The 55,917-nt window shown below is 61.7% G+C and carries 55 protein-coding genes (1 of these 55 only partly in view); 36 read left to right on the top strand and 19 right to left on the bottom strand.

Annotation, left to right across the window (positions count from 1 at the left end; all coding sequences use genetic code 11):
- From GPA27_RS14460 to GPA27_RS14400, 13 genes are all read right to left on the bottom strand, one after another.
- Nucleotides 1-667, bottom strand: the 5' portion of a protein-coding gene (locus GPA27_RS14460) for a sensor histidine kinase (RefSeq protein WP_169141319.1). Its footprint begins 476 nt before the window's first position; only the first 667 of its 1,143 coding nucleotides appear in the window; it begins with the start codon at nucleotides 665-667; its stop codon lies off the left edge, out of view.
- A 102-nt stretch (nucleotides 668-769) separates the two neighbouring features.
- Entirely contained in the window at nucleotides 770-1,195 is a 426-nt protein-coding gene (locus GPA27_RS14455; protein ID WP_169141318.1) for a DUF1841 family protein, read from the bottom strand.
- Nucleotides 1,196-1,216: 21 nt separating this feature from the next.
- Nucleotides 1,217-1,849: an endonuclease III gene (gene nth / locus GPA27_RS14450; RefSeq protein WP_169141317.1), complete on the bottom strand. Its 633-nt coding sequence runs from the start codon at nucleotides 1,847-1,849 to the stop codon at nucleotides 1,217-1,219.
- A 12-nt stretch (nucleotides 1,850-1,861) separates the two neighbouring features.
- Nucleotides 1,862-2,560, bottom strand: coding sequence for an electron transport complex subunit E (locus GPA27_RS14445; RefSeq protein ID WP_169141316.1), 699 nt, complete (start codon nucleotides 2,558-2,560; stop codon nucleotides 1,862-1,864).
- Nucleotides 2,561-2,573: 13 nt separating this feature from the next.
- Nucleotides 2,574-3,236: an RnfABCDGE type electron transport complex subunit G gene (locus tag GPA27_RS14440; protein WP_169141315.1), complete on the bottom strand. Its 663-nt coding sequence runs from the start codon at nucleotides 3,234-3,236 to the stop codon at nucleotides 2,574-2,576.
- Nucleotides 3,233-4,240, bottom strand: coding sequence for an RnfABCDGE type electron transport complex subunit D (locus tag GPA27_RS14435; RefSeq protein WP_169141314.1), 1,008 nt, complete (start codon nucleotides 4,238-4,240; stop codon nucleotides 3,233-3,235). Before GPA27_RS14435 ends, GPA27_RS14440 begins: the two co-directional genes overlap by 4 nt.
- Nucleotide 4,241: 1 nt before the next feature.
- The gene (gene rsxC, locus GPA27_RS14430) at nucleotides 4,242-5,891 is read right to left on the bottom strand and encodes an electron transport complex subunit RsxC (RefSeq protein WP_169141313.1); all 1,650 of its coding nucleotides are present in this window, start codon (nucleotides 5,889-5,891) and stop codon (nucleotides 4,242-4,244) included.
- Complete coding sequence (gene rsxB, locus GPA27_RS14425; protein ID WP_169141312.1) at nucleotides 5,888-6,439, bottom strand: electron transport complex subunit RsxB; 552 nt, start codon at nucleotides 6,437-6,439, stop codon at nucleotides 5,888-5,890. Before rsxB ends, rsxC begins: the two co-directional genes overlap by 4 nt.
- A gap of 97 nt (nucleotides 6,440-6,536) precedes the next feature.
- Nucleotides 6,537-7,121: an electron transport complex subunit RsxA gene (gene rsxA, locus GPA27_RS14420; protein ID WP_169141311.1), complete on the bottom strand. Its 585-nt coding sequence runs from the start codon at nucleotides 7,119-7,121 to the stop codon at nucleotides 6,537-6,539.
- A 106-nt stretch (nucleotides 7,122-7,227) separates the two neighbouring features.
- Nucleotides 7,228-8,250, bottom strand: a complete 1,023-nt coding sequence (locus GPA27_RS14415) for a quinone-dependent dihydroorotate dehydrogenase (RefSeq protein WP_169141310.1) — start codon at nucleotides 8,248-8,250, stop codon at nucleotides 7,228-7,230.
- Nucleotides 8,251-8,336: 86 nt separating this feature from the next.
- Entirely contained in the window at nucleotides 8,337-9,077 is a 741-nt protein-coding gene (locus tag GPA27_RS14410; protein ID WP_169141309.1) for an arginyltransferase, read from the bottom strand.
- A gap of 16 nt (nucleotides 9,078-9,093) precedes the next feature.
- Nucleotides 9,094-9,795 carry a leucyl/phenylalanyl-tRNA--protein transferase gene (aat, locus tag GPA27_RS14405; protein WP_169141308.1) on the bottom strand — a complete coding sequence of 234 codons (702 nt, stop codon included), beginning with the start codon at nucleotides 9,793-9,795 and terminating at the stop codon, nucleotides 9,094-9,096.
- Between the two features lie 8 nt (nucleotides 9,796-9,803).
- Nucleotides 9,804-10,919: an ABC transporter ATP-binding protein gene (locus tag GPA27_RS14400; RefSeq protein ID WP_169141307.1), complete on the bottom strand. Its 1,116-nt coding sequence runs from the start codon at nucleotides 10,917-10,919 to the stop codon at nucleotides 9,804-9,806.
- Nucleotides 10,920-11,051: 132 nt separating this feature from the next.
- Between GPA27_RS14400 and GPA27_RS14395 the strand changes: the two genes are divergently transcribed.
- From GPA27_RS14395 to GPA27_RS14385, 3 genes are all read left to right on the top strand, one after another.
- On the top strand, nucleotides 11,052-12,734 hold the full coding sequence (locus GPA27_RS14395; RefSeq protein WP_169141306.1) for an ABC transporter permease: 1,683 nt from the start codon (nucleotides 11,052-11,054) through the stop codon (nucleotides 12,732-12,734).
- Between the two features lie 38 nt (nucleotides 12,735-12,772).
- Nucleotides 12,773-13,090, top strand: coding sequence for a response regulator (locus GPA27_RS14390; protein WP_246261122.1), 318 nt, complete (start codon nucleotides 12,773-12,775; stop codon nucleotides 13,088-13,090).
- Between the two features lie 102 nt (nucleotides 13,091-13,192).
- Nucleotides 13,193-13,603 carry a hypothetical protein gene (locus GPA27_RS14385; RefSeq protein WP_169141268.1) on the top strand — a complete coding sequence of 137 codons (411 nt, stop codon included), beginning with the start codon at nucleotides 13,193-13,195 and terminating at the stop codon, nucleotides 13,601-13,603.
- Nucleotides 13,604-13,759: 156 nt separating this feature from the next.
- Here the strand turns inward: GPA27_RS14385 and GPA27_RS14380 are convergent, their stop codons facing one another.
- A complete protein-coding gene (locus tag GPA27_RS14380) occupies nucleotides 13,760-14,779 on the bottom strand; it encodes an extracellular solute-binding protein (protein WP_169141305.1) in 1,020 nt (339 codons plus the stop codon).
- A 124-nt stretch (nucleotides 14,780-14,903) separates the two neighbouring features.
- Here GPA27_RS14380 and GPA27_RS14375 point away from each other — a divergent pair, with 124 nt between their 5' ends.
- A complete protein-coding gene (locus GPA27_RS14375) occupies nucleotides 14,904-15,233 on the top strand; it encodes a DUF2325 domain-containing protein (protein WP_169141304.1) in 330 nt (109 codons plus the stop codon).
- Nucleotides 15,234-15,272: 39 nt separating this feature from the next.
- Here the strand turns inward: GPA27_RS14375 and GPA27_RS14370 are convergent, their stop codons facing one another.
- Entirely contained in the window at nucleotides 15,273-16,166 is an 894-nt protein-coding gene (locus GPA27_RS14370) for an adenylate/guanylate cyclase domain-containing protein (RefSeq protein WP_169141303.1), read from the bottom strand.
- Nucleotides 16,167-16,524: 358 nt separating this feature from the next.
- On the opposite strand from GPA27_RS14370, the gene infA reads away from it, so the two are divergent.
- Nucleotides 16,525-16,794, top strand: a complete 270-nt coding sequence (gene infA / locus GPA27_RS14365) for a translation initiation factor IF-1 (RefSeq protein ID WP_169141302.1) — start codon at nucleotides 16,525-16,527, stop codon at nucleotides 16,792-16,794.
- A gap of 174 nt (nucleotides 16,795-16,968) precedes the next feature.
- Here the strand turns inward: infA and GPA27_RS14360 are convergent, their stop codons facing one another.
- Together GPA27_RS14360 and GPA27_RS14355 are read right to left on the bottom strand one after the other, a co-directional pair.
- Nucleotides 16,969-17,952: an HpcH/HpaI aldolase/citrate lyase family protein gene (locus GPA27_RS14360; protein ID WP_246261121.1), complete on the bottom strand. Its 984-nt coding sequence runs from the start codon at nucleotides 17,950-17,952 to the stop codon at nucleotides 16,969-16,971.
- A 108-nt stretch (nucleotides 17,953-18,060) separates the two neighbouring features.
- Complete coding sequence (locus tag GPA27_RS14355) at nucleotides 18,061-19,050, bottom strand: malate dehydrogenase (RefSeq protein ID WP_169141300.1); 990 nt, start codon at nucleotides 19,048-19,050, stop codon at nucleotides 18,061-18,063.
- A gap of 223 nt (nucleotides 19,051-19,273) precedes the next feature.
- Between GPA27_RS14355 and GPA27_RS14350 the strand changes: the two genes are divergently transcribed.
- The 17 genes from GPA27_RS14350 (at nucleotide 19,274) to moaE (ending at nucleotide 37,693) form a co-directional block, all read left to right on the top strand.
- The gene (locus GPA27_RS14350) at nucleotides 19,274-20,002 is read left to right on the top strand and encodes a GntR family transcriptional regulator (RefSeq protein ID WP_169141299.1); all 729 of its coding nucleotides are present in this window, start codon (nucleotides 19,274-19,276) and stop codon (nucleotides 20,000-20,002) included.
- A 106-nt stretch (nucleotides 20,003-20,108) separates the two neighbouring features.
- On the top strand, nucleotides 20,109-20,498 hold the full coding sequence (gene sdhC / locus GPA27_RS14345) for a succinate dehydrogenase, cytochrome b556 subunit (RefSeq protein ID WP_169141298.1): 390 nt from the start codon (nucleotides 20,109-20,111) through the stop codon (nucleotides 20,496-20,498).
- Nucleotides 20,492-20,839, top strand: a complete 348-nt coding sequence (sdhD, locus tag GPA27_RS14340; RefSeq protein WP_169141297.1) for a succinate dehydrogenase, hydrophobic membrane anchor protein — start codon at nucleotides 20,492-20,494, stop codon at nucleotides 20,837-20,839. The genes sdhC and sdhD overlap by 7 nt, the downstream gene beginning before the upstream one ends.
- A 2-nt stretch (nucleotides 20,840-20,841) precedes the next feature.
- Nucleotides 20,842-22,635: a succinate dehydrogenase flavoprotein subunit gene (sdhA, locus tag GPA27_RS14335; RefSeq protein WP_169141296.1), complete on the top strand. Its 1,794-nt coding sequence runs from the start codon at nucleotides 20,842-20,844 to the stop codon at nucleotides 22,633-22,635.
- 19 nt (nucleotides 22,636-22,654) lie between these two features.
- On the top strand, nucleotides 22,655-23,365 hold the full coding sequence (locus GPA27_RS14330; protein WP_169141295.1) for a succinate dehydrogenase iron-sulfur subunit: 711 nt from the start codon (nucleotides 22,655-22,657) through the stop codon (nucleotides 23,363-23,365).
- Complete coding sequence (locus GPA27_RS14325) at nucleotides 23,362-23,598, top strand: FAD assembly factor SdhE (RefSeq protein WP_169141294.1); 237 nt, start codon at nucleotides 23,362-23,364, stop codon at nucleotides 23,596-23,598. Before GPA27_RS14330 ends, GPA27_RS14325 begins: the two co-directional genes overlap by 4 nt.
- A gap of 62 nt (nucleotides 23,599-23,660) precedes the next feature.
- Nucleotides 23,661-24,956 (top strand): citrate synthase, encoded by a 1,296-nt coding sequence (gltA, locus tag GPA27_RS14320; RefSeq protein WP_169141293.1) that lies wholly within the window; start codon nucleotides 23,661-23,663, stop codon nucleotides 24,954-24,956.
- A 145-nt stretch (nucleotides 24,957-25,101) separates the two neighbouring features.
- Entirely contained in the window at nucleotides 25,102-27,951 is a 2,850-nt protein-coding gene (locus GPA27_RS14315) for a 2-oxoglutarate dehydrogenase E1 component (RefSeq protein WP_169141292.1), read from the top strand.
- 33 nt (nucleotides 27,952-27,984) lie between these two features.
- On the top strand, nucleotides 27,985-29,175 hold the full coding sequence (gene odhB, locus GPA27_RS14310) for a 2-oxoglutarate dehydrogenase complex dihydrolipoyllysine-residue succinyltransferase (protein ID WP_169141291.1): 1,191 nt from the start codon (nucleotides 27,985-27,987) through the stop codon (nucleotides 29,173-29,175).
- A gap of 77 nt (nucleotides 29,176-29,252) precedes the next feature.
- Nucleotides 29,253-30,683 carry a dihydrolipoyl dehydrogenase gene (lpdA, locus tag GPA27_RS14305; RefSeq protein WP_169141290.1) on the top strand — a complete coding sequence of 477 codons (1,431 nt, stop codon included), beginning with the start codon at nucleotides 29,253-29,255 and terminating at the stop codon, nucleotides 30,681-30,683.
- A gap of 87 nt (nucleotides 30,684-30,770) precedes the next feature.
- A complete protein-coding gene (gene zapE, locus GPA27_RS14300) occupies nucleotides 30,771-31,883 on the top strand; it encodes a cell division protein ZapE (protein WP_169141289.1) in 1,113 nt (370 codons plus the stop codon).
- Nucleotides 31,884-31,920: 37 nt separating this feature from the next.
- The gene (gene yoaA, locus GPA27_RS14295) at nucleotides 31,921-33,876 is read left to right on the top strand and encodes a DNA repair helicase YoaA (protein WP_169141288.1); all 1,956 of its coding nucleotides are present in this window, start codon (nucleotides 31,921-31,923) and stop codon (nucleotides 33,874-33,876) included.
- A 24-nt stretch (nucleotides 33,877-33,900) separates the two neighbouring features.
- Nucleotides 33,901-35,235 (top strand): hypothetical protein, encoded by a 1,335-nt coding sequence (locus GPA27_RS14290; RefSeq protein ID WP_169141287.1) that lies wholly within the window; start codon nucleotides 33,901-33,903, stop codon nucleotides 35,233-35,235.
- Nucleotides 35,236-35,273: 38 nt separating this feature from the next.
- Complete coding sequence (gene mobB / locus GPA27_RS14285; RefSeq protein ID WP_169141286.1) at nucleotides 35,274-35,774, top strand: molybdopterin-guanine dinucleotide biosynthesis protein B; 501 nt, start codon at nucleotides 35,274-35,276, stop codon at nucleotides 35,772-35,774.
- Nucleotides 35,764-36,969, top strand: a complete 1,206-nt coding sequence (locus GPA27_RS14280; RefSeq protein ID WP_169141285.1) for a molybdopterin molybdotransferase MoeA — start codon at nucleotides 35,764-35,766, stop codon at nucleotides 36,967-36,969. Before mobB ends, GPA27_RS14280 begins: the two co-directional genes overlap by 11 nt.
- Nucleotides 36,970-36,973: 4 nt before the next feature.
- On the top strand, nucleotides 36,974-37,228 hold the full coding sequence (gene moaD, locus GPA27_RS14275; RefSeq protein WP_169141284.1) for a molybdopterin converting factor subunit 1: 255 nt from the start codon (nucleotides 36,974-36,976) through the stop codon (nucleotides 37,226-37,228).
- Nucleotides 37,229-37,231: 3 nt separating this feature from the next.
- Nucleotides 37,232-37,693 (top strand): molybdopterin synthase catalytic subunit MoaE, encoded by a 462-nt coding sequence (moaE, locus tag GPA27_RS14270; RefSeq protein WP_169141283.1) that lies wholly within the window; start codon nucleotides 37,232-37,234, stop codon nucleotides 37,691-37,693.
- A gap of 63 nt (nucleotides 37,694-37,756) precedes the next feature.
- Here moaE and GPA27_RS14265 read toward each other — a convergent pair whose 3' ends face one another.
- Nucleotides 37,757-38,260: a phasin family protein gene (locus GPA27_RS14265; protein WP_169141282.1), complete on the bottom strand. Its 504-nt coding sequence runs from the start codon at nucleotides 38,258-38,260 to the stop codon at nucleotides 37,757-37,759.
- Between the two features lie 278 nt (nucleotides 38,261-38,538).
- Here GPA27_RS14265 and clpB point away from each other — a divergent pair, with 278 nt between their 5' ends.
- Nucleotides 38,539-41,118 carry an ATP-dependent chaperone ClpB gene (gene clpB / locus GPA27_RS14260; protein ID WP_169141281.1) on the top strand — a complete coding sequence of 860 codons (2,580 nt, stop codon included), beginning with the start codon at nucleotides 38,539-38,541 and terminating at the stop codon, nucleotides 41,116-41,118.
- A 67-nt stretch (nucleotides 41,119-41,185) separates the two neighbouring features.
- On the opposite strand, the gene GPA27_RS14255 is transcribed toward clpB, so the two are convergent.
- Nucleotides 41,186-42,580, bottom strand: a complete 1,395-nt coding sequence (locus GPA27_RS14255) for an undecaprenyl-phosphate glucose phosphotransferase (RefSeq protein ID WP_169141280.1) — start codon at nucleotides 42,578-42,580, stop codon at nucleotides 41,186-41,188.
- Between the two features lie 71 nt (nucleotides 42,581-42,651).
- Here GPA27_RS14255 and epsL point away from each other — a divergent pair, with 71 nt between their 5' ends.
- From epsL to GPA27_RS14190, 13 genes are all read left to right on the top strand, one after another.
- The gene (gene epsL, locus GPA27_RS14250; protein WP_169141279.1) at nucleotides 42,652-43,920 is read left to right on the top strand and encodes an XrtB/PEP-CTERM-associated polysaccharide biosynthesis outer membrane protein EpsL; all 1,269 of its coding nucleotides are present in this window, start codon (nucleotides 42,652-42,654) and stop codon (nucleotides 43,918-43,920) included.
- 206 nt (nucleotides 43,921-44,126) lie between these two features.
- Nucleotides 44,127-44,801 (top strand): PEP-CTERM sorting domain-containing protein, encoded by a 675-nt coding sequence (locus tag GPA27_RS14245; protein ID WP_169141278.1) that lies wholly within the window; start codon nucleotides 44,127-44,129, stop codon nucleotides 44,799-44,801.
- Between the two features lie 236 nt (nucleotides 44,802-45,037).
- The gene (locus GPA27_RS14240; protein WP_211165006.1) at nucleotides 45,038-45,397 is read left to right on the top strand and encodes a PEP-CTERM sorting domain-containing protein; all 360 of its coding nucleotides are present in this window, start codon (nucleotides 45,038-45,040) and stop codon (nucleotides 45,395-45,397) included.
- 105 nt (nucleotides 45,398-45,502) lie between these two features.
- Nucleotides 45,503-46,558, top strand: coding sequence for an EpsD family peptidyl-prolyl cis-trans isomerase (locus tag GPA27_RS14235; RefSeq protein WP_169141276.1), 1,056 nt, complete (start codon nucleotides 45,503-45,505; stop codon nucleotides 46,556-46,558).
- Nucleotides 46,559-46,621: 63 nt separating this feature from the next.
- Nucleotides 46,622-47,458: a polysaccharide export protein EpsE gene (gene epsE / locus GPA27_RS14230; protein ID WP_211165005.1), complete on the top strand. Its 837-nt coding sequence runs from the start codon at nucleotides 46,622-46,624 to the stop codon at nucleotides 47,456-47,458.
- 56 nt (nucleotides 47,459-47,514) lie between these two features.
- A complete protein-coding gene (epsF, locus tag GPA27_RS14225) occupies nucleotides 47,515-48,858 on the top strand; it encodes a chain length determinant protein EpsF (RefSeq protein WP_169141275.1) in 1,344 nt (447 codons plus the stop codon).
- Nucleotides 48,859-48,865: 7 nt separating this feature from the next.
- Complete coding sequence (gene epsG / locus GPA27_RS14220; protein ID WP_169141274.1) at nucleotides 48,866-49,738, top strand: chain length determinant protein tyrosine kinase EpsG; 873 nt, start codon at nucleotides 48,866-48,868, stop codon at nucleotides 49,736-49,738.
- A gap of 10 nt (nucleotides 49,739-49,748) precedes the next feature.
- Entirely contained in the window at nucleotides 49,749-50,678 is a 930-nt protein-coding gene (xrtB, locus tag GPA27_RS14215; RefSeq protein ID WP_169141273.1) for an exosortase B, read from the top strand.
- Nucleotides 50,672-51,349, top strand: a complete 678-nt coding sequence (epsI, locus tag GPA27_RS14210) for an exosortase-associated protein EpsI, B-type (protein WP_169141272.1) — start codon at nucleotides 50,672-50,674, stop codon at nucleotides 51,347-51,349. Before xrtB ends, epsI begins: the two co-directional genes overlap by 7 nt.
- Before the next feature lie 36 nt (nucleotides 51,350-51,385).
- Nucleotides 51,386-52,870, top strand: coding sequence for a hypothetical protein (locus tag GPA27_RS14205; protein ID WP_169141271.1), 1,485 nt, complete (start codon nucleotides 51,386-51,388; stop codon nucleotides 52,868-52,870).
- Complete coding sequence (locus GPA27_RS14200; RefSeq protein ID WP_169141270.1) at nucleotides 52,867-54,408, top strand: lipopolysaccharide biosynthesis protein; 1,542 nt, start codon at nucleotides 52,867-52,869, stop codon at nucleotides 54,406-54,408. The genes GPA27_RS14205 and GPA27_RS14200 overlap by 4 nt, the downstream gene beginning before the upstream one ends.
- Nucleotides 54,408-55,655 (top strand): glycosyltransferase, encoded by a 1,248-nt coding sequence (locus tag GPA27_RS14195; RefSeq protein WP_308446335.1) that lies wholly within the window; start codon nucleotides 54,408-54,410, stop codon nucleotides 55,653-55,655. The genes GPA27_RS14200 and GPA27_RS14195 overlap by 1 nt, the downstream gene beginning before the upstream one ends.
- A gap of 61 nt (nucleotides 55,656-55,716) precedes the next feature.
- Nucleotides 55,717-55,917 (top strand): transposase (locus GPA27_RS14190; protein ID WP_505606750.1); only part of this gene is annotated, 201 nt, incomplete at its 3' end.

The raw sequence follows: 55,917 nt of genomic DNA, 5'->3' as shown, positions 1-55,917 counted from the left end.
TCGGCGCGCGTTCGACGCGCGAATACTCCAGCAGATCGTCGATCAGGAGGTCCATGCGCTCGGTTCCCTCCAGAATTTTCTCCAGACAGGATCGTCCGTCCTCGGTAAGCCGGGTAGTTTCGCTCGAAGCGAGCAGGCTGCCATAGCCGTTGATCGCGCGGAGGGGCGACTTGAGATCGTGCGCGACGGCGTAAGTGAAACATTCGAGCTCGCGGTTGGCCCCGCGCAGGGCTGCGTTGGTACGTGCCAGTTCGTCGCGCGATCTTTCCAGGTCGCGGTACAGTCCCAGGGTGCGCATTGCCGACCGCAGCTTCGCCTCGAGGATCTCGAATTCCACGGGCTTCACGAGGTAATCGTCGCCGCCGGCGTGAAGTCCCTCGACCAGATTGGCGCAACCACCGAGTGCGGTCATGTAGATCACCGGCACCCAGCGGCCGCCGCACATCGACTTGATCCGTCGCGTCGTCTCGAAACCGTCGATGCCCGGCAGCATGACGTCCATGAGCACGAGATCCGAGGGCGCGGCAGCGAACAGGTCGAGCGCCATTTCCCCGGATTCGGCGACCCGGACCCTCTGCCCGAGGCTCTGCAGCAGCATGACCATGCGTTCGCCCTGGAGCGCATCATCCTCCACGAGCAGGATCGATAGTTCGGGTAGCGCTTCCATGTCCGGCTGGACTCCTCGCGAGTGCGCCCGCGGAGCTGGAGGGTGGGGCAGGGCGCCAGCGCCGAGCGCCAGCGGGGCTGCGTCAGCGCAGTCTACACCGCATCAACCTGCGCGGCGAAGCACGCAGCTGACATAAGCCTCGCCGTCGGGCTGCCGGTTGTTCCGCTGCGCGTCGAACATCGTCTCGCCGAGGCACTCGAGGACGTCGTGCAGGGCGGCGTGGCGATCGCCGCGGCGCGCCTGGCAGGACTCGAACGCGGCGCGCAAGCCGGGGGGCTGGTCGATCGACAGCTGCTCTTCGATCGCAAGATGCAGCGAGAGATGCAGGAAGGGATTGAGCTGCCCACCCTCGGGCGGAAACTCCTTGCTGACTGCTTCGGGATCCTCGAGCAGCGCGTGGTATTCCGGGTGGAGCAGGACAAGGTCGTTGGCCATATGCTCGATCGGTGTCAGGAGCTCCTTCGCGCGGTATTTCCGCCAGCTGTCGATGAAGAAGGTACGGACCTGATCGCGGGATGGATTGAACATTTTGTCTCGGTCGGTGGAGGGTTAGACGGTCTTGTCGCGGTAGTCGCACAAGTCGCGCACGAGGCACTCGCCGCATTTGGGCTTGCGCGCCGTGCAAACGTAGCGGCCGTGCAGGATGAGCCAATGGTGAGCGTCCCGCAGGTAGTCCTTGGGCACGCGTCGCATCAGCGCGTGCTCGACGGCCAGAACATCCTTGCCGGGCGCTAGCCCGGTACGGTTGGCAAGGCGGAAGATGTGCGTATCGACCGCCATCACAGGCTCGCCGAACACCGTGTTCAACACCACGTTAGCGGTCTTCCGCCCGACCCCGGGCAGCGCCTCCAGCGCGGCGCGGTCGCGCGGCACCTCGCCGCCGTGGCGTTCGAGCAGCAGGTGCGACAGCGCGACGACGTTCCTTGCCTTGTTGCGATACAGGCCGATGGTGCGGATATGCGCCGCGACGCCTTCCTCGCCCAGCGTGATGATCTCCTCCGGCGTTGGCGCCGCCGCGAACAGACCTCGCGTCGCAAGATTCACGCTCTTGTCGGTTGCCTGGGCCGACAGGACCACGGCCACCAGCAGCTGGAATGGCGATCCATATTCGAGTTCGGTCGTCGGATGCGGATTCGCTTCGGCGAGACGGCGAAAGAACTCGCGAACGGACTCCCTTTTCATGCCAGCCATGAATCAGGCCGCGGATGCGGGCTGTTCGGTTGCCGGTGCCGCAGGCCCCTGCGTCGTCGTCTTGCGCTTCGCCGCCCGAGTCCGGATCACGTTCGACAGTGCGATCAGGCACGCGAGAGCGAAGAAGGCGCCGGGAGGAAGGATGCCGATCAGGAAGCCCGGATAGTCTGGACCGAACACCGAGATCGCCGAAAGTCCCGGGACGATCATCTCGATGCCGGCGAACAGGGTACCGTTGCCGGCAAGTTCGCGCAGTCCGCCCAGCACCGCAAGGAGGCAGACGAGGCCCAGGCCCATCATGATGCCGTCGACGGTCGACGAAACCGGATCGTTCTTCGCCGCATAGGCCTCGACGCGCGCAAGGACGATGCAGTTCGTCACGATCAGGGGAATGAAGATGCCCAGCACGAGATAGAGATCGTGGAAGTAGGCATTGAAGGCGAGGTCGACGACGGTGGTCAGCGCCGCGATGATCAGGATGAAGACCGGGATGCGGATCTCGTAGGGGATGAAGTTCCGCAGCGACGCGACGGCGAGGTTCGATACCGCCATCACCATCACGGTGGCCAATCCAAGGCTCGCGGCATTCACCACACTCGTGCTCACCGCGAGAATGGGGCACAGGCCGAGCAACTGCACGAGGCCGGTGTTCTGGCGCCACAGACCGTTCCAGGCCGATTCGCGAAAGCTTTGCAGATTCATTGAGCGTTCTCCGTCAGAGTCTTCCGCCCGCCTGTGCGGCGAACAGCGCATCGCGTTGGCGGATTGCGTAGTCGACGGCCCGCGCGGTCGCGTTCGTCACCGCGCGGGCGCTGATCGTCGCGCCGCTGCGGTAGGTGAAGGTTCCGCCGTCGCGTTTGACCTTCCATTTGTCGAGCCCGACGTCCGGGAACGACACGCCCGCAAACTGTCCGATCCACGGGTGCGATTTGTTGCGGTCCTTGTTCGGATCGATGTAGTCGCCCAGGCCCGGTGTTTCCCGGTGTCCCGTGACACGGACGCCGCTCACGCGTCCGTCGACGCCGACCGCGATCACCAGCTGGATCCGTCCCGCGTAGCCGTCGGGTGCCACAACCTCCATCACCAGTGCCGCGGGCTGTCCGGCCAGGCGCGCACGATAGATATGTCCGCCCTGATCGAGGCCGAGTTCCGGGGTCGGTCCGAGCGCGACGGAATCATCCAGCAGCATATTGTCGTAGGCGGAGGGCGGCAGCACCTCCCTGATCAGGCGCATCTTCCCTTCCAGCGCAGAGGCCTCGATCGCCGGACGGGTGAGTTCGAACGTCGCTGCCATGAGCGCCGTGAACACCACGGTGAACATCACCATGATGACGGCGGTGCGCAGGGACGTTCGTGCCGCAGTGTAACGGGCGCTCATCGTGCCTTGTCTCCCCTGTGCCCGAACACTCGCGGTTGCGTATTCATGTCGATCAGCGGTACGCAGATGTTCAGCAGAAGCACCGCGAAGGCGACGCCTTCGGGGAAGGCGCCGAAGCTGCGGATGATATAGGCCACCAACGCAATGCAGGCGGCGAAGACCAGCTTGCCGCGCGGCGTGGTCGCGCCCGAGACCGGATCGGTGACGATGAAGAACGCTCCCAGCATGGCGCCGCCGCTGGCGAGATGGAACAGCGGGGACGCGTAGTGCGCGGGATCGGCAAGCCAGAATGCCGCAGAGATCGCCGCGAGCGCGCCGAGGAAGGCTGCGGGCATGTGCCACGTGATGATTCCCCGCGCCAGCAGATACAGCCCGCCGAGCGCGTATGCCGGCGCCAGCCACTCCCATCCGCGGCCGCTCACGAGGCCGAAATTGCCTTCGCCCATGATCGATTGGACTGTCGCCCCCGCCGCACGGAGACCGGTCTTGATCGTGTCGAGCGCGGTGGCGCTCGCAATCGCGTCGATCTCGCGTGCGCCGCCAAACACCAGTCCCAGCTGCGTCGCGAAGTCCAGCTGGCCGGCGGCGGGCCATTGCGACATGAGGGAGGGGAAGGCAACGATCATCGCGCAGTACGCAACCATCGCGGGGTTGAACGGGTTTTGTCCGAGCCCGCCATAGAGATGCTTGACCGCCACGATCGCGATCAGTACGCCGAGCACGGTCGCCCACCACGGCAGGATGGGCGGAAAGCACAACGCCAGCAGCCACGCCGTAACCACGGCCGACAGATCGGACAACGCTGGTGCGAGGGGCCTGCCGCGCAGCTTGAGTACCAGTGCCTCGCCGGCCAGTGCCGCGATCGTTGCGATTGCGAGGTTCACAAGCACGACCGCGGCGATCTGCGACGCATAGACGATGATTGCGGGAATCAGCGCGGTGAGGACCGCCAGCATCACCCCCTGGACGCTGGCCGGTTTGCGGATATACGGAGAATTGATCATGTCACGGCGCCTTGTCGGCGTCTTGCGGGTTGAGCTTCTCGCGGCGCGCCTCGATATTGGCGATCTCCGCTTGAACGTCGGCGGTCAGGCCGTCGGTGTTCTTGGGCGTCACGGCTGCCTGCTGTTGCTTGGCGCGCGCGAGTGCGGCAGCGACCAGGGCCTTCTTGGGGTCTTCGGTTTCGGCGGCCGGTGCCGCAGCCTCCCCCGACTCGGCCAGTTTCGCGCGAGTTTCTGCGGCCTTTGCCGCTAGCTTGGCGGCCTTTTCCTCCTTCTCGCGTTCCTGGCGGAAATTGCGGAACTCGAAGCGCTCGCGAGCCTGGTCGGAAGCCTGCAGTTCGCGCTCGCGAGCCCAGATCTCGCCCTTGGCGAAGCGGTAGTAATCGACCAGCGGAATGCGCGAAGGACAAACGAATGCACAGCAGCCGCACTCGATACAGTCGAACAGGTGGTACTCCTGTGCCTTGCCGAAATTTTTCGCACGTGAGAACCAGTACAGCTCGAATGGCTGCAGGTCGGCCGGGCAGGCGCGCGCGCAGGCGCCGCAGCGGATGCACGGCAGTTCGGGCGGCGGTGGCGGAAAGAGTGCCGGCGAGGCCGCGATGATGCAGTTCATGCCCTTGGAGACCGGCACGGAGAGGCTTTGCAGCTCGGTTCCCATCATCGGGCCGCCGACGATGTAGCGGTCCGTATCCGCCTTCGGGCCGGCCAGGTCCAGCAGTTCTGAAACTTGGGTGCCGAGCAGCACTTCGTAGTTTCCGGGACGCGCGACATTGCCGGTCAGTGTGATGACGCGGGAAACGAGCGGCTCGCCGAAGCGGATCGCGCGGTGTACGGCGTTGGCGGTGCCGACGTTGAAGCACTGGACGCCGAAATCGGTGCCGAGCTTGCCCTGCGGGATCTCTACGCCGGTCAGGACCCGGATCAGCTGCTTTTCACCTCCCGCCGGGTAGAGCGTGGGAACGGGAACGACCGAGATGTCGTCGCCCAGGCCGCTCGCCGCCGCCTGCATCGCGGCGATCGCCTCCGGCTTGTTGTCCTCGATGCCCACCAGCACCTGCTTCGCGCCGATCAGCTCGCGCAGGATCATCGCTCCCGACAGCACCTCGGGCGCACGTTCGCGCATCAGGCGATCGTCGCACGTGATCCAGGGCTCGCATTCCGCACCGTTGATGACCAGCGTGTCGATCCCTCGTCCGCCCCCGAGCTTCACGTGCGTCGGAAAGCCCGCGCCGCCCATGCCGACGATGCCGCAGCCGCGCAGCCAGGCGAGCGCCTCCTCGCGCGATACCGAGTGCAAATCGAGCGGCGTATGGTCGATCCAGCGGTCCTCCCCGTCCGGCTCGATCACGATCGAAAGGGTTTCCAGACCCGATGCGTGCGCCATCGGGGATGGCGCGATCTCGACTACAGTACCGGATGTGGAGGCGTGAACGCTCGTGCCGAGGCCGCCTTCGCCTTCGCCGATATGCTCGCCCTTGAGCACTCTTTGCCCCGGTGCGACGAGGCAGCGGGCGGTCGAACGGATGCTCTGGCGCAGCGGAATGACGAGCCGCTTCGGCAGCGGCGCCTTCTGGATGGGCGTCCCGGACGATTCGTTCTTGTGCGATTCGGGCTTGACCCCGCCCTTGAAGCTGAAAAGGCGGGTGATCATGCCGCGGACCTCAGTTCGTGCACCGGATATTTCCATTTCCATGTTTCGACGGTCTCGGCGATGGGCACCATCGAGATGCAGTCGACCGGGCAGGGCGCCACGCACAGTTCGCACCCGGTGCACAGCGGCGCCACCACGGTATGCATCTGCTTCGCCGCGCCGACGATCGCATCCACTGGGCAGGCCTGAATGCACAGGGTGCACCCGATGCACACCTGTTCGTCGATGCGCGCGACCGATTTCGGCTTCTCGGTGCCATGCTCTTCCGAGAGCGGCTTGAACTCGCGGCCCAGCAGGTCGGCGAGTTTGCGTATGCCCTCTTCGCCACCCGGCGGGCACTGGTTGATGTCGGCTTCCCCGTTCGAGATGGCTTGCGCGTACGGCTTGCAGCCCGGGTAACCGCATTGGCCGCATTGCGTCTGGGGAAGAATGGCGTCGATCTTTTCGACCAGCGGATCGCCTTCGACCTTGAAGCGGATCGACGCATAGCCCAGTGCTGCGCCGAGCACGATGGCGATGCCTGTCATGATGAGGAGGGCGGTCAACATGGAGTGAGTGCCAGGTTCGAGGCGCCGGGAAACAGTCCGCTGCCGGAATGCTCCGCTTGCGCCGGATCAGATGGGGTTAAGGGTTCGACGACCGGTCCTAGTGAAAACGGTCCAGTCCGGCGAAGCCCATGAAGGCCAGGCTCATGAATCCCGCCGTGACCATTGCGATGGCCGTACCGCGGAACGGCACGGGAACGTCAGCGCCGTCGAGACGTTCGCGAATTCCCGCAAACAGTATCAGGGCCATGGTAAAGCCGACCGACGAACCGAAGCCGAACAGAAGGGACTCCAGCAGATTATGCCGAAGGCCAACGTTCAGCAGCGGGATGCCCAGCACTGCGCAGTTAGTCGTGATCAGCGGAAGATAGATGCCGAGAACCTGGTGAAGGACCGGACTGGTCTTCTGGATGACCAGCTCGGTGAGTTGCACGATCGCTGCGATGACGACGATGAACGCAAGCGTGCGCATGAATGCGAGATCGAACGGATCGAGCAGGTAGTGATCGATCAGGTAGCTGGTTCCGCACGCCAGGGTAAGCACGAACGTCGTCGCCGCGCCCATGCCTATCGCGGTCTCCAGCTTCTTGGACACGCCCATGAACGGGCACAGTCCGAGAATCCGGACGAAGACGACGTTGTTCACCAGAACAGCGCCGATGATGATGAAGATGTAGCTGGTCATGTTCGAGAACCGGTTGGTATCCGCGGAATTATGTCCCGCCGTTATGTCCCGCTCAACCCTGAACGGGTTATAGGAATATGCCTTCGGGGGCCATCAAGCGGTGTCGTCAGCGGTCCGCGCCAAAATCGGCGGTAGCCCGCACACACTCCTGCACGAGTGCCGGTCCGCGATAAATCAGGCCGCTGTATAGCTGCACCAGTTGCGCCCCGGCTTCGAGCTTGGCCCGCGCGCCACGCCCGTCGAGCACGCCGCCAGCGGCAATGATCGGGAGCTCACCGGCTAGCGCCTGTGCAAGCTGAGCGACGACCGCCGTCGAGGCTTCGAACACCGGAACGCCCGACAGGCCGCCCTGCTGCTCGCCGTAGCGCACCCCCTGGACCTTCTCGCGCGAGATCGTCGTGTTCGTCGCGATCACGCCGTCGATGCGGTGGCGCCGCAGGGCGTCGGCGATGTTGATCACCTGGGCCGGCTCAAGATCCGGGGCGATCTTCAGGGTCAGCGGCACGTAACGGCCGTGCTTGTCCGCCAGTCGTGCCTGCCGCTCCTTGAGTCGACCGAGCAGGTCGTCCAGTTCCGATTCGCCCTGCAACTGACGCAGGTTCTTGGTATTCGGGGAGGAAATGTTGACCGTCACATAGCTTGCCAGCGCATACACCTTGTCGAGGCAGGCCAGGTAGTCGTCGGCGGCATTCTCGATCGGCGTGTCGAGATTCTTGCCGATGTTGATTCCCAGAATACCCTTGAACTTCGCTGCTCCGACGTTCGCGACCAGCGCGTCGACGCCGTGGTTGTTGAACCCCATGCGATTGATGATCCCGCGTACCTCAGGCAGGCGGAACAACCGCGGACGGGGATTTCCCGGCTGGGGGCGGGGGGTGACCGTGCCGATTTCGATGAAACCGAAGCCGAACCTTGCGAGACCGTCTATCGCCTCTCCGTTCTTGTCCAGTCCGGCGGCCAGGCCGATGCGGTTGGGGAAGCTGAGGCCCATGACCTCGACCGGATCCGAAGTCGCCGGTTTGCCTGCGGGAAGAAAGCGGCCGGCGAGATTGAGGGTGGCAAGGGAAAATTCGTGAGCGGTTTCCGCGTCGAGCGAGAACAGGATGGGGCGGGCGATATCGTATAGCATCCGCGAATTCTACCGTTTCGCGCGGGACCTCGCCCCCCGGATTTCCGAAGAAGGCGGCTGCCAGCCGCCGGCACGCAGCCCGCTCGCTATTCCGAATCCGAATCCGTCAGTGGATCGAGGGGTCGCCATTCACCCCGGATGCGCCCTTCGAGGGGGCGGAAGCGGATCTTGTAGGTCATCTTCCGGCTGTCCTTGATCCAGTATCCCAAGTAGAGATAGGGCAAGCGCAGCCGGCGGCACACTTCGATCTGCCACAGCACGCCGTAGGTTCCATAACTTGCCTTGGGGTCGTCCGGGTCGAAGAACGTATATACGCTGGACAAGCCGTCGCTCAGGCGGTCGATCACGCTGACCATGCGCAGGATGCCCTGCTCGCGGAATTCGACGACGCGCGTGTCCACCTGGCTTTGGAGCAGGAAGTGCGCGTACTGCTCACGGTTGTCCTGATCCATCCCCCCGCCGGCGTGTCGCGAACCCTGATAACGCTGGTAGAGCGCGTAGTGCTCTTCCGAAAACGCGAGATCCTGCTCGCGCGCCTCGAGCGTAAAGTGCCGCGCCCAGCTTCGCCGCTGGCTGCGGTCGGCAACAAAGGCATCTACCGGAATCCGCACCGGCACGCAGGCGCGGCATTGATCGCAGTAGGGGCGGTAGGTGAACATGCCGCTGCGCCGGAAGCCGTTGCGGACGAGCTCGCTATACACCGCCGTGTCGATGAGGTGCCCGGGCGTCGCAACCTGGGAACGTGCCACCCGTTCCGGAAGGTAAGAGCAAGCATAAGGCGCCGTCGCGTAGAACTGGATGAGTGCGTACGGGTAGTCTTTCTGCATGTCTGCAAGTGTACGTTCAGAACAATCCCCGGCCGGCGTCTTCGCGCCAGCGTCCCGGGCCGTCCCCTTGCTGCGTCCAGACATCCAGGCCGGCGCGGAACTCGGCGCGAGGGATTTCAAAGGCGCCGAGCGAGATCAGGTGTGCAGTCTTCATCTGGCAATCGATCACCGCGAAATTACGTGACTCGAGGTAGCGCGCCAGATGCGCCAAGGCAACTTTCGATGCGTCGGTGCGGCGGCTGAACATCGATTCCCCGAAGAATGCCCTTCCCAGTCCGATGCCGTAAAGCCCCCCCACAAGCGAGCCCTCGTGCCACGCTTCGACACTGTGTGCATAGCCGAGTTCGTGCATGCGACGGTAGGCAGCCTGAATCTCCTCGGTGATCCACGTGCCCGCACCGGGTTCCCGGGGAGCCGCGCAGGCGACGACGACGTCGGAAAACGCGGTATCGAAACGGACCTCGAAGCGGTGCTGGCGCAAGGTTCGGCCCAGCGAGCGGGAAATTTTCATCCTCGATGGGACGAGCACCAGGCGGGGATCGGGACTCCACCAAAGTATCGGCTCGCCCGCGCAGTACCATGGAAATATTCCTTGGCGGTATGCGGCGAGCAGCCATTCCGGTTCAAGCTCGCCGCCCGCGGCGAGCAGGCCGGGTGGGTCGTCGAGTGCCGACTCGACCGGGGGAAACCGCGGAGTACCAGTGAGCCAAGGAATCATCACTTCGATTACTGCGTCCGGAACGGGCCGATCAATGGCCTCTCCTGCACCGCGGCGTCCGACCCCTCCTGAAAGGTCACCACATGATCGACATCGAGCCGGATTCCGATCCGCTCACCGAGTGCGTGGTTGTGATGACTCGGCACCAGCGACAACACCTTGGCCCCGCTTTCCAGCCTCAGCGTGTACAGAATGTCGGCACCCCGGAAGGCCTTGTGCACCACCTCGGCCTGCAAGGTGCTCATGTCGTCATGCACGATGTCGTCCGGTCGCAGGAGCACGGACACCGCGCAGTCGCGGTCGCAGTTGCCGCAACCGATACCGCATTCGACCGGAATGGCACTGTTCAGAATGCCGAGCTCAACCTTCACCTGATGGTCGTTGAGCACCAATCCCCGCAGAAAAACCCCCTGTCCGATGAAATCGGCGACGAAGCGATTGGCGGGGCGGTGATACAGGTTGTACGGTGTATCCCACTGCTGGATCCGCCCTTCGTTCATGATCCCGATCTCGTCGGCCACCGCGAAGGCCTCGTGCTGGTCGTGGGTGACCAGAATCGCGGTTGTGTTCGTCGCCTTGATGATGTCGCGCACCTCGAAGGACAGACGCTCGCGCAGTTCCACATCCAGATTCGAGAACGGTTCGTCGAGCAGGAGCAGGCTAGGCCGTGGCGCAAGTGCGCGGGCGAGGGCGACCCGCTGCTGCTGGCCTCCCGACATCTCGTGCGGATATTTGTGTCCCTGGTTCGCCAACCCGACTACGCCCAGCAACTCGGCGACGCGGTCGCGGCGCTGCTGAGCGTCGAGATGGCGCAGGCCGAATCCGACATTCTCCGAAACCGAAAGGTGGGGGAACAGCGCGTAGTCCTGAAACACCATTCCGATGCGTCGACTCTCGGGTGGAACATGCAGGCCGCTCCGGCTTACCACCTTGCCGTCGAGCCGGATCTCCCCGACGGTGACGGACTCGAATCCCGCAATGCAGCGCAGGACGGTGGTCTTGCCGCAACCGGACGGACCCAGAAGGCAGCCGATGCTACCCTGTTCGAGACGGAATGAAAGCTTGCGAACGACTTGATGGCCGCCGTAAGCCAGATCGATGCCGGCGAGCTCGAGATGGGACATTGAAAATCCGATACAGCGTTGAAAAGTGCGATGGCCATTATTGCATCGCGGTAACCGAAATGGGATGAATTATAATTCTCGACAGCCTGCCGCGTGGAATGGACCTTGCGGCGTGACCCCGTCGGGAGCGAAATGAGTTTTCAGGAAAGGCTGGGAAGGTGGCGCGAGCGCTGGTCGTCGTTGACGGCCGGGTCACTGCTGATCTCCGTGTTGATCGCGATGCCGGTGATCTCGGTATTCTCGAACGTCTTCGTAGGGGGAACATCGGGGACCTGGAGTCACCTGTCGTCCACCGTTCTGCCGGAGTTCATCCGCAACACGCTGATCCTGTGTGCAGGGGTCGGTCTGGGCGTGTCGACCATAGGGGTGGCGACGGCCTGGCTGACCACCATGACCGAGTTCCCGGGGCGCCGCTTCTTCCAGTGGGCGCTGGTGTTGCCTCTCGCCGTCCCGGCCTACGTGATGGCTTATGTCTACACGGATTTCCTCCAGTTCGTAGGGCCCCTGCAAAGCGGGCTGCGCGAGCTTTTTGGATGGAAGGCGGGTGACTACTGGTTCCCGGACGTCCGTACAGTGGGCGGCGCGGTTGCGATGTTCATGTTCGTCCTGTACCCATACGTCTACCTTCTCGCACGCACCGCGTTTCTCGAACGCGCATCGGGAATGCTCGAAGCAGGGCGCTCGCTGGGCCTGGGTCCATGGCGCAGCTTTTTCCGTGTCTCGCTGCCCTTGGCTCGACCTGCCGTGGTTGCCGGTTCCGCCCTGGCGCTGATGGAAACACTCGCGGATTTCGGAACGGTCTCCTACTTCGGCGTGCAGACCTTCACGACCGGCATCTACCGTGCCTGGTTCTCGCTCGGCGATCGCGTCGCCGCCGCACAGCTTTCCGCGATGCTGCTGGCCTTCGTCGTGCTGGTGCTGGTTCTCGAGCACGCCAGTCGCGGCCGCGCCCGTTTCAACAACACCTCGCGCCAACAGGCGGTGCCGACGCCGGTCCGGCTGTCGCGACTGATGGGTCTTATCGCGACAGTAGCCTGCCTGCTGCCGCTCCTTCTCGGATTCCTGCTGCCCGCCTTCCTGCTGGTACGCATGGCGCTTGTCGAGGGCGATGCGCAGTTCGGCGCGCGCTTCATCCAACTGGCACGCAACAGTTTCGTGCTTGCGCTGGTCACGGCGCTGCTCGCCGTCCTGCTGGCGATCCTGCTCGGCTACGCAGCGCGTCTCGCTCGCACGCGCTTGCCCCGTCTGCTGAATCGCATCGTCGGCCTCGGGTATGCCGTACCGGGCTCGGTCATCGCAGTCGGGGTGCTGATTCCGGTCACGAGGCTCGACCATGTGATCGCGGCCTGGTGGCAGGGCCTGACGGGCGTGAATCCGGGGCTTGTACTCACCGGGGGAATGGCTGCGCTCGTGTATGCTTACCTCGGCCGTTTTCTTTCCGTCGCGCTGCATACGGTCGAAACCAGTCTGGGCAAGATCACGTCGAGCATGGACGATGCATCCCGCAGCCTGGGTGTCGGGAAGTGGGATACGCTGCGGCGTGTCCATGTCCCGATCCTGCGAGGCAGCCTGCTCACCGCCGGTCTGCTCGTCTTTGTCGACGTAATGAAGGAATTGCCGGCAACTCTCGTGATGAGGCCGTTCAATTTCGATACCTTGGCGACGCAGGCTCACACACTCGCATCGGACGAACGGCTGACCGAGGCATCAACGGCCGCCGTGACGATCGTCGCGGTCGGCCTGTTGCCGATGTTCATCATCTCGCGCCAGATCGCGCGCGGGAACCGGCGTACGGTCGAGGAAACCGAAGTCTAGATTGCGCTTCGAATGGGAAATACTGCTGAGGATGCGGGATGACAATCAAAATACTATTGTGGTGCGATGATCTGATGAACCGCATGCGGCTGGAGTCGGAATGGAAGGCTTCCGGTGCAACCATGCTCAAGAAGCGCGGCACGGATACGCCCGACTGCATCGTCGTGGATCTCGCGGTGCGTAATGCCTGTGATCACATAACACAGTTGCGCGCGACTTTTCCCCAGGTCGATATCATCGTTTTCGGTCCGCAATACGATCCAGAGGCGTTCGAGGCGGCAAAGCGGGCTGGAGCGACCGAGGTGGCAGCGCGCGGATCGATCGTGGAGAGAGTGTCACGTCGTTTTCCGAAGTGAAATGTTCCCTACAAGGAACTTGTATCCCTGGCACACGCCACACGCACGACTTTTTGAGCAAGAACAGGAGCGGGCACGCCCGAACGATGGGATAATTCGACCATGAATGCACCGCAATCGACTTCTCCGCGTCGTCGCCTGCAGGAACTGCTGGCGATTCCTGACAATCAGCGCTCCGACGCCGAATGGGACGAACTCAACGAACTCGAGATCAGTCTCGCGCCCGGAAATCGTGAAGGCGCGCCCGACCCGAACTTGAGGCGTCCGACGCCCTCGACGGGATTGGGCTCCAAGCCTTCCCGTGGCCCGCGGCCGGGGGGGCGCCAGCAAAAGCCGGGAGGACAAGGCAAGCCGCCCCCGCAGCAAAAGCCGGCAGTCCAGCTGAAGAACACTGCGGCCGCGGCGGCGGCACCGCCGCCGGCAAGCGAAGATGCGCCGGCGAAGAAACCCGCGCGTAAGTTCCGCAAGCGCTCACCGAAGCCGAATACGACACCTACCCCTCAGTCCGAGTAGAGCTCGCTCCGCAGCGAGTTCTTCCTGAGGCCGTCTGCCGGGCTCCCCTGAGAAAACGACGCCTTCCGGGCAAACCGGAAGGCGTCGTCCATTTTCAGCGTGCCCCCTGACGTGAATTTGGTCTGCGAGGGGACAGCCCCGTCGCAGACCGACCGATCACCGGAAACCTGCGCGATCGTAGATCTTCTGCGCTTCGGCAGCGGTATTTGCGAGTTCGCCGACGGGCAGGTTGTCTGCCTTGAATTTGCCGAGCGTATCGAGCGCGGCATTGCTCACCTTGACGCTCGCCACGACAGGCCACTCATTGTTCCCGTTGGCAAAATAGGCCTGCGCCTCATCCGATGCGAGGTACTCGAGGAATTTCACCGCAGCCCCCTTGTTCGGGGCATTCTTCAGCATGCCTGCCCCCGAAACATTGATATGCGTACCCCACGTCTTCTGGTTCGGCCAGACGGTCCCGATCTTCGCGACGACGGCCTTGTCCTCGGCCTTGTCCGAGTTCATCAGGCGCGCCAGATAATAGGTGTTGGCGATCGTCACGCCGCACTCGCCTGCGGCCACGGCCTTGATCTGGTCGGTGTCACCGCCTTTGGGTGCGCGAGCGAAATTCGCGACCACATTCCTGGCCCAGGTCTCCGTCGCTTCGGCTCCGTTGTGCTTGACGAGGGCCGCTCCGAGCGAAATGTTGTACGGATGGCTGCCTGAACGCGAGCAGACCTTCCCCTTGAGGGCAGGGGCCGCGAGGCTCTCGTAAGTCTGCACGTCGTCCGCCTTGACCGAATCCTTGTTGTACACGATCACGCGGGCGCGGGTCGAATACGAGTACCAGTTCTCGGTGCGCAGATGCGCGGGGATACGCTCTTCGAGGACTTTCGACTTCACCTGAGCGAAGATTCCGAGTTCGTCCGCCTTTGCCAGGCGCGATGCATCGACGGTGATGAAGACGTCGGCGGGGCTATTCGCACCCTCGTTGCGGATGCGCTCGAGCAGTTCGTCTTCCTTGGCCTCGATCCTGTTGATCTTGATGCCGGTCTGCTTCGTGAAGCTCGAATACAAAGCCTCGTCGGTTTGATAGTGGCGCGCCGAGTACAGGTTGAGTTCGGTATCCGCCGCATTGGCTTGGGTGGCGAGGAGGCCAAGACCGGCGAGGATGGAAGCGATCAGAGTCTGGTTCATGTGGTTCCCTTGCGTTGTCATGGGGTGATGGCGCAATACTATCGAGAACAATTCTTACTTGCAAATGGTTCCCATTGCAGGCAGTATTATTGCGAACGATTCGCAATACCGATTGAGGGATGACATGGATGCACTGATTGTGGGAGCAGATCGCCTCGGCAACATTCCGAACGTCTTGTCAGAGTTCGGTATTCGCATTGCGGGGCACGTCAGCGGTCGGGAGACTGCGCACCAGCGCCGTACGGCGACCCTGCCGGCAGGTATCGGCATGGTCATCCTCTTCACCGATTTCCTCGGGCATAACGTCATGCAGCGCTTCCGCGAAGCAGCCAGCAAGGAAGGGGCTGCGCTCGTGTGCTGCAGGCGCTCCGTCTGCGCACTCCAGCAGGCGCTGGGCAAACGGGTGGACAGGAGCAACTGCGCGGCTTGCCGCGCCGACTGCGCCAAGCACTAACTGGTGCAGGGAGGGACCAGTCGGCCTGCGTCCCGACTCTTACAGACCGGCGAATTCGATGACGTCGTGGCTTTCCGAAGACGACCGGCCCAGCGCAATGCGACCGCGTTTTCTCAGGACTACTTCCTCGTGCGAGAGCACGAACTCGCGTTCTCCGTCAATGGCGACGAAGGTGCCGTTGCTACTGCGGTCGACGAGGACGAATTTGTCGCCACGCAGCTCTATGTAGGCATGTTCGCGGGATGCGCGCGTGTCCGTGACGCGGATCTCCGAGGAGGCCCCACGGCCCAGCCGGGCACTCGGCATTTGCGCGTTCAGGGTCAGCGAGCGGCCCCCGATGCTAAGTCGCAATTCGGGGGAGTCTTCTGCGTCGAGCGTCACGCACTGCACGACCGTGAGGTCGCCCACTGATTCGCATACGAGCTCGAACGGGGCCGTCAGGCGCGACACACCCCGCAGGCTTCTGCTCTGGAGCGGATGCAGGAGGCTGCGCCATTCAGTCTTCAGCTCTTGAACACTTTGTTCCGAGGTTATCGCGCGCCCCGGCGATGCGAGTTCGAGCAGGCGGGCCGCGACGTTTACGGTGTCACCAAAGACGTCGTCTTCGCTGACGATCACCGTGCCGGTGTGGAAAGCGACGCGCGCGGCCATTTTCTGCCCGGACACACGCGGAAGGTCCTGAACGACGTTATGGATTCTTATCGCCGCCTCCGGCGCTCCGTTCGGGTCGGAAAAAACCGCTAGCAATCCGTCACCGGTGTTCTTCACCACCCTGCCGCCACAGGCCTGAATCTCCCGTCGCATTCCCAGCAGGCATTGCTCGACGAGACGGTAGGCAGCGGCGTCCCCTGCACGCTCGTAAAGCCGGGTGCTGCCGGCGAGATCGGCAAAGAACACCGTGCAGCTTTCGGGGAAGGTTTCGGGAACCGTCATCTTTTCATTATAAAGAAAGCCCGGCCCGCACAACGCACATTCGGCCCGGAAGGGCTCGATTTGGGGCGCGGTGACGCGTTCCGCTATAATGTATTATCGAGTCCCGGGCCGTAACAACGTTGCGGCTCACTCTCGGCCGGTTGTGCCGGTCTTCCCCGACGTCGCAGCGAAACGTCATCCCCGTCCAGGCCCTGCATTATTCCGTTCGTCTGGATCGTTCCGGTGTTTCCTGATTGCAGTCGAGTGCATCGGGGGCGCGGGTCGCTGCGCCGTGAACGGTCGTGGCGCGGCGTTGCGACCTGAATTCGCACGATGGACCGTCGTGCCCCCGGATATTGCCTGTTTTCGAGGAGTTGAAATGGCGAAGGAAGAACTGCTGGAAATGGAAGGCGTTGTGAACGAAGTGCTTCCCGATACGCGCTTCCGCGTGACTCTCGAGAATGGCGTGGAAGTGCAGGCCTACGCATCGGGCAAGATGCGCAAGCATCGCATCCGGATTCTCGCCGGCGACAAGGTGAGCGTCGAGTTGTCACCGTATGACCTGACGAAGGCTCGCATCAGCTTTCGCCACAAGGAAGAGCGGAGCGATGCCCCTCCCGCGCCTCGTCGCCAGTTTCGCGGTCGCTGAGGTTTCCCGTTCGGTCGGGCCCGCCGACTGGCGGTAGAACGGCCCGTCCAGGGGCGGCCTCCAGCGGGCGACGATGATCGTGGCGCCCGCATGTGCCGCGCACCGTGCGGCCTTGGCTGTTGTCGCTGCGCGCAGTCAGCATCTCGTGCCGGCCAGGAATGGCGGCGCGTGCCCTCAGCGAAAGAAGCGCTGCTCGGCTTCTTCGCCGATTGCCATCCCCATGGCCTTGGCTCGGGACAGCAACTCCCAGAAATAGCGATACGACGCCCGGTCGTGGAGCTTTCCCCGGTGCTGGGTCGGACCCCAACCAAGCGCTTGGGCTCCGACGAGAATCTCGACGGCTGCCTCGACTTCGGAAAAATCCGGGCGCATTGCTTCGACGATGGGCCGGATCTGGTTCGGATGGATGCTCCACATGCGCAGGTAGCCGAACTCGCGTCGCGCGCGCTCGGCATCCCGGCGTATGTACTCGAGGTCCTTGAGTTCCGTGGTGACATTGTGGGACGGGACGACGCCATTGCCGAGCGCCGCTGCAGCGATCTCCGCTTTTGCCCGGACGACCAGCGGGTGCGTAAATTGGCCCGGACTGGTCATCGCACTTCCCGGGATCGCGCCATGATGTCCGGACACGAAGTCCATGAGTCCGAAATCGAGTGACTCGACGGAGTCCAGGGTGGCGATTTCCCATGCCTCGCGCAGCGCCCCATGTGTTTCGATCAGCACGTGGACGGGTATCGCCTTGTCGATCCCGTGCGTCGCCTCGATCGCGCGCAACGCGCCGATCTGTTCTGCAGCGTCCGTCGCGGAGCGCACTTTGGGGAGGGTGATGAACGCGAGGTGCCGACCTGCCTGACCGACAAGAATCTCGAGATCCTGCTTCCAGTGGCCGTGGGTAATGTCGTGAATGCGCGCCCCGACTCGTCCGAAACGATTGTCCGCCGACTCAATCAATTCGGCCGCCATCGCCGCATGTTCTGCTTCGGCTCCGGCATGCGCTCCGTCTTCGCAGTCGCACGTCACGTCGAAGATCGGCCCGAGCTCCTGTTGAAGCTGCAAGGCCTTTCTCATCAGCTTCTCCGAGCCGGCATAGTGGTCAACGGCGGGAAGGGCGGGAAAGGGTTTCTCTCCGGCGAAAAGAACGTCGGCTGGGTGTTGCATGACTTTGTCCATAAACGTGTCGAGAGTGCGATTCTGCTGAAACCCGCGGGCAAAAAAAAGCCGCGGCGCACTGCCGCGGCTTCCTGCTGAATTCTGGCGCAGGGCCGATTACTTCAGCATGTCGGCAACTGCAGCACGCTCGTCTTCGAGTTCGGCAAGGGTCTTGTTGATCTTCTCGCGCGAGTACTCGTCGATCTCGAGTCCCTGGATGATTTTGAATTCGCCGTTCTTGCACTCGCAGGGGAAGCCGAACACGACGCCTACCGGAATACCGTAGGAGCCGTCGGACGGAACACCCATCGTCACCCAGTCGTCGGAGCCGAGGGCCCAGTCGTGCATGTGATCGATCGCAGCATTCGCGGCCGAAGCGGCGGACGAAAGGCCGCGCGCATCGATGATCGCCGCGCCGCGCTTGCCGACCGTCGGCAGGAAGACGTCATTATTCCAGGCGTGGTCGTTGACGAGCGCCTTGACGGAGTCGCCGTTCGACGTGCAGAAGCGATAGTCGGCGTACATGGTGGGCGAGTGGTTGCCCCACACGACCATCTTCTTCAGGCTCGAAACCGGACGGCCGGTCTTCGCAGCGAGTTGCGACAGTGCCCGGTTATGGTCCAGGCGCAGCATGCCGTGGTAGTTGTTCGGATTCGTGCGACCGACCTTCTTGGCAGCAGCAGCGGCGATGTAGGCATTGGTGTTGCAGGGGTTGCCGACGACGAGAACCTTGACGGTCTCCTTGGCGTTCTCGGCAATCGCCTTGCCCTGAACGGTGAAGATTGCACCGTTTGCGGTCAGGAGGTCAGCACGTTCCATGCCGGGGCCGCGCGGACGGGCACCGACGAGCAGGCAGAAGTCGGCATCCTTGAATGCGACGTTCGGGTCATCGGTCGCAACCATGCCGGCGAGCAGCGGGAAGGCGCAGTCTTCCAGCTCCATCATCACACCCTTGACCGCCTTCTGGGCTTGCGGCAGATCGAGCAGTTGCAGGATCACGGGCTGATCTTTGCCCAGCATTTCGCCGCTGGCGATGCGGAACAGCAGGCTGTATCCGATCTGGCCGGCAGCGCCGGTGACGGCGACACGGACGGGGGCTTTGCTCATCTGAGTACTCCCTCTAAAGCGAATTGAAGAGAAGACGGTTTTGATTGTAGATCTTGCGCCCGCGATTGCAGCTCGGCGTTCGACTTTGGAGAACCGGAAATCGGTTTCCGGGGCGGGAGGATGGTAGAAGCAAGTCCGGTGTGTGTCAATGAATGTCACTTGTCTTATATAAGACATTAGACTGATAATGGACGCTCGAATAATTTTGTGATGAAATGCGCTCATGGCACAGGAATCCCCAACCTTCAGTCCGCTTTACCGGCAGATCAAGGGCCTGATACTTCAGGCACTTGAGTCGGGCGAATGGCGCCCCGGGCAGGTGATTCCGAGCGAGCAGGAGCTCGCCTCGCGATTCAGCGTTTCCCAAGGGACGGTTCGCAAGGCCATCGACGAAATGGCGGCCGAGAACCTTCTCGTGCGCAAGCAGGGCAAAGGCACCTTCGTCGCGTCGCATAACGATCCGCGTGCGCTGTTCCGTTTCCTGCGTCTCGTGCCGATGGATGGCGATCTCGCGCACCCCCAGAGCGTGCCGATGGATTGCTGGCGCGCCAAGGCGGGGCAGGAGGCTTCGCGCATGCTCGGCATCGAGCAGGGCGAACCCATCATCATCGTGCGGCGCCTGCTCAGGTTTGCGCAGAAGCCCGTGGTGATCGACGAGATCTATCTGCCGGGAGAGATTTTCCACGGCTTGACCCTGGAGGTGCTGCAGAGCTGGAACGGATCGCTCTACAGCCTGTTCGAAACTCGCTTCGGCTTGCGCATGATTCGTGCGCAGGAGCGGATCCGCGCTGTGGCGGCCGACCGCTCGACGAGCGAGACGCTGCGGGTGCAGGAGGGGACCCCGCTTCTGTCGGTCGAGCGGGTGACGTACACCTATGGCGATAAGCCGGTTGAATGGCGGCGCGGCCTGTATTCCACCGCCGAGCATTTTTATCTGAATGAACTGAATTGAGCGCGCGACGCGGCGGAATGACTGCGTTCCGCGTATATAATTCTCGCGCTTTACAAGTTGGGAGAACCGCGTCGGGCAACCGTCGCCAAACTAGGGGTAAAACAATATGTCAGAAGCCATAGCGCGAAAGCAGCGGCCCAAATTCCTGGCCCTGCACGAAATCCGGCTCCCGTTGCCGGGTATCGTTTCCATTCTTCATCGGGTCAGCGGTGCGGGGCTGTTCCTGATGCTGCCGTTCCTCCTGTACCTGCTCGATCGCAGCCTCGCTTCGCCCGAGTCCTTCGCAGCGTACAAGAGTATTGTCGGCAATCCTCTCGTCAAGATTCTCCTGCTGGGCTTGCTCTGGGCCTACGTGCATCACTTCTGCGCGGGCATTCGCTTCCTCCTGCTCGATCTTCACAAGGGCATCGACCTCCCGTCTGCCCGCAACAGCTCGCGCATCGTGCTGGTCGTCAGCATTGCGCTGACCGTGATCATTGGGGTGAAGCTATGGTAAAGCGTATCGTCGTCGGTGCTCACTACGGCCTGCGCGACTGGATTGCGCAGCGCGCGACTGCGCTGTTCATGGTGATCTTCACCATTCTGTTCGCGGCGGCTGCGCTCGGTCTGCCCGAGATGACCTATCAGACGTGGTCCGGCCTGTTCCGCAACGGCATCGTGCGGTTCTTCGCGTTCCTGTTCTTCCTGGCGCTTTTCTATCACGCCTGGATCGGGGTGCGTGACATCTTCATGGACTACATCAAGCCGGTCGGCGTGCGTCTGGCTCTGCATCTTGTAACGGTTTTCCTGCTCGTCGGCTACGCCGGCTGGGCTGCGCAGATTCTTTGGAGGCTGTGAGCGTGACTGTCGCTAAGCGTACTTTTGACGCAGTTATCGTTGGCGCCGGCGGTGCCGGTCTGCGTGCGGCCCTGCAACTTTCCGAGGCTGGTCTGAAGACCGCCGTGCTGACCAAGGTCTTTCCGACCAGATCGCATACCGTCGCCGCCCAAGGGGGCGTTGCCGCATCGCTGGGCAACTCGACCGAAGACAACTGGCACTGGCACATGTACGACACCGTCAAGGGGTCGGACTGGCTGGGCGACCAGGATGCTATCGAATTCATGTGCCGCAAGGCCAACGAAGTGGTTGTCGAACTCGAACACTACGGCATGCCCTTCGATCGCACCGATAATGGCAAGATCTACCAACGCCCGTTCGGTGGTCATTCGCAGAACTACGGCCAGTCGCCCGTGTCGCGTTCCTGTGCAGCGGCGGACCGTACCGGTCACGCGATGCTGCACGCGCTCTACCAGCGCAACGTTCGCGCAAACACCCAGTTCTTCGTCGAGTGGATCGCGCTCGACCTGATTCGCGATCAGGACGGCGATGTCGTCGGTGTGACCGCGCTCGAGCTTGAAACCGGCGAAGTGTCCATCTTCCACGCGAAGGCGACGATTTTCGCGACGGGCGGCGCCGGGCGTATTTTCCACAGTTCGACCAACGCCTTCATCAATACCGGTGACGGCGTCGGCATGGCTGCGCGTGCGGGTATTCCGCTCGAGGACATGGAATTCTGGCAATTCCACCCGACCGGTGTTGCGGGCGCGGGGGTGCTGATCACCGAAGGCGTGCGTGGCGAAGGCGGTATCCTGCGTAATGCCGCGGGCGAGCGCTTCATGGAGCGCTATGCACCCAACCTGAAGGATCTGGCGTCGCGCGACGTCGTGTCCCGTTCGATGGTCACCGAAATCAATGAAGGCCGTGGTTGCGGTCCGGACAAGGATCACGTGCTGCTTGACATCACGCACCTGTCGCCCGAGACGATCATGAAGCGTCTGCCCGGCATCCGCGAGATCTCGATCCAGTTTGCCGGCGTCGATCCGATCAAGGCCCCGATCCCCGTCGTTCCGACCTGTCACTACCAGATGGGTGGCATCCCGACGAACTACAAGGGTCAGGTGGTCGTGCCGAAGGACGGCGAGCCGAATGCCCCGGTCGTCGGCTTCTACGCCGCGGGCGAATGCGCATGTGCCTCGGTGCATGGCGCGAACCGCCTCGGCACCAACTCGCTGCTCGACCTGCTTGTGTTCGGCAAGTCCGCCGGCGAATCCGTGGTCGAAGACATCCAGAGCGGCAACCTGTCGCTGAAGCCCCTGCCGGCCGATGCCGCGGACGCTTCGCTGGCGCGGATTTCCCGTCTCGAGAACCAGACTGGTGGAGAGAGCGTCGCCGAAGTCGGAAACGCGATGCGTCGCACCATGCAGAAGCATGCGGGTGTGTTCCGTTTCAACACTCTGCTGAAGGAAGGCGTAACCGCCATTCTCGACGTCGCGGAGCGTTCGAAGCGTACCGAGATCAAGGACAAGTCCAAGGTCTGGAACACGGCGCGCATGGAAGCGCTCGAGCTCGACAACCTGATCGAAGTTGCCAAGGCCACGATGGTTTCGGCCGAAGCGCGGAAGGAGTCGCGCGGCGCACATGTTCGCGACGATGCCCCGGATACGGCTGAGTTTCCGAACGGCCGAAATGACAATGAATGGCTCAAGCACACGCTGTGGTACCGCGAAGGCAACCGCCTCGATTACAAGCCGGTCACCATGAAGCCGCTGTCGCACGACGTCGAGCCGATCGCGCTCGCCAAGCGCACCTACTAAGTGCGGGAGAGATAGTTAAATGAGCAAGCGTACTGTTCACTTCAAGATGTACCGTTACGATCCCGATCGTGACGAGAAGCCCTACATGCAGGACATCAGCGTCGAACTCGAAGAGTCCGACAAGAAGCTCCTCGATGCGCTCGTGCGTCTCAAGGCCAAGGACGATTCGCTGTCGTTCCGCCGGTCGTGCCGCGAAGGCGTGTGCGGGTCGGACGCGATGAACATCAACGGCAAGAACGGCCTGGCGTGCCTGACTGACATCGACACGCTGGCTCAGCCGGTCGTGCTGCGTCCGCTGCCGGGTCTGCCGGTCATCCGCGACCTGATCGTGGACATGACCCAGTTCTTCAAGCAATACCACTCGATCAAGCCCTACTTGGTCAACAACACGCCGCCTCCCGACCGCGAGCGCCTGCAGTCGCCGGAAGAGCGGGAAGAGCTCAACGGCCTGTACGAGTGCATCCTGTGCGCGTGCTGCTCGACGTCCTGCCCGTCGTTCTGGTGGAACCCGGACAAGTTCGTCGGACCTGCGGGCCTGCTGGCGGCGTACCGCTTCCTCGCCGACACGCGCGACGAGGCGACGACCGAGCGTCTCGATAACCTCGAGGATCCGTACCGCCTGTTCCGCTGCCACAGCATCATGAACTGCGTCGACGTGTGTCCGAAGAGTCTGAATCCGACGCGCGCCATCGGCAAGATCAAGGACATGATGGTCAGCCGGGCGGTATGAGCATCAACCGGGGACGCGTGCGCTGGCAATGTCGTAGGGCTCTTCTGGAGCTCGACCTCGTCTTCGCACGCTTTCTGGAAAGGGACTTCGACCGTCTTACGGACGGTCAGTTGGCGGACCTCGATGACTTGCTCCGTTGCGAGGACCATGATCTGTGGGCCATGGTCAACGGGAGCAGTCCCTGCGAGGTCGACCGCTGGAAGGAGATGATCGGACTGCTGAGTCAGCGCTGACTCGGCAGGACGGTCGTCACAGGGAGCTAGTAGTTAATACGGGCACGCATAAGGGATGACCTATGAGCACTGAACGCACCGCAACGCTTACCGTCGATGGCAACACCGTCGAATTCCCGGTGATGACCGGTACCCACGGGAACGATGTCATCGACATCCGCACCCTGGGTGCCAAGACCGGTCTTTTCACCTACGACTCCGGGTTCCTTTCAACCGCGAGTTGCAAGTCCACAATTACCTTCATCGACGGTGACAAGGGCGAGCTGCTGTATCGGGGTTATCCCATCGAGCAACTGGCCGAGAAATGCAATTTCCTCGAAGTTGCCTATCTCCTGAAGAACGGCGAGCTGCCGAACTCCGTGCAGAAGGGTGAGTTCGAGACGACGATCAAGAACCACACGATGCTGCACGACCAGATGACGAAGTTCTATTCGGGCTTCCGTCGTGACGCGCACCCGATGGCAGTCATGGTCGGTGTGGTCGGTGCCCTGTCGGCGTTCTACCACGAGGCGATGGATTTCTCGGATGCTGCGCACCGCAACATCTCGATCAACCGCCTGATCGCGAAGCTGCCGACGATCGTTGCAATGGCCTACAAGTACAACATGGGCCAGCCGTTCATGTATCCGCGCAACGATCTCGACTATACGGCGAACTTCATGCACATGATGTTCGGTACGCCGTGCGAGAAGTACGAGCCGAACCCGGTGCTGGTGCGTGCGCTCGACGTCATCTTCACGCTGCACGCCGATCACGAGCAGAACGCGTCGACCTCGACGGTCCGTCTGGCGGGCTCGTCTGGCGCAAACCCGTTTGCCTGCATCTCGGCGGGTATTGCCTGCCTGTGGGGCCCGGCGCACGGTGGCGCCAACGAAGCCTGCCTGAACATGCTGGAAGAGATCGGCGACGTGTCGCGCGTCGGCGAGTACATCAAGCGCGCGAAGGACAAGAACGACAGTTTCAAGCTGATGGGCTTCGGTCACCGCGTGTACAAGAATTTCGATCCGCGTGCGAAGCTGATGGGCAAGGTCTGCGCCGACGTCCTCGGCGAACTGGGGCTCGAGAACGACCGTCTGTTCAAGCTGGCGAAGGAACTCGAGAGGATCGCGCTGGAAGACGAGTACTTCGTCGAGAAGAAGCTGTACCCCAACGTCGACTTCTACTCCGGCATCGTTCAGAAGGCGCTGGGCATCCCGACGTCGATGTTCACGTGCATCTTCGCGCTGGCTCGTACGGTCGGCTGGATTACCCAGTGGGAAGAAATGATCACTGATCCCGAGTACAAGATCGGTCGCCCGCGCCAGTTGTACATTGGTGCTGCGCGCCGCAACGTTCCGGACCTGACCCAGCGTCCGTAACTGATGTTCAAGGGCGGGAGAGAATCCCGGCAATGATCTCCGCGGGATGGTCGTTCGACGCGGCCATCCCGTTTTTGTTCGGAGAAGCCGGGCATGCAGCGTCGAGTAGCCCAAGCAATGCAATAAGACTACAGGTGGCATAACAATGACCATTCAGCAAAGATCGACTTCTCACCTGTTCGGCAGCAATGCGCCGTTCATCGAGGAGCTTTACGAGAATTACCTCGCGGATCCGGCGTCGGTGCCGGAATCGTGGCGTGCCTATTTCGACAACCTTCAGTCGCAGAGCGGCGCCGCGTTGCGCGACGTGGCGCATGGCCCCGTTATCGCCGCATTCGCCGAGATGGCCAAGCGCGGACAGGCGCGCACCGTTGTCGCCGAAGGCGACGACAAGCGTCAGGTCAGCACGCTACAGCTCATCAATGCCTACCGATTCCTGGGTAATCGGTGGGCGAATCTTGACCCGCTGCGTCGGACAGAGCGGCCGCATATCGCCGAACTCGAGCCTTCGTACTACGGTTTCACCGAGGCGGACCTGTCCCGCAGCTTCAATACGGGTTCGTTCCACGGTTTCTCGACCGATCACGCCACGCTGCGCGAGATCCTCGAAGCGGTGCGCCAGACCTACTGCGGTTCGGTCGGCTCGGAATACATGTACATCTCCGACATTTCGCAGAAGCGCTGGATTCAGGCGCGCCTCGAGAGCGTGCGTGCGACGCCGCGTTTCGATTCCGCGAAGAAGAAGCGCATTCTCGAGCGCACCACCGCTGCGGAAACGCTCGAGCGTTATCTCCACACGAAGTACGTCGGTCAGAAGCGCTTCTCGCTGGAAGGTGGCGAGTCGGCGATCGTCGCGATGGACGAGCTGATCAGCGTTGCCGGTTCCCTTGGCGCGCAGGAAGTTGTCATCGGTATGGCACACCGCGGCCGTCTGAACGTCCTCGTGAACACTCTCGGCAAGTCGCCGTCGATGCTGTTCTCGGAATTCGAGGGCAAGGCTGCTGCCGACTTGACCGCGGGCGACGTGAAGTACCACATGGGTTTCTCCAGCGACGTCATGACGTCGGGAGGTCCGATGCACCTCACGCTGGCGTTCAACCCGTCGCACCTCGAGATCATCAATCCGGTGGTCGAAGGTTCCGTTTTCGCCCGCCAGGTTCGTCGCAACGACGAGGCCAAGGGCCAGGTCATTCCCGTCCTGATCCACGGTGACGCTGCCGTGGCAGGGCAGGGCGTGAACCAGGAAATGCTGAACTTCTCGCAGACCCGCGGCTACGGCACGGGCGGCACCGTTCACATCGTCATCAACAACCAGATCGGCTTCACGACCTCAGACCCGCGCGACTACCGCAGCTCGCTGTATTGCACGGACATCTTCAAGATGGTCGAAGCGCCGATCTTCCACGTGAATGGTGACGATCCCGAGGCTGTTGCGTTTGCCACTCAGCTGGCCGTCGAATTCCGCCAGGAATTCAAGAAGGATGTGGTCGTCGACATCATCTGCTTCCGCAAGCTCGGCCACAACGAGCAGGACGAGCCGATGGTGACGCAGCCGCTGATGTATCGCACCATCCAGAAGCATGTGGGCACCCGCAAGCTGTATGCCGACCGTCTCGTCGCCGAGGGTACGTGCCAGACGGATGAACCCGAGCGCATGATCGCCGAGTATCGCGAACATCTCGATCGCGGCGAACTCCTGTCCAATCCCGTCCTGCCCGGCCACAATCGCCAGTTCTCGGTGGACTGGACGCCGTTCCTCAAGAAGGCGTATAGCGACGAATGCGACACCGCGATCCCGGTCAGCGAGATCAAGCGCCTTGGCGAGCGGCTGGCGACGATTCCGCAGACTTTCGCGCTCCACTCGCGTGTGAAGAAGATCATCGACGACCGTGCGGCAATGGCCCGCGGTGAGCAGGCACTGGACTGGGGCATGGGCGAGAACCTTGCTTACGCCAGTCTGTTGGCCCAAGGCTTCCCCGTGCGACTTTCCGGTGAAGACGTCGGTCGTGGCACCTTCTTCCATCGTCACGCCGTGCTGCACGACCAGAAGCGCGAGCGCTGGGACGAGGGCATCTACAAGCCGCTGGATCACATCCAGGACGGCCAGGCCGGCTTCCAGTGTCATGACTCGGTGCTCTCGGAAGAGGCCGTGCTGGCCTTCGAATACGGTTATTCGACGACCGAGCCGAACGAGCTGGTCGTCTGGGAAGCCCAGTTTGGCGACTTCGTGAACGGTGCGCAGGTCGTGATCGACCAGTTCATCAGCTCCGGCGAAGCGAAATGGGGCCGCTTGAGCGGCCTCGTGATGATGCTCCCGCACGGCTATGAAGGGCAGGGGCCCGAGCATTCGTCTTGCCGTCCCGAGCGCTTCATGAGCCTCGCTGCCGAGAACAACTGGCAGATCTGCGTTCCGACGACGCCCGCCCAGGTCTTCCACCTGCTGCGCCGCCAGATGCTGCGCAAGCTGCGCAAGCCGCTCATCATCGTCACGCCGAAGTCGCTGCTGCGTCACAAGGAAGCGATCTCGACAATCGACGAACTGGCCACCGGCAGCTTCCAGACCGTGATCCCCGAGGTCGAGAAACTCGATCCGAAGAAGGTCAAGCGCGTGGTGCTGTGCCAGGGCAAGATCTACTACGAACTGCTCGCTCATCGTCGCGAGAACAAGATCACCGACACGGCGCTTGTCCGTATCGAGCAGATCTATCCGTTCCCGACGGACGCCTTCGCCGCGGCGATCAACCAGTTCCCCAATGCCAAGGAAGTCGTGTGGGTCCAGGAAGAACCGCGCAACCAGGGGGCGTGGTACTGGCTGGCGTCGCGCCAGCACTTGGTCAACGTGCTGGGCACCAAGCGCAAACTGCTGCTCGTCAGCCGTCCGGCGTCGGCTTCGCCGGCGGTGGGCTACTACGCCAAGCACAACGCGCAGCAGAAGGCCGTCATCGAGAACGCATTCGGTCCCATCCAGGACACGACGCAACAATCACCCAACTAATAAGCAAAAGCTCGAACTTCGGGAGAAGGATACATGCTGATTGAAGTGAAAGTTCCGCAACTGTCGGAATCGGTTTCTGAAGCCACGCTCGTTTCGTGGCACAAGAAGGAAGGCGACGCGGTGTCGCGTGATGAGAACCTGATCGACATCGAGACCGACAAGGTGGTCCTCGAGACCCCGGCTCCGGCCGATGGCGTGATCGTCAAGATCGTCAAGGCGAACGGCGAAAATGTGACGTCCGGCGAACTGATCGCCCAGATCGACACCGAAGCCAAGGCGGCCGCCGGCGCGGCGGCTCCTGCGGCTGCCCCGGCTGCTGCTGCGCCCGCTGCGGCACCGTCGGCCGCTGCGGCCGGAGCGGCCAGCCCGGCTGCGCGCAAGATTCTCGAAGAGAAGGGAATTGCAAGTGCCGATGTCGCTGGTTCGGGCCGCGGCGGGCGCGTGACGAAGGAAGATGCGGTTGCGGCTCAGCCGCGCGCTGCTGCTCCGGCCGCGGCACCGGCCTCGCTCACGCTGACCGGAGAGCGTCCGGAAGAGCGCGTTCCGATGACCCGCCTGCGTGCGCGCATCGCCGAACGCCTGATCCAGTCGAAGAACGAAAACGCGATCCTGACGACGTTCAACGAAGTGAACATGGCCCCGGTCATGGCACTGCGCAAGCAATACGGGGACAAGTTCGAGAAGGCGCACGGCGTGCGTCTCGGCTTCATGGGCTTCTTCGTCAAGGCTGCGGTGGCGGCATTGAAGAAGTTCCCCATCCTGAATGCGTCGGTTGACGGTACGGACATCATCTACCACGGCTACATCGACATCGGCATCGCCGTCGGTTCGCCGCGCGGTCTGGTGGTGCCCATCCTGCGTGATGCGGACCAGATGTCGATCGCCGACATCGAGAAGAAGATCGCCGAGTACGGCCAGAAGGCCAAGGACGGCAAGCTGTCGCTCGAGGAGCTCACTGGCGGCACGTTCTCGATTTCCAACGGTGGTGTGTTCGGCTCGATGCTGTCGACGCCGATCATCAACCCGCCGCAGTCAGCCATCCTTGGCATCCACGCGACCAAGGACCGCCCGGTGGTCGAAAACGGCCAGATCGTGATCCGTCCGATCAACTACCTGGCGATGTCGTATGACCATCGCATCATCGACGGCCGTGAGGCTGTGCTCGGCCTGGTGACGATGAAGGAAGCGCTGGAAGATCCGGCCCGTCTGATCCTCGACGTGTAATCGACATATTGCGTGGTGCCCCGTCGGACCGATGCGTCCGGCGTGGCACCACGCTTTTCCTTTTTCTGGAGTGAATGATGGCTGACAAGCAATTCGACGTACTCGTCATCGGCGGCGGGCCTGGCGGGTATGTCGCGGCGATTCGTGCCGCACAACTGGGTTTCAAGACGGCGTGTGCCGAGTCGAATCCGTACGCTGACCCGAAGGGCGAGCCGCGTCTTGGCGGCACCTGCCTGAACGTCGGGTGCATCCCTTCCAAGGCGTTGCTGCACACCTCGCACCTGTTCGAAGAGGCGGAACACGCTTTCGAGGGCCAGGGCATCAAGGTGAGCGGTGGCGTGAGCATCGACGTGCCGACGATGATCGGCCGCAAGAACAAGGTCGTGGACCAACTCACCCAGGGCATCAAGGGTCTGTTCAAGAAGAACAAGGTGACCTTCCTGGCGGGGCACGGCAGCTTTGAAAGCGCCGGTGCCGGCGGTTATGTCGTCAAGGTTGGCAACGAAACGGTCGAGGCCAAGCACGTCATCATCGCGACGGGCTCCAAGCCCCGTCATCTGCCCGGCGTTCCGGTCGACAACAAGATCGTTTGCGACAACGTCGGTGCGCTGGACTTCGATGCAGTACCGAAGAAGCTGGGCGTCATCGGCGCCGGCGTGATCGGCCTGGAGATGGGTTCGGTGTGGCGTCGCCTGGGCGCGGATGTGACCGTGCTCGAAGCGCTGCCGGATTTCATGGGCTTCGCTGACGTCGATGTGGCCAAGGAAGCGCTGAAAGTCTTTGCGAAGCAGGGACTCAAGATCCAGACCGGCGTGACCATCGGCGACACCAAAGTCACGAAGAAGGGTGTGTCGATCACCTACACCGACAAGGACGGCAAGGAAGCGAAGCTCGACTGCGATCGCCTGATCGTGTCCGTTGGCCGCATCCCGAATACCGATGGGCTGAACGCCGCCGCCGTCGGCCTGAACGTGAATGAACGCGGCCAGATCGTCGTCGACGGACACTGCAAGAGCAACCTGCCGAACGTCTACGCGGTTGGCGACGTCGTCCGCGGGCCGATGCTCGCGCACAAGGCGATGGAAGAGGCTGTCATGGTGGCTGAAATCATCGCGGGACAGGCCGGGCACTGCAACCTCGACATGGTTCCGGGCGTGATCTACACATCTCCCGAGATCGCCTGGGTCGGCAAGACCGAGCAACAGCTCAAGGCCGAAGGCGTCGCCTACCGGGCCGGCAAGATTCCGTTCATGGCCAACGGCCGTGCGCTCGGGTCGGGCGACCCCACGGGCTTCGTAAAGATGCTGGCCTGTGCCTCGACTGACCGCATCCTCGGCGTGCACATCATTGGCGCGAATGCCTCCGAGCTGATCTCGGAAGCCGTCGTCGCGATGGAGTTCGGCGCGGCGTCGGAAGACCTGGCGCGCATCTGCCACGCCCACCCGACCCTGTCGGAAGTGGTGCACGAGGCGGCACTCGCGGTGGACAAGCGTCCGCTGCATTTCTGATCGGCCTTCTGGCTGGTCGCTCGCGGGGTGGTGCGGGATAATCCCGGACCACCCTCGTTTTTTTCATTACCGTTTCAGGCTGGTTCCATGCCCCATCGCGTCCTGAATGTCCCGGAGTACGGGATGCTCGAGGCCTACGAGGCCCAACTCGCTGCTCGTGGTTACCAGTCGGATCCCGAACAGCGCGCCGCTGCACAGCGATTGCAGACGCTTTACACGGATCTTGTGGGATTCAAGGCGGCGCGGCGCGGCACCCTGCGAAAGCTTTTCGCGCGGCCTGAGATGCCGCGCAGCGTGTATTTTTGGGGTGGGGTGGGGCGCGGAAAAAGCTTCCTGATGGATTGCTTTTACGATTCGGTGCCGTATCAGCGCAAGCGGCGGGTGCATTTCCATGCCTTCATGCAGGAAGTGCAGAACGACCTGAAGAACTTCAACAACGAGCCGGATCCGCTGCAGCGTGTTGCAGACCGTGTTGCCAAGGAAACGCGGCTGCTGTGCTTCGATGAATTTCACGTGTCGGACATCGCCGATGCGATGATTCTCGGGCGCCTTCTCGATGCACTGTTCGCTCGCGGGGTCATCTTCGTGATGACTTCAAATTATCCGCCGGATGGCCTATATCCGAACGGATTGCAGCGCATCAACTTCATGCCGACGATCCAGATGATCAAGCGGCGCTTTGACGTTTTCGAGGTCGATCACGGCACGGATTACCGGCTGCGAACCTTGGAGCAGATGGAAATCTACCTCGTGCCGGCCGACGGGGCGGCGGAACGCAAGATGCGCGACGATTTCTATCATCTGGCCGCGAGTGAGCCGGCGGAAGGCGAGATCGACCTGTTCGAACGCCGGCTGCCGATACTCGGTCACGCGACCGGCGTGATCTGGTTCGACTTCGCAACCCTCTGCGGAGGGCCGCGCTCACAGAATGATTACCTCGAGATCGCACGGGAACACCACACGCTGATCCTGTCGGGAATCCCGCGAATGAGCGCGGGCAACGCCTCGGAGGCGCGGCGATTCACCTGGCTTGTCGACGTCTTGTACGACCACCGGGTGAAACTGATCGCCAGCGCCGAGGTCGATGCTGCAGAGCTCTACACGCAGGGGCACAACGCGCATGAATTCGTGCGCACGGTAAGCCGTCTCATCGAAATGCGTAGCCGTGAGTACCTTGCACAGGGCCACCGCGTAGATTGAGCGCGCGACCGGCTAATCGGGGAGCCATGGATCAACGATGACCGATCTGGAAAGCGCCTTTTCGCCGGGCGGCCCCCTCGAGGCGGCAATTCCGTCGTTTCGCCCGCGACCGCAGCAGTTCGAGATGGCGCGCCACATTGCGGAGGCTCTGCGGGAAAACCGCGTCTTGGTGGCTGAGGCGGGCACCGGCACGGGCAAGACCTTTGCCTACCTTGTCCCTGCGCTGCTTTCTGGTGGAAAAGTCATCCTGTCCACCGGGACGAAGACGCTGCAGGATCAGTTGTTCAATCGCGACCTTCCGACCATCCGCGCCGCCCTGAAGGTGCCTGTCACGATCGCGCTGCTGAAAGGGCGCGCGAATTACGTGTGTCCCTATCATCTTGAGCGCAATGCGCGCGATGGACGTTTCCTCACTGCACAGGATGCCGCTGATTTGCGCGCGATCGCGAGATTCGCCCAGATCACCCAAAGCGGCGACAAGGCCGAATGCAGCGAGGTGCGGGAGGATTCGCCCGCGTGGTTTGCCGCGACTTCCACACGCGATAACTGCCTGGGGCAGGAATGCCCCAATGTGAAGGAATGTTTTGTGCTGGCTGCCCGGCGCGCGGCGATGGATGCGGACGTGGTGGTCGTGAATCACCACCTCTTTTTCGCCGACGTGATGTTGCGCGACGAAGGGATGGGGGAACTGCTACCGTCCTGCAACGCGGTGATTTTCGACGAAGCCCACCAACTTCCCGAGACTGCCAGCCTGTTCTTCGGCGAGAGCGTGTCGACGGCACAAATCCTCGAACTCGCACGCGACACGCGCTCGGAGACGCTCGCCGGTGCGCGTGACTGCCGGGATCTTATCGACGCCACACGCACGCTCGAGAAGGCCGCGCGTGATTTCCGGCTGGCCTTCGGAAGCGAGCCCGCACGTCTCTCGGCGGCACAGGTTGCGGCGCTGCCGGAATTCGCCAAGAGCCTCGATGCGCTGAACGGCGAAATCGATGCATTCGCCGCAGTGCTCGAAACGCAGGCCGAACGCAGCGAGGGACTCGCGAACTGCCTGCGGCGCACGGCGGAGATTGGCGAGCGCCTGGTCCGGTGGCGCTCGCCGGACGCGGGTGAGTTCATCCGCTGGGTCGAGGTGTTTCCGCAGTCCGCTGCGCTCAACGCGACCCCGCTGCATGTTTCGGGGGTCTTTCGGCGTCAGCTCGAGAGTCATCCCCGGGCGTGGATCTTCACCTCGGCGACGCTGGCCGTCGGACAGAATTTCACCCATTACTGCAATGAGATGGGGCTGAGCTGGATCGAACCGCCGCCGGTCACGGCCGTATGGGGAAGCCCCTTCGACTATGCGAAGCAGGCACTGCTGTACGCACCGGCCGGGATGCCCGATCCGAACCACCCCGAGTACGCCGAGGCCGTCGCGCGTATCGCCTTGCCCCTGATTCGCGCCGCGCGCGGTCGAACCTTCGTGCTATGCACGTCGCTGCGCGCGATGAAGCGCATCCACGGGCTGATCTCCGACGGCCTCGAACGCGCGGGAGAAAAACTGCCGCTGTTGCTGCAGGGCGAAGGTTCGCGTTCCGAACTGCTCGACCGGTTCCGACGGCAGGGGAACGCGGTGCTCGTTGCCAGCCAGAGCTTCTGGGAGGGCGTGGATGTGCCCGGCGACGCCCTGTCAGTGGTCGTGATCGACAAGCTGCCCTTCGCGCCGCCGGACGACCCCGTGCTCGCCGCACGGGTGGAGCATCTGCAGAAGAGCGGGCACAATCCGTTCATGCACTATCAGTTGCCGCGTGCGGTGATCAACATGAAACAGGGGGCAGGTCGCCTGATTCGCAGCGAGCGCGATCTCGGTGTGCTGTGCATCTGCGATCCGCGGATGATCGATAAGCAGTACGGCAAGATCGTCTGGCGAAGCCTGCCGCCAATGCGGCGCACCCGCGTGGAAGCGGAGGCCGTTGCCTTCCTCGAGCAGCTCCCGCCTCCCGGCGGAGCCTGATTCGTCACCGACCCGGGAACACTCATGACTGCGACATCGGCACTGGCACGAGATCCGCTCATCCAGGCGATCGCAGACGGCGACTGCGACGACATCGTCGAACGCATGAATCGCGGCTGTCAGTGCGTTTCTCTGGATCATGCCCGTCTGAAGGCCGAGCTCGAGCGCGATCCGCGCGATGGTGCACTGCTCGCGACGATCAATGCAACCCGGCCCCACCTTTTCGCCGATTCCGTGGCGTTCGTCGCCGAGCGTCATCTCGACGCGGCAGCTGCACTCGTCGAGGCCGTTGAGCGCGTCGTCAGCTTGCCGGGCTGGCAGTCCGCGGTGCTGGAACATGCGCCGGCGAGCGCGCGCATCGATTGCGCGGCGAGCGGCGTGTTTCTCGGCTTCGATTTCCATCTCGGGGCCGACGGCCCGCGACTCATCGAAATCAACACCAATGCCGGCGGCGGCTTGCTGAATGTCGCGCTCGCGCGTGCGCAGCGTGCGTGCTGCGCCGAAGTGGCACCATTGGCGTCACGGAGCGAAGAAGACCCGGAGCGCCTGTTCCTGGAGATGTTCCTTGCCGAGTGGCGCTCCGTCCGCGCCGACGCACCGCTGCGCACTATTGCGATCGTCGATCGCGATCCGCAGGCCCAGTATCTCCTGCCCGAATTCCTGCTGTTCCAGCGACTGTTCGAACGTCACGGGCTGAAGGCGTGGATCTGCGATCCGGCCGCACTGCGCTTTGTCGGGGGGAGACTCCTGCTCGACGGTGAAGAAGTGGACCTCGTGTATAACCGGCTCACCGACTTCAGCTTCGATGAGCCCGCCTCGGCTGCCCTTGCGGAGGCGTGGCATGCTCAGGCTGCGGTGATCACGCCGCACCCGCGCGCGCATGCGCTGTATGCCGACAAGGGCAATCTGGCGCTGTTGTGCGACGACGATTTCCTGCAGTCGCTGGGTATCGACGCCACCACGCGAAGCGTCCTCGTGACCGGTATCCCGCATACGGTGCGCGTGCGGATGGACGACGCCGATGCATTGTGGAAGCACCGACGCGAGCTGTTCTTCAAGCCCGCGACGGGTTTCGGCAGCCGGGCCGCGTACCGTGGCGACAAGCTGACCCGCAGCGTATTCGCGAGCATCCTTGCAGGCGACTACATCGCTCAGGAGCTCGTTCCCCCGAGCGCCCGGCGCCTGTCCGTGGAAGGCGTGGCCACGGATCTGAAGATGGACCTGCGAGTCTATGCCTATCGAGGTGCGGTGCAGCTGGCGGCCGCACGCCTGTACCGCGGGCAGACCACTAACTTCCGTACGCCGGGCGGTGGTTTTGCAACGGTCGTTGCCTTGCCGTGTGCGCAGCGCGGCGCTTGAGTTATTCTTCCATTCCGCCAATGGAAGGCACCAACACGATGATCGTATTCGGTATCGCCGGCTGGTCCGGCTCGGGCAAGACGACCCTGATCGAAAAGCTGATTCCCTGCTTCAACGCCCGGGGACTCGCCGTGTCGGTGATCAAGCACGCCCATCACGGTTTCGATCTCGACAAACCGGGCAAGGACTCTTACCGCCACCGGGAAGCAGGCGCGAGTCAGGTGCTCATGCTGTCCAACGACCGGTGGGTGTTGATGCATGAACTGAGGGGCGCGCCGGAGCCGACGCTGGAAGAGCAGCTGCGCGTCTTGTCGCCTTGCGACGTCGTCCTGATCGAGGGTTTCAAGGCCGCGCCGGTGCCGAAGATCGAAGTCCATCGCCCTGCTCACGGCAAGCCGCCGCTGTGGCTCGAGAATCCCCACGTCGTCGGGGTCGCTGCAGACGTCCCGCTGGACTGTCCCTTGCCCCTCCTGCCGCTCAACGAACCGGACGAGATCGTCCGCTTCATCATCGAATACGCGTCCCGTCATGAATCCTGACATGCTGCCGTTTGACGAAGCGCTTTCGACCCTGCTTGCGAAAGCCCGGCCGATCCGCGAGATGGAGATGGTCGACACGCTCGTAGCGCACGGGCGCGTGCTCGCGGCCGACGTCCGGTCCCCGATCGCGGTGCCCGCGCTCGACACATCGATGATGGACGGCTACGCGGTGCGCACATGCGACGTGCCCGCTGCCGGAACGCGCCTGCCGATATCGCAGCGTATACCCGCGGGCAGCGTGGGGACCACGCTACAGCCCGGTACGGTGGCGCGCATCTTTACCGGCGCCCCGTTGCCGCCCGGAGCGGACGCGGTGGTGATGCAGGAGCTGTGCGAGCATGCCGGCGACGAGGTGGTCATCAACCATGCTCCCCGCGCCGGAGAAGCGATGCGTGCCGCCGGCAGCGAGATCGCCGGCGGTGACGTGGTCCTGCCCGCAGCGACCCGCATGCGCGCCCAGGAGATCGGGCTTGCCGCATCGGTCGGCATCGCCCAGCTTGCCGTCATACGCAGGATGCGGGTTGCGCTGTTTTCCACCGGCGACGAGCTTGTAATGCCGGGCGAATCGCTGCCGCCCGGCGGCGTCTATAACTCGAACCGCTTTCAACTGCGCGTGCTTCTCGAACAGCTGGGCTGCGCCGTGACCGACTTCGGCATCGTTCCGGACCAGTTGGAAGCAACGCGCGCGGTGCTGCGCGCGGCGGCGGAAGGTCACGACCTGATCCTGACCAGCGGCGGCGTATCGGTCGGAGAGGAAGACCACGTCAAGCCTGCCGTCCAGGCCGAGGGTTCGCTGGATCTGTGGAAGATTGCGATGAAGCCTGGCAAACCGCTCGCATACGGTCATGTGGGTGCCGCGGCCTTCATCGGCCTTCCCGGCAATCCGGTGTCCAGTTTTGTCACATTCCTGCTGATGGTTCGCCCCTTCATCCTCGCAACGCAGGGGGCCGCGTCGGTGATTCCCAAGGCACTGACGCTGCGGGCGGATTTCGACTGGCCGAGACCCGACCGGCGGCGCGAATTCCTTCGCGCGCGCATCAACGAGTCGGGCGCAGTGGAGATCCATGGCAACCAGGGCGCCGCAGCGCTGTCTTCCATCGTGTGGGCCGAGGGACTGGCCGACATCCCAGCGGAGACCCCCATCCGAAAAGGTGAGATGATCCGTTTCCTGCCCTACGGCCAACTGCTTTGCTGACACCATGACCGTCAAGATCCTGTACTTTGCCTCACTCAAGGACGCACTCGGGTGCACCGAGGAGAGCTTTGTCCTTCCGTCGGGCGTATCGACCGTCGGCGAATTGCGTTCCTTCCTTGCCGATCGCGGCGAGAAGTGGAAGGCGCTCGGCGAAGGGCGCAACGTTCGCGCAGCGCGCAACCAGCGCATGGCGGCACCAGCCGACCCCGTGTTGCCCGGCGACGAGATCGCCTTTTTTCCCCCGGTGACCGGAGGCTGAATCATGACGGTGAGCGTGCAGGCTGAAGACTTCGACGTCGGAGCGGAAATCTCGGCCTTGTCGGCCGGACGCCACGAGGTTGGTGCGGTTGCGACCTTCGTTGGCCTGGTGCGCGATGTGAGCGGCGGGTCAAGCGTCGGCGCAATGACGCTCGAGCACTATCCGGGAATGACGGAGAAGTCCCTCGAGGAGATCGTCGAGCAGGCGTGCGCGCGCTGGTCGCTGTATGGGGTCAGGGTGATACACCGATTCGGGCGGCTGGAGCCCGGCGACCGGATCGTGTTCGTCGGCGTTGCCGGCGCCCACCGGGGAGAGACCTTCGCGGCATGCGAATTCATCATGGACTACCTGAAAACGCGTGCGCCGTTCTGGAAGCTCGAAGAAACTCCCGCAGGCGCGCGCTGGGTCGATGCCCGCGACAGCGACGACTCCGCCGCGGCGCGCTGGGAGCAGAGCAGCCGCTAGGCATTCCCGAGCCCGAAATGAAAACGGCGCCCGCGGGCGCCGTTGTGCTTGATGAGGGCCGGATTACTTCTTGCCCTTGCCCTGCTGGGTGAAGAGCTGGAAGGCCTCGGTCGAGGCGCGGGTCATCTGTTCGAAGGCGGCGCGCGTCGTGTCCATCGCGTTCTGGATCGCGGACATGGCGTTCTGGTCGGTGATCGGCATGCCCGAGAACATCTTCTGCATGGATTCGAACACGTCCTTGCTGCCGGTCGACAGCTGCTCGCCGACGAGCTTGCCGACTTCAGCCTGGGTACGGCTCGCCAGCTCGGCCATTTCGCGGGCACAGGCGAGCATCTTCTCGGTTGCGCTCTGGGTGTAGTGCGAACGCAGCTCCAGAACTTCCTTCGGATCCTTCGCGGAGGAGAGCGCCTTGGCATTCTGCACGCCCTCTTCGAAGAGGCTCTTGGCGGTCGCGACCTGAAGCTCCATGATCCGCTGCGAGTTCTCGATCGACATCTGCGCGAGGCGCATCGCCGCTTCGAAGTTCTTCTTCTGGATTTCGTTGAACTGTTCCTGCTTGATCGCCATGTTCTTCCTCCACGAGCGCTGAAAAATTATCGAGGCTTCTGGTGCCTCTGCCGAATTCTTTCAACATAGCACGTTAGCGAATATACGCGGTGCCAGCGAAAGCTTATCTCGGGTATTTGATCACGAATGCTGCATTGCAGCAAGTGCATTGATGCCGAAACCGGGTGCAAGCGCCAGATCACCGACCATAATGGACCATATCCCGGCGGTCTGAAGGTTGAATTGCCCCGCGAAGGCCCCATATCTCGATCAACCCCATTCGGATAAAGGATGATCACATGCGCTTCGAAAAGCTCACCACAAAATTCCAGCAGGCCCTCTCCGATGCACAGAGCATCGCCGTCGGTGGCGACCAGCAGTTCATAGAACCGGTCCACCTGCTCCTCGCGATGCTGGGCCAGGAAGATGGAGGAACGGTTTCGCTGCTCCAACGCGCGGGCGTGAACGTTCCGCCGCTCAAGACCGCGCTGGACAGGCTGCTCACACGCTTGCCCAAGGTCGAAGGCTACGGGGGGGAGGTGCAGATCGGCCGCGACCTCTCCAATCTCCTCAACGTCGCCGACCGTGAGGCGCAGAAACGTGGCGACCAGTTCATCGCGAGCGAGATGTTCCTGCTCGCATTGTCTGAAGACAAGGGGGACACCGGCCGCCTGCTCAAGGAGCACGGACTCTCGCGCAAGCCGCTCGAAGCGGCAATCGAGGCCGTGCGAGGCGGAGCGTCCGTGGGCAATCAGGATGCCGAGGGGCAGCGCGAGTCGCTGAAGAAATACTGCCTCGACCTAACCGATCGCGCACGCGCCGGCAAGCTGGATCCCGTCATCGGCCGCGACGATGAAATCCGCCGGGCGATCCAGATCCTGCAGCGGCGCACGAAGAACAACCCGGTCCTGATCGGCGAGCCGGGCGTGGGCAAGACTGCGATCGTCGAAGGCCTCGCACAGCGCATTGTTAACGGCGAAGTACCCGAAACGCTTAAGGGCAAGCGCGTGCTTTCGCTCGACATGGCCGCACTGCTCGCTGGAGCGAAGTACCGCGGCGAGTTTGAGGAGCGCCTCAAGGCAGTACTCAAGGAGATCGCCCAGGAAGAGGGGCGCATCATCGTCTTCATCGATGAACTCCACACCATGGTCGGTGCCGGCAAGGCCGAGGGCGCCATCGATGCGGGCAACATGCTGAAGCCGGCACTCGCGCGCGGCGAGTTGCACTGCATCGGCGCCACCACACTCGACGAGTACCGCAAGTACATCGAGAAGGATGCGGCCCTGGAGCGTCGCTTCCAGAAAGTGCTCGTTGACGAGCCCTCGGTCGAATCCACCATCGCGATCCTGCGCGGACTGCAGGAAAAGTACGAACTCCATCACGGCGTAGATATCACCGACCCGGCGATCGTCGCGGCAGCGGAGTTGTCGCATCGCTACATCACCGACCGCTTCCTGCCCGACAAGGCGATCGACCTCATCGACGAGGCGGCCGCACGGATCAAGATGGAGATCGACTCGAAGCCGGAATCGATGGACAAGCTCGAACGCCGACTCATCCAGCTCAAGATCGAGCAGGAGGCGGTCAAGAAGGAAACCGACGAGGCCTCACAGAAACGTCTCCTTCTGATCCGCGAAGAAATCGAAAAGCTCGAGCGTGAGTACGCCAGCTTCGACGAGATCTGGCGTGCGGAGAAGGCAAGTGTCCAGGGTAGTCAGCACATCAAGGAAGAAATCGAGAAGCTGCGGGCACAGATGGCCGAGATGCAGCGCAAAGGTCAGTACGACAAGCTCGCCGAACTGCAGTACGGCAAGCTTCCCCAGTTGGAGGCGCAACTCAAGGCGGCCGAAACGGCAGGCAATGGCGAGCGCAAATTCAAGCTGCTGAGGACGCAGGTTGGAGCCGAGGAGATCGCCGAGGTCGTGTCGCGGGCAACCGGCATCCCAGTGAGCAAGATGATGCAGGGTGAGCGCGAGAAGCTGCTGCGAATGGAAGATCGACTGCATTCGCGTGTGGTAGGGCAGGACGAAGCCGTGCGGCTCGTGTCGGATGCGATCCGCCGTTCGCGAGCAGGCCTGTCCGACGAGAACCGCCCCTACGGCTCCTTCCTCTTCCTCGGCCCCACTGGTGTTGGCAAGACCGAACTCTGCAAGACGCTTGCCGAGTTCCTGTTCGACTCGGAAGAGCACCTGATCCGTATCGACATGAGCGAGTTCATGGAAAAACACTCGGTCGCCCGCCTGATCGGCGCGCCTCCGGGCTACGTCGGCTACGAGGAAGGCGGCTACCTGACGGAGCAGGTGCGTCGCAAGCCCTACAGCGTCATCCTATTCGACGAGGTTGAGAAAGCTCACCCCGACGTCTTCAACGTGCTACTGCAGGTGCTCGATGACGGGCGGATGACCGACGGGCAGGGGCGCACCGTCGATTTCAAGAATACCGTGATCGTGATGACCTCCAACCTCGGCAGCCAGATGATCCAGCAGATGGCAGGCGACGACTATCAGGTCATCAAGCTCGCCGTCATGGCCGAGGTCAAGACATTCTTCAGGCCCGAGTTCGTTAATCGCATCGACGAGGTAGTCGTGTTCCATGCCCTCGATGCGCGCCATATCGCAAGGATCGCGCGCATCCAGCTCCAGTATCTCGAGAAGCGCCTGGCGCGGCTGGATATGGCACTCGAGGTCACCGACGGGGCTCTCGAAGAGCTGGCGACGGTCGGATTCGATCCGGTCTTCGGTGCCCGACCGCTAAAACGCGCCATCCAGGAGCAGATCGAGAACCCGCTGGCCAGAGCGATCCTGGAAGGGCAGTTTGCTGCGAAGGACAAAATCCTGGTCGGCACCGAGAGAGGGCACATCACTTTCGCAAAGGCCTGACCGCGGCTCCGAGCATCCCTGCGGGAGGGGCAGCCACCCCTTCCGCAGCCCCCTAAGACGCCGTTTCTCAGTACGCGTTGCGGTCTCGGACGACCAGCAGCACCGTCTTGACGATGATCCACAGATCGAGCGACAGCGACCACGTCCGAAGGTACTGAAGGTCGAACTCGATCCGCTTCACCATCTTCTCGATCGTATCTGTCTCTCCGCGGTAGCCGCACACCTGCGCCCAGCCGGTTATGCCAGGCTTGACCTTGTGGCGCACCATGTAACCCTTGATCAGGCGTCTGTACGTCTCATTGTGAGCGACCGCATGCGGTCGTGGCCCGACGATGCTCATGCGGCCCTGCAGCACGTTGATGAACTGAGGGAGTTCGTCCAGCGAAGTCCGGCGCAACACCGCCCCCACGGGTGTAACCCGCCGGTCACCGCGTGTAGCCTGAGGGACATCGCCTCCGTCGTCGCACGTGGTCATGGAGCGGAACTTGTAGACGGTGATTTCCTTGCCGTCCAGCCCGTAACGCCGCTGCCTGAAGATCACGGGGCCTGGTGACGACACCTTCACCGCGAGCGCTACTGCGAGCATCACCGGCGCGATCAGGATCAGGATCAGCAGCGACAGGGCGATGTCTGACAGCCGCTTCACCATCCCGTCGAAGCCGGTAAATGGGGTTTCGCAAACCGCCACGACCGGCATTCCGCCCACATGATCGAGCCGCCCCTGAATGAGATCGGTGACGAAGATGTCCGGGGCAAAGTAGATCGATGCGGTGGTGTCTTTCAGATCGTCCAGCAGCTTGAGAATTCTTGGCTGGCTGGCCATCGGCAAGGCGACGTAGATGTGGTCGATCGAATGCTCCTTGGTGAACTCGGCCAGATGGCTCATGTTGCCCAGAATGGGGCTATCCCCGATCCCATCGAGGCGCTCGCGTCCTCGGTCATCGAAGAACCCTGCGAACGCAATGCCATTGAAAGGGTCGTGGGCAAGTTCGCGTGCGAGACGCAATCCGGTCTCGTTGCATCCGACAACAACGGCCCGGCGCTGATGTTTCTCAGACGCCATCACCTGCGAAAGCACCATGCGTGCCGCGCACCGTGTGATCAGCCAGACAAACGGCAGGCCGGCGAGCCAGGCGATCACGACCTCCCGCGGAAAGTAATGAACATAACCGCTGGCGATGCCAAAGGCGAGCAAGACAGCCGTGATGAGGAGCCACGACGTGAACGTCTTGCGGAGCATGCGGCGGGCAGTGTCGCGAAGGTGGAAGTCACCCGGAAAAGTAAGCGAAAAGGAGACCAGCCCCACGATTACGTACGCTGGCCCGAAGCGCTCACCGAACAAGGCAGCTACGACGAAGAGCAGTGCAGTGGCCGCCGCCGGATCGAGTAGCGACTCGATCGCACGCGCTGCGGAAAATGATCCCCGCCACAGCGTGCCGTGTTTGTTGCTTGATGCAAACATGGTAAAAGGTGCGCCTTACAATTTCTAACAGCATACTGTAAAGCGATGCAAAGGTCATTCAGGCGAGAAGCATGTGCAGAGTAGAAAATGTCATAGAGATCACCATAATATGCGCAAAGCATTTCGCAGCGTTGCCTGGTGCGGCGCGACGCCTGGGTCCGACGTCATCCGCGATGGCTCTCCTTGCCCTGTCCGTTCCGCCCGCTCTGGGCGCCGAGGGCGATGCGCACGGACTCACCATATCGCACGAACTTGTACGCGACGACAACCTCTTCCGCATGCCAGACGATACCCGCCCGGTGATAGACGGTCGCGTCAGGCAGCGTTCAGATACCGTTAATGTGACGGCGTTGTCGGCAACTTTCGACCGCACTTACGGCCGGCAGCGACTCGTCGGCGAACTCGGCATCACTCGCAACGACTACCTCGAGTTCAACCACCTGGATTTCACGGCGAAGAATTGCCGGGGAACTTGGCTGTGGGGATTCGGTAAGCAGTGGAGCGGAACCGTCACGACCGAGCAGTCGGAGAGCCTGCGCAGCTTTGCTGACCGCGGCACGACCACGCGCAGCGTCAATACCTACCGCCGACATGCGGCGGACGCGCGTTATCGACTTGATCCGCGGTGGGCGGTGGGCGTCGGCTGGGTGCACGCGGACAGTCGTTATGACGAGCCGCGATCCTCCGGATCCGAGTACGTCGAGGACGCATTCGAGGCGCTTGCGCATTACCGCTCGCCGACGGACAGTACGCTCACATTCGTTGCGCGAGGCGCCACTGGCCGCTATCCCGGACGTGAACGTAGCGAAACGTCCATGACCGGCTACGAACAGCGCGATCTCCTGCTTCGCGCAAACTGGATGGCCAGCGGCCACAGTCGTATCAGTGGCAACATCGGCTACACGTGGCGCGAGTACCCGCACGTAAGCGAAAAGAACTTCAGCGGCCTTACCGGCCGCCTCACCCATGACTGGACGCCAAGCGGAAAGGTGGGGCTGGGGGTTACGGTGCGTCGTGAGATGGGCGCTCGCGAGGACGTCGCAGACAATTTCGTGATCACCCGCGCGGTTTCAGTCGATCCCTCATGGGTCGTGAGCAGCAAGATTCAGGTGCGCGGAAAGGTTGAATGGTTGAGGCGCGACTATGGCGGGGACCCGTTTGCCTCGGTGTCTCCCGACCGGGATGACCGAACACGCGCAGTGAGCGTCGCCGTCGAGTGGACCCCGGTTCGCGCCGTCGTGCTGCGGCTAGGAGCACGAAGTGAGCGCCGCTTCGCCTCGGCGGCTGCACCGGGTTATGCGGCGCAAGGCGCATTCCTGAGCGCCAAGTTCCGTATCTGAATGCCAAATATATGTAATACGGCTGATGCGAGGTTCTGATATGCATGTAAGAATGCCATTGGCAAGAACGGAAGCACCGACGGCGGACTGGCTGTGGTCGGCGATCGACGACAAGAAAAGCGTCCTCGCCCCCGCAAGAGCGCAGTGCGCGGTGCCTGGTTGTTCAATCCTCATGGCAAAGCGAGGCAATCTGGATGGCGGTGAGAATGAAATCCCTGGTCGTGGCGCTGACGAGCGCCGTAATCTCGGCAAGTGCGAGTGCTGCGACGATCAGTCTGAACGGAGAGGGCTTTGGCGTTAGCTGGGACGATTCCGTCGCAAGCCTATTCGGCGCGCCGACTCTGGTCGGCAACAATCTGATCTTCAAACCCACGGCGTTTGGCGTTTCGTCCATTACGAACGCATGGAGCACCCTGGTCGGAACATTCAACATGACCGTGTCCACCTGGTCAGGGTACCAGCTCGCCTCGGTGGGCTTTGTCGACGTTGGGAGCTATGCACTGCTGGGGGCGGGCGCGAACACGGCAGTAGGAACTAGCCTCTTCGTCACGCCCTATGACAGCGCCGGGGCCTCGGCATTCTCGGGAAGTTCGGGAGCATCCGGTAGCGGTATCGGCTACGGAAGTTGGACCCTTGGTGACGCGGAAAGCCCGGAAGTTACCGGCTTGGCTGCACAGTCGGCGAATGTGGGGCTGACGACGTTTCTCGCAGCCAACGGGGGAAGTGCCGGCAATTTCGCGTCTGTGAACCTGTCGAGCGCCAAGCTCTCGCTAGGCGTAGTACCGGTTGCGCCCGTTCCCGAGCCGGAGGCATACCTGATGCTGCTCACCGGCCTCGGCATGGTTGGCGTCATCGCCAGGCGGCGATCTGCCCGTCGGTAGTTCGAACCACCCGATGTCGCCTGGGACCGATTCGTCATCCCGGGCGCCGCGCCGATCATCACTTGATCTAAATCAGCACCTAATCATCTATTTGGAGTACGACGATACGATATTGCAAACAAATATGTAAAATGTTGTTTCGCACTGCAGCATGTCCGCGTCTCGTCATGACCCGAGAGCAGCGCATCGCAGATGCGTGTCCTTGTCGGTAGATGGGTTTCTGGAGAGATGTGCGGATGAAGCTGAGACGGGTAGTGGTCGGCGTAGTGGGTTTCTTTCTGGCAGGAGGCGCCTTCGCCGGTGCGAACGGTAACTCGGATAACGAAAACGCTGCCTTCAATGCAGTGATTCACTCCAACGTCACGGGGCAGGGCGGCGGCGTCGTGTCGAGCTTGTCGGTCCCGGGGAGTTTCGGGGCGGGAATCGGTTCGGCGGTCAGCGGACTTGCGACCGGTGCCGGCGGAATTTCAGTCGCGATTACGGCGGGAGGAGCTCCCAATGTCATCCCTCCCGTTCCGGAGCCCGATACCTACGCAATGCTCCTGGTCGGTCTCGGCATGGTGGGTGTGATGGTGGGGCGGCGTAGCAAACGCTGACGGCGTCTCGTACGCGCAGATGTCAGCACGCCGTCTGCGTTGATTCGGTTCTGCACTGCGATTTCTCCAGTGGGTGTGATCTCTTGCGGAAGCCGTCGGCGCACGGTGGCGCACGCACGTCCTTTTGTCGCGGCTTCCGAAATCGGCATAACCGACACCCACATCAAGATCGATTCCTCGGCACGCTGCTGCCCTTGCGGTTCTGACTATTGCTTCGACACGATGAAATACATTGCACCTTCCTTGGCGCTTACATTCGCGCTCGTCACTCTTGCGGGATGCGGAGGACGAACCGAGTCACAGCCCGCATCGCAGGTCGCTGCACGGGTCGGTTCGTACGAAATAACCGTGCATCAGGTAAGCGCCGAACTCGCACGACTCGGTAACGCTGCAGGTGATCAGGTCAGGCTGGCGGGAGCCCTTGCTCTCGAGCGGCTTATCGACCAGGAGTTGATGGTTGCGCAAGCCGAAGAGCAGAAAATCGACCGAGATCCGACAGTGATGGCGGCGGTGGATGCAGTGCGCAGGGAAGTGCTCTCGCGTGCATACGTGGAACGACTCACCGCCCTAACCGCGACGCCGAGCAGTGGTGAAGTTCAGCGCTTCTACCTTGAAAACCCCGAACTCTTCAGCAAGCGTCGCGTGTACGCCCTGCGCGAGCTCCGCGTATCGGTTCCTGCCGGCCGCGAAGGCGACATTCGGACCACAACGGACAAGGCGGCCACTCTGGATGAGGTTGCAGCTTGGCTGCGCCGCGAGCAGATCCCGTTCAAGTCCGATTCCGGAGTAAGGCCTGCTGAAGACCTGCCGCTCGACGCCCTCAAGCGATTGGCCACGATGCGGGAGGGGCAGCTCGGCGTGCTGTCCTCGCCAGGCGCCCTCCTGATCATCCAGGTGATCGGGGCGCGAGAGCAACCTGTTGATGAGGCTTCCGCTGCGCCCCTGATCGAGCGCTACCTCACCAACCGCACGCGGGAAAAAGTCGCGCGTGAAGCCCTGCGTGATTTGCGCCAGCGCGCTGCAATCGAATATGTCGGCGAATTCGATCCGAAAGGTCGCACTGCGGAAGCTACCTTGGCGCCGGGAAGCCCTGCAACGACTCCGGCAACGCAGGCACTCAGTCCCACGGCACTCGACAAGGGTGTCGGCGGACTCAGATGACGAAATGCGCACCTGCGCGTGTACAGCAACTTTGCCACTTTCTTTCCGTACCCAGGATTACGCATGAGCCATCGGTCGCTTACGGCAATCATTCTCCTCGTCCTGTCACTATTGTTCGCATTGGGTATCGTTTCGCCCGCGATGGCTGAAATTGCCCGCGATGTTCCCGCTCGGTCGGGCGACTACGTGCTCGGACCGGGAGACGTGATCCGCATCACCGTTTACCAGAATCCTGACCTCACGACCGAGGCCCGCGTGTCCGAAGGCGGAGTGATCAGTTTCCCGCTGCTCGGGAGCGTTGCGGTCGGCGGTCGGTCGGCCGGATCTGTCGAGCGTCAGATCGAACGCCAGTTGCGTGAAGGCGGTTTCGTCCTGCAACCGCAAGTCAGCGTGCTGGCCACGCAGATGCGCGGCAATCAGGTCTCCGTGATCGGCCTCGTCGGTCGGCCGGGGCGTTACCCGCTTGAAACGTCCAATATCCGCCTTTCCGATGTGCTCGCAACGGCCGGCGGAATTGCACCCACCGGCGCCGACACCGTAGTGCTCATTGGCGTACGCGACGGCAAGACGCTGCGCAGCGAAATCGACATTCCGGCATTGTTTCTCAAGGGTGGCGAAGGCGACGTTACCGTTTCTGGCGGGGACATCCTCTACGTCCATCGCGCTCCCACGTTCTACATCTACGGCGAGGTGCAGCGTCCCGGCGCCTTCCGCCTGGAGCGGAACATGAGCGTGATGCAAGCACTCGCGACCGGAGGTGGCATCAATCAGCGCGGAACCTTGCGTGGACTGCAGGTCCACCGGCGCAATCCGGAAGGACATCTCGAAATTGTCGAACCTGCACTCGAAGATCTGCTTCGCCCCGACGATGTGATCTACGTTCGCGAAAGCCTCTTCTGAGCCCCTTTTCACCAGGCAGCAAGCAAGACGCCCAGACCCCCGCGGAAAACTCTCGAATGACTTTTCACCAGTTTCTCCTGATCCTGCGCGCGCGCTGGGTCATTGTCGCCAGCGTACTGGGCATCGTCATTGCCACCACACTGCTGGTGAGCCTGATCATCCCGCGCCAGTACACAGCAGAAACGGCACTCGTGATCGACGTCAAATCGCCAGATCCGATCGTCGGTGCCGCACTACCTGTTCAGATGCTGGCCGGATACATGGCAACCCAGGTCGACATCATCAACTCGAACCGGGTCGCCGAGCGCGTCGTCGCACTGCTCAAGATGGACGAAGCCCCCGCGGTGCGCGAGCAGTGGCAGGCCGATACTGATGGACGAGGCGAACTTCGCATATGGCTTGCAGAGTTGCTGCAGAAGAAGCTCGTCGTGCGGCCTTCGCGCGACAGCAATGTCATCACGATCGCCTTCACCGGCAACGCCCCTGACTTTGCCGCGGCGGTGGCCAATGCTTTCGCTCAAGCCTATATCGAGGTCAATCTCGAGCTAAAGGTCGAGCCCGCACGACAGTACGCCCGTTGGTTCGATGAGCAGAGCGGTCCGCTGCGTGAAAAAGTCGAGGCTGCGCAAAAGCGACTCTCGGACTACCAGCTGCAGCACGGTATCGTTCCGGCCGACGGGCGACTCGATGTCGAAAATGCGCGACTGGCGGAAATTTCCAGCCAACTCGTCGTCGCCGAGGCACAGCGCATGGACAGTCGTTCCCGCCAGAATCAATCAGGATCAGCGGAAACTTTGCCCGAAGTGCTCCAGAGCGGCCTGATCCAGGGACTCAAGGCCGAACTCGCGCGTCAGGAGGCCGCACGCGAACAACTCGGTTCGCGCGTCGGCAAGAACCATCCGGACTATGCCCGCATCGAAGCGGAAGTCCGTTCGCTGCGCGAGCGCATCGGTGCCGAGACGCAGCGTATCGCCAGCTCGATGGGAACGGCCACGCGTGTAAACGTGGCGCGTGAATCGGACCTGCGCGCCGCGCTCGAAGCGCAGAAGAAGCGCGTCCTAGAACTGCGCGAGAGGCGCGACCAGATCGCGGTCCTGCAACGCGATGTCGAGTCCGCGCAGCGTGCCTACGACCTCGTCGCCCAACGTCTGACGCAGGCCAGCCTGGAAAGCCGGACCCAGCAGACCAACATCGCGGTGCTGACATCGGCTACGGCGCCCATGCAGCATTCCAGCCCGCGCACTGCGCTCAACCTCGCGCTCGCCATCTTCCTTGGCACGCTCCTCGGCCTCGGCTCGGCGCTGCTGCTCGAACTCGTCGACCAACGCGTGCGTGGCCCCGAAGACATCGAGCAGTGCGCTGCTGCGCCGCTGCTCGGCATCATCCCCGCTCGCGCGTGAGACCCTCATGAACGCCCCCATCAGCTCCAAGAACCTCGGCCACGCCGAACGCTCGATCGGCGCCATCCTCATCGACGCCGGTCGCCTCAAGGCCGAAGATGCCGAGAAAATCCTCCGCCTGCAGCGTGAAGGCGGCCTGCGCTTCGGCGACGCCGCATGCAAGCTCGGCCTCGTCACCGAAGAGGATATCCAGTTCGCCCTCTCGCGCCAGTTCGACTACCCCTACCTGCAGCGCGGCGAGAGCGGAGTCGCGGACGAAGTCGTCGCCGCGTACAACCCCTTCCATCCGCAGGTCGAAGCGCTGCGCGCCGTGCGCAGCCAGCTCATGCTGCGCTGGTTCGACCCGGCCGCCGGCCGCCGTTGCCTCGCCATCGCCAGCCCCGGGCGCGAGGAAGGGCGCTCCTGGCTCGTCGCGAATCTCGGGGTCGTCTTTTCGCAGCTCGGCGAGCGCACCCTCATCATCGACGCAGATATGCGCAATCCGCGCCAGCACCTGCTCTTCGGCGTCGATAACCGCATGGGCCTCTCGGCAGCGCTGTCCGGCCGCGGCAGTGCAGAGATCGTGCGCCGCGTGCCGGCACTGGTCGACCTCTCCGTCCTCCCCGCGGGCGCCACGCCACCCAACCCGCAGGAGCTGATCTCCCGCCCGACCTTCGCTGCGCTGCTCAAGCAATACGCCGAGGAATACGACGTCATTCTCGTCGACACCCCCGCCGCAGGCAGTACTGCCGACACCTTTACCCTCGCCGCCCGCGCGGGCGGCACCCTGCTCGTCGCGCGCCCGCACCTCACACGCACGGCCGCACTGCGCACGCTCGCGGGCGAGTTCCACCAGGCCGGCATCACGGTGGTGGGCAGCGTCCTCAACGACGCGGGCTGAGGGCACGCCGATGACGCCGCCGGCGCGCGCCGCAACCGTGGAACAACTCGCGCCGGCGCAGGCCGGCGGGCAGGGCGCGGAACCGCTCGCGCCTTGGCTCATTGTCCTCGCAGGGCTGTCCTTCCTCTACGTTCCCAGCTTCATCGGTCTATTCACCGGCATCTGGAGCAGCCAGGAGCAGGCCCACGGTCCCATCGTGCTCGGCGTCTCACTCTGGCTGCTCTACCGCCAGTGGCCGGAAATGCTCCGGCGCAGCGCCGGGCGCCCGACTTCCGCAGCCGGCTGGCCCATCCTCGTTTTCGGCTTGCTGCTATACATCCTCGGCCGCTCGCAAGACATCTTGATCTTCGAAATCGGCTCCCCTATCTGGGTGTTAGCCGCCGTCGGCCTCATCTTGCGCGGCACCGCAGCGGTGAAGGCGCAATGGTTCGCACTGTTTTTCATGCTTTTCATGATTCCGCTGCCGGGTGCGGTGGTCGATGCGGTCACCATGCCGATGAAGCTCGCGGTCTCGAATGTGGCGGAGCACGTCCTCTACTGGGCCGGCTATCCCATCGCCCGTAGCGGCGTCATCCTCCAGATCGGGCAATACAAACTCCTCGTCGCAGATGCCTGCGCCGGACTGCACACGCTCTTCACCCTGGAAGCCTTGGGGTTGCTGTACCTCAAGCTCACGCATTCCGAGTCCGCGCTGCGCAACACGCTGCTCGCGACCCTGATTGTTCCGATTTCATTCGCCGCGAACGTGATTCGCGTGATGGTGCTAACGCTGATCACCTTCCATTACGGCGACGCAGCGGGGCAGGGGTTCATGCACGGGTTTGCGGGGATGGTGCTGTTCGTTAGTGCGTTGCTTCTGATCATCGGGGTAGATGCCGCCCTGCAATATGCAGTTCGGCGATTCAGCAGCCACCAGTCCGAACGGCGTATCCGATGTTAAGTAAACGAGTCCAAGGTGTCCTAATTGCAACGTTACTGATAAGCGGGTCGGTTGTTGCGGCAATGATGAAGCCGGCCCACACGATCGCAGCGGATCGAAAGACCTTCAATCTGGAATCGGCAATTCCAGACGAATTTGCAGATTGGCGAACAGATGATGCCTTTGTGATCGTATCCGTAACTCCAGATGTTCAACAAAAAATAGATGCTCTTTATAGTCAGGTCCTAAATAGAACCTATATAAACGCAAGCGGCCAGCGCGTGATGCTATCGATCGCATACGGGGGTGACCAACGCGATTCGCTCGCCGTGCACTATCCAGACGTATGCTATCCGGCTCAAGGTTTCGAAATCATCTCCAGAAGGACAGGCGAAATACACACCGATCAAGGACGCATTCAGGTAAAGCGCATAGAGACTGTTCAACAACAGCGGTTCGAGCCGGTAACTTACTGGGCAATGGTCGGTGACTATCCTGCGCTCGGCGGAGTCGACAAGAAGCTTGCAGAAATGCGATATGGGCTGAAAGGGAATATCCCTGGAGGTCTGTTGGCGCGTGTGTCAAGTATTGACAAGGATTCACAAAATGCGTTCGCTGCACACGATAACTTTATTGCGGAACTTCTGAATGCAATAAATAGTTCAACTAGAAAGCGGATTTCTGGACTATAAGCATGAAGTATGCGTAAGCGAATGCGCCGGTTATATATGCAAAATGAAATTGAGCTGTGTTCTGGCATGTCGTCGAGAGTATCAACTCATGTCATGAATTTAATATGCATTCTGTTTGCCTGTTTGGCAGGCTTAATTGTCGGCATTGGCAATTATGTAACGATATTTATTTTGTTAGCAGGAATTGTTTGCGTTGGCCAGCTTTTTAAACCGGTTTCACTTATATACGTCATTTCGAGCTTGGGGCTTCTCGTCGTTGGCGTGACTCCCCTATGGGCTGATGGTGGTGCGGCAAAGTCCGTTTGGGCTGTTTCGCTCCTAGGGCTTGTGTTAATGCTATTGTCTCTAGCCAAACTTTCATTAGATAAGGAAGTTGCTCGCGGCACCCCCCCGTTTGTCTGGATCTTGCTCGTCTTCGTTGTATACGCTGCGCTTCATTCGATTATTCAATGGAGTTCTGCGTCAGAAATATTTTCTGGATTTAAGCGATATTTCCAAGTCACCGGTTTGGTATTTGCGATGGCATGGTTGGCAATTGATTCAATTACAGTTTCGAGATGGCGAATCCTGATAGTTGCTGTCGCATTTCTTCAATTGCCGTGGGCCCTCTATCAACTTATCGAGTGGGTTCCAGTGCGCGAGGGTGTACGCTACTTCTATCCGGGAATGATTCCGATCGATGTGGTGGCGGGTACATTTGGTTCTAGTAAATTCTCCGGTGGGGCGAATGCTGAAATGGCGACTTTTCTCGTCGTTGTTTTGGCTTTTTTCTTATCGAGACTGAGAGAAAAACTTATCTCGGTAAAAAGGTTCGTTTTGTTTCTACCTGCACTTGCCCCACTATTTCTTGGGGAGACAAAGGTGGTGGTCGTTCTTCTTCCCTTGATGTTTATTGTGTTATATCGAAGTGAGCTATTTCGGCGTCCGATGTTTGCCTTAGGGGCATTGATTGTGGGCGCGGCGCTTACTGCCTCCGTTACCTATGCCTATCTGAATCTTCTCGGGAAGACTTTGGAAGAGCAAATTAACGATACGGTCGAATACAATTTTCAGGAAAGGGGGTATGGGGCAAACTTGTTAAATAGGACGACGGCACTTACTTTTTGGGTGAATTCTCAGGGTTCCGATGACCCGATTGGGGGCGTTTTTGGTCATGGCCTTGGTGCTGCGCATTCGGCCACCGGTGGTTACATCGCGCGCCCGTTAGCCGGATATGGTATCGATCTGACTGCCGCCTCGACTTTGCTCTGGGAGCAGGGGCCTGTCGGTCTGGCACTATTCATTGCGATCTTGATCGCGGCTTGGCGTGAAGCCGGTCGCCTTGCGCGAGCGGCGTGTTCAAGCAAGGTCAGAGCGGATGCGGCGGCAATACAAGCTGTTATCCCAATCTTTGCGTTTTATTTAGTTTATCGCGTCGCGTACTTAGAAAGTATGCCATTCCAGATTGTTTATTATGGCGTTCTCGGTTATCTAGCTTGGTTGAGTAAAGCGGCTAACGACGCTTGTGATGATAGTAAATGAGCGAAAACTCATATTCCTGCCAAGCATTGAAGCGAGGTGCATGGCATTACCTAACAGGAAAGGCTGCATCGGCCGCTATCACCTTTGTAGTTCTCCTCTGGCTCGTTCGTTTGCTTCCGCTAGAGCAGTACGGTGTCTATGTGGCGCTAATTGCCGCATCTGAGTTGGCTTATGCAATTGGCGGGCTTGGACTGCCATGGCTGGCGGCACGGTACTTGCCCGAGTACCGATTAAAGGCGTCTGGCATCGCTCTGGTTAGAGTCTGTCGACAGATCCTGATTCTGCAAGCGGTAGCATTTTCAACCCTTGCTGGGATTTTGTTTGTTCTTGGTGGGCACTATCTAGCGTGGCTTGACTTGCAGGTCTACCGTTCTGCTGCGGCAATTTTTCTGCTGGTGTTGGTGTTTGAAGGGTTGGGGCGGTTTGTCCGTGAGCCGCTTATGGGCCCACTGATGCGGCAGGGGGACGCACGAATCAGTCTGATCGCCCGCCAGTTATTGATCCTAGTCTTCCTGGTTTTATTCAATAGCTTTGGACTTGTTGATGTCTTCGGCGTCGCCACGATTGAAGCGGGCGCGTCCATTGTTTCGTTCGGGCTTGGCTGGTGGCTGCTTGAGCGGGAATTCAAAGCCTTGAAGGATGAGAAGGCCCATCCGGACTGGGAGGAGCCAACACTAAGGGCTCACTGGGGAGTGGCATGTCGAATGTATCTCGCCCACCTGCTTACCCTGACGTACAGCGCGCAGGTATTGACGAACGTGGTTATGCGCGTGCTGGGTACCGAGGCGACGGCGCTGTTCGGGTTCCTGCGGGCGCTCAATGATCAGGTCGCCCGGTACCTGCCAGCAACACTTCTATTTAGTCTGATTAGACCAAAACTCGTGGCGAGTTACGTTGGGGGCGGGGGCATGGTTGAGCTCAGGCGTAATGCGAACCTCGCTGGAAAGCTCAGTCTCTTTGCTCTGGCAGCGTTAATTGCTTTTGTTGCGCTGTCTGGTGACGCGCTGGTTGGTGTGTTGTCGGGTGGAAAATTCGCCGACACGGGTTGGCTGTTTCTTGGATTCATGGCGGGTTTGATTCCGTTTAGTCAACGTCAGTTGCTTGAATCCGTCGCAGTGACAATTGGTCGCGCGAGTGTGTGTGTCTGGGCTTCAGCTAGCGGACTGGTGATGCTGCCGTTGGTTTGGGTACTGATTCAGGCTGATTTTGGCTTGTGGGCACCAGTTATTGCCATTGGGGTAGGGCATCTAGCATTCAATAGCTATGTGCTGTTCGTTATTGCTCGCAGGGATGGTTATCGTGCGGATTGGTTCGGCGTTATGAAGATATTGGGCTCCGCCGCGCTCGCATATTTGATTGGTGCGGGGCTGCCATTCGAGTGGCTATCCAACATGCCATCAAAATTGAGTGTACTCTTAGTGCAGGCCATACTCATTGTGTCCACTTACTTGTTTTTGGGATGGATCTTCAAGCCGTTTTCCAATGAGGAGCGGGAACGCATCAATGGCCTTTTCAAGAAGCAGGTGTTCATCTGGTGATGCCTATGCGCTTGCTTTTCATTACTGCGGAGCCTTGCCCCACGTTTCGCGCGGATGTTAATAGCTTGTTCGGAAGGAGCCTGCCTTCCTTTGGCGTGTTTTCGGATGTGGTTACGACAAGGGTTCCGAACCACGACGGGCCCGTCGCGTGGGGGGGAGGCAGGGCGTTCGTGTGTAATAGTGCGGGTGGTGGTGCTCTCAAACATCTTCGTAAATTTTTCCATTGCGCGCGCCACACCTTAGCTGCTGACAAAACGAGTTATCAGGCCGTGCAAGTTCGCGATATGCCGTTCTTGGCCGCGTTTTGCATGGTAATTGCACGCCTCAATGGTCTCCCTTTCTTCTATTGGATGTCCTACCCCATACCGGAAGGGCAGATGATGCGCGCAAAAAGGCGGAGCACGCGTTATGTATCCCCTAAGGCCTGGCTCTTGTGGCTGCGGGGGCGAATCGGGCAAGCACTTGTTCACAGAGTAGTGCTTCCTGGTGCCGACCATGTATTCGTGCAGTCGGAGCACATGAAGCGCAACGTGGTGGCGTTAGGGGTGTCGTCTGCCCGAGTAACGCCGGTGCCAATGGGGGTAGATCTGGCTGCCGTGCGTGCGCTGGATCTTGTCCCGAGTGATGATGCAAGGCTGGCTGATCGGCCTGTGCTTGTCTATCTGGGGACGCTTGATCCCGTTCGACAAATAGAGGTCTTGTTCGAGATGCTCGCGCGCGTTCGTCGCGAGGGCTCGGATGCACTGCTTGTGCTGATTGGTGATACACACGACAAGGCGTACCGGGCTTGGCTGATGGCGAAGGCGCGCGAGGCCGGAATCGAAGAGCACGTCCTTTGGACGGGGTGGTTGTCGATGAATGAGGCCTGGAGGTACGTTCTTGCCGGGCGCGTCGGCCTTTCGCCGATTCCACGTGGTTACCTATTGGATGCAGGATCGCCAACCAAGGTGCCTGAATACCTTTCGCTCGGCATCCCGGTGGTCTGCAATGACAACCCGGATCAGCAGATTGCGATTGAGACCAGTGGCGCCGGCCTCTGTGTTCCTTATACGGGCGAGGATTTTGCACGGGCCGTCCTTAAGTTATTGAATGAAGACGACGCGGTACGCTCACGGCGGATAAATGCGGGCTATCGATATATTAGCTCGAATCGAGACTATCAGATCATTGCCCGTGATATCGCGGACGTCTATAGGAATTTGTCTTCCGCAGCGGCGGATTCGTCGAATTCGATCAAGAACCCTTAGGGAATCTCTGATCTATTCAGAGCCGGTAAAATACTGAAGTCATAGACCACGCACTGCCGCCATGAAACAAACGACCTTCGCCTCGCAGGCCTTCGACGGGAAGAAGAAGCTGACTCGCCGGGAACGCTTTCTCGGCGAGATGGACGCGGTCGTACCGTGGTCGACATTGCTTGCAGTGATCGAGCCACACTACCCGAAGGCCGGTCGGCGCGGTCGCCCGCCGATGCCGCTGGAAACGATGCTGCGGATCTACTTCATGCAG

Origin of the sequence: Aromatoleum toluolicum, assembly GCF_012911005.2 — a bacterium.
GTDB lineage: Bacteria > Pseudomonadota > Gammaproteobacteria > Burkholderiales > Rhodocyclaceae > Aromatoleum > Aromatoleum toluolicum.
The sequence above is the reverse complement of the archived record's forward strand: the minus strand, read 5'-3'. Positions and strand labels throughout refer to the sequence as shown.

What these genes read in the sequence shown, in the direction of transcription:
- GPA27_RS14455 (WP_169141318.1), bottom strand. Translation starts at nt 1,195, where the DNA reads ATGTTCAATCCATCCCGCGATCAGGTCCGTACCTTCTTCATCGACAGC.
- nth (WP_169141317.1), bottom strand. Translation starts at nt 1,849, where the DNA reads ATGAAAAGGGAGTCCGTTCGCGAGTTCTTTCGCCGTCTCGCCGAAGCG.
- GPA27_RS14445 (WP_169141316.1), bottom strand. Translation starts at nt 2,560, where the DNA reads ATGAATCTGCAAAGCTTTCGCGAATCGGCCTGGAACGGTCTGTGGCGC.
- GPA27_RS14440 (WP_169141315.1), bottom strand. Translation starts at nt 3,236, where the DNA reads ATGAGCGCCCGTTACACTGCGGCACGAACGTCCCTGCGCACCGCCGTC.
- GPA27_RS14435 (WP_169141314.1), bottom strand. Translation starts at nt 4,240, where the DNA reads ATGATCAATTCTCCGTATATCCGCAAACCGGCCAGCGTCCAGGGGGTG.
- rsxC (WP_169141313.1), bottom strand. Translation starts at nt 5,891, where the DNA reads ATGATCACCCGCCTTTTCAGCTTCAAGGGCGGGGTCAAGCCCGAATCG.
- rsxB (WP_169141312.1), bottom strand. Translation starts at nt 6,439, where the DNA reads ATGTTGACCGCCCTCCTCATCATGACAGGCATCGCCATCGTGCTCGGC.
- rsxA (WP_169141311.1), bottom strand. Translation starts at nt 7,121, where the DNA reads ATGACCAGCTACATCTTCATCATCATCGGCGCTGTTCTGGTGAACAAC.
- GPA27_RS14415 (WP_169141310.1), bottom strand. Translation starts at nt 8,250, where the DNA reads ATGCTATACGATATCGCCCGCCCCATCCTGTTCTCGCTCGACGCGGAA.
- GPA27_RS14410 (WP_169141309.1), bottom strand. Translation starts at nt 9,077, where the DNA reads ATGCAGAAAGACTACCCGTACGCACTCATCCAGTTCTACGCGACGGCG.
- aat (WP_169141308.1), bottom strand. Translation starts at nt 9,795, where the DNA reads ATGATTCCTTGGCTCACTGGTACTCCGCGGTTTCCCCCGGTCGAGTCG.
- GPA27_RS14400 (WP_169141307.1), bottom strand. Translation starts at nt 10,919, where the DNA reads ATGTCCCATCTCGAGCTCGCCGGCATCGATCTGGCTTACGGCGGCCAT.
- GPA27_RS14395 (WP_169141306.1), top strand. Translation starts at nt 11,052, where the DNA reads ATGAGTTTTCAGGAAAGGCTGGGAAGGTGGCGCGAGCGCTGGTCGTCG.
- GPA27_RS14390 (WP_246261122.1), top strand. Translation starts at nt 12,773, where the DNA reads ATGACAATCAAAATACTATTGTGGTGCGATGATCTGATGAACCGCATG.
- GPA27_RS14385 (WP_169141268.1), top strand. Translation starts at nt 13,193, where the DNA reads ATGAATGCACCGCAATCGACTTCTCCGCGTCGTCGCCTGCAGGAACTG.
- GPA27_RS14380 (WP_169141305.1), bottom strand. Translation starts at nt 14,779, where the DNA reads ATGAACCAGACTCTGATCGCTTCCATCCTCGCCGGTCTTGGCCTCCTC.
- GPA27_RS14375 (WP_169141304.1), top strand. Translation starts at nt 14,904, where the DNA reads ATGGATGCACTGATTGTGGGAGCAGATCGCCTCGGCAACATTCCGAAC.
- GPA27_RS14370 (WP_169141303.1), bottom strand. Translation starts at nt 16,166, where the DNA reads ATGACGGTTCCCGAAACCTTCCCCGAAAGCTGCACGGTGTTCTTTGCC.
- infA (WP_169141302.1), top strand. Translation starts at nt 16,525, where the DNA reads ATGGCGAAGGAAGAACTGCTGGAAATGGAAGGCGTTGTGAACGAAGTG.
- GPA27_RS14360 (WP_246261121.1), bottom strand. Translation starts at nt 17,952, where the DNA reads ATGCAACACCCAGCCGACGTTCTTTTCGCCGGAGAGAAACCCTTTCCC.
- GPA27_RS14355 (WP_169141300.1), bottom strand. Translation starts at nt 19,050, where the DNA reads ATGAGCAAAGCCCCCGTCCGTGTCGCCGTCACCGGCGCTGCCGGCCAG.
- GPA27_RS14350 (WP_169141299.1), top strand. Translation starts at nt 19,274, where the DNA reads ATGGCACAGGAATCCCCAACCTTCAGTCCGCTTTACCGGCAGATCAAG.
- sdhC (WP_169141298.1), top strand. Translation starts at nt 20,109, where the DNA reads ATGTCAGAAGCCATAGCGCGAAAGCAGCGGCCCAAATTCCTGGCCCTG.
- sdhD (WP_169141297.1), top strand. Translation starts at nt 20,492, where the DNA reads ATGGTAAAGCGTATCGTCGTCGGTGCTCACTACGGCCTGCGCGACTGG.
- GPA27_RS14330 (WP_169141295.1), top strand. Translation starts at nt 22,655, where the DNA reads ATGAGCAAGCGTACTGTTCACTTCAAGATGTACCGTTACGATCCCGAT.
- GPA27_RS14325 (WP_169141294.1), top strand. Translation starts at nt 23,362, where the DNA reads ATGAGCATCAACCGGGGACGCGTGCGCTGGCAATGTCGTAGGGCTCTT.
- gltA (WP_169141293.1), top strand. Translation starts at nt 23,661, where the DNA reads ATGAGCACTGAACGCACCGCAACGCTTACCGTCGATGGCAACACCGTC.
- GPA27_RS14315 (WP_169141292.1), top strand. Translation starts at nt 25,102, where the DNA reads ATGACCATTCAGCAAAGATCGACTTCTCACCTGTTCGGCAGCAATGCG.
- odhB (WP_169141291.1), top strand. Translation starts at nt 27,985, where the DNA reads ATGCTGATTGAAGTGAAAGTTCCGCAACTGTCGGAATCGGTTTCTGAA.
- lpdA (WP_169141290.1), top strand. Translation starts at nt 29,253, where the DNA reads ATGGCTGACAAGCAATTCGACGTACTCGTCATCGGCGGCGGGCCTGGC.
- zapE (WP_169141289.1), top strand. Translation starts at nt 30,771, where the DNA reads ATGCCCCATCGCGTCCTGAATGTCCCGGAGTACGGGATGCTCGAGGCC.
- yoaA (WP_169141288.1), top strand. Translation starts at nt 31,921, where the DNA reads ATGACCGATCTGGAAAGCGCCTTTTCGCCGGGCGGCCCCCTCGAGGCG.
- GPA27_RS14290 (WP_169141287.1), top strand. Translation starts at nt 33,901, where the DNA reads ATGACTGCGACATCGGCACTGGCACGAGATCCGCTCATCCAGGCGATC.
- mobB (WP_169141286.1), top strand. Translation starts at nt 35,274, where the DNA reads ATGATCGTATTCGGTATCGCCGGCTGGTCCGGCTCGGGCAAGACGACC.
- GPA27_RS14280 (WP_169141285.1), top strand. Translation starts at nt 35,764, where the DNA reads ATGAATCCTGACATGCTGCCGTTTGACGAAGCGCTTTCGACCCTGCTT.
- moaD (WP_169141284.1), top strand. Translation starts at nt 36,974, where the DNA reads ATGACCGTCAAGATCCTGTACTTTGCCTCACTCAAGGACGCACTCGGG.
- moaE (WP_169141283.1), top strand. Translation starts at nt 37,232, where the DNA reads ATGACGGTGAGCGTGCAGGCTGAAGACTTCGACGTCGGAGCGGAAATC.
- GPA27_RS14265 (WP_169141282.1), bottom strand. Translation starts at nt 38,260, where the DNA reads ATGGCGATCAAGCAGGAACAGTTCAACGAAATCCAGAAGAAGAACTTC.
- clpB (WP_169141281.1), top strand. Translation starts at nt 38,539, where the DNA reads ATGCGCTTCGAAAAGCTCACCACAAAATTCCAGCAGGCCCTCTCCGAT.
- GPA27_RS14255 (WP_169141280.1), bottom strand. Translation starts at nt 42,580, where the DNA reads ATGTTTGCATCAAGCAACAAACACGGCACGCTGTGGCGGGGATCATTT.
- epsL (WP_169141279.1), top strand. Translation starts at nt 42,652, where the DNA reads ATGTGCAGAGTAGAAAATGTCATAGAGATCACCATAATATGCGCAAAG.
- GPA27_RS14245 (WP_169141278.1), top strand. Translation starts at nt 44,127, where the DNA reads ATGAAATCCCTGGTCGTGGCGCTGACGAGCGCCGTAATCTCGGCAAGT.
- GPA27_RS14240 (WP_211165006.1), top strand. Translation starts at nt 45,038, where the DNA reads ATGAAGCTGAGACGGGTAGTGGTCGGCGTAGTGGGTTTCTTTCTGGCA.
- epsE (WP_211165005.1), top strand. Translation starts at nt 46,622, where the DNA reads ATGAGCCATCGGTCGCTTACGGCAATCATTCTCCTCGTCCTGTCACTA.
- epsF (WP_169141275.1), top strand. Translation starts at nt 47,515, where the DNA reads ATGACTTTTCACCAGTTTCTCCTGATCCTGCGCGCGCGCTGGGTCATT.
- epsG (WP_169141274.1), top strand. Translation starts at nt 48,866, where the DNA reads ATGAACGCCCCCATCAGCTCCAAGAACCTCGGCCACGCCGAACGCTCG.
- xrtB (WP_169141273.1), top strand. Translation starts at nt 49,749, where the DNA reads ATGACGCCGCCGGCGCGCGCCGCAACCGTGGAACAACTCGCGCCGGCG.
- epsI (WP_169141272.1), top strand. Translation starts at nt 50,672, where the DNA reads ATGTTAAGTAAACGAGTCCAAGGTGTCCTAATTGCAACGTTACTGATA.
- GPA27_RS14205 (WP_169141271.1), top strand. Translation starts at nt 51,386, where the DNA reads ATGCAAAATGAAATTGAGCTGTGTTCTGGCATGTCGTCGAGAGTATCA.
- GPA27_RS14200 (WP_169141270.1), top strand. Translation starts at nt 52,867, where the DNA reads ATGAGCGAAAACTCATATTCCTGCCAAGCATTGAAGCGAGGTGCATGG.
- GPA27_RS14195 (WP_308446335.1), top strand. Translation starts at nt 54,408, where the DNA reads ATGCCTATGCGCTTGCTTTTCATTACTGCGGAGCCTTGCCCCACGTTT.